Consider the following 57,671-nt stretch of genomic DNA (forward strand, 5'->3'; position numbering starts at 1 on the left):
CTTTTGGTTTTAAAAAAATGAAAAAAAAATACTTTTTTTTTGAAACCCCTTATTTTTCTAGGTTTAAGACTGTTAAAAAAAATATAATTTGACGAAAAAATAAATTATCTTTATCTCAGGTTACAGATAATATTTACTAATTTTTTGTTTAAACTTTAAAAATCCAAATCTATGAGTCAAGAAGAATTATTAGTTTTAATTTACAAGAAAGACGAAAGAGCTTTTACGCATTTGTACGATATGTACGCCAAAAGTTTATTCTCGGTCATACATGTTTTAATAAAAAACCGTGAAGAAGCAGAAGATGTCTTACAGGAAGTCTTTGTGAAAATCTGGAAAAACATCGATTCTTACAGTGAGAGTAAAGGCCGATTTTATACTTGGATTCTTAATATTGCTAGAAATGCATCTGTTGATCAGCTTCGTTCAAAGAATTTTAACAACACTCAAAAAAACCTTTCATCCGATAATTTCGTAAATCTGTTAGACGACAGTAATAAACTCCTTGATAAAATTGACACAATTGGAATTCAGGAATTTGTCAAAAAGCTGAAACCAAAATGTATTGCAATCATTGATTTATTATTTTTTAAAGGATATACCCAACAAGAAGCTTCAGAAGAATTGGCACTGCCACTGGGAACTATCAAAACACAAAACAGAAACTGTATTAATGACTTACGTAATTATCTAAAAATCTAATGGAAGCACAAGAATATATAGACTCAGGAATTCTAGAACTTTATGTTTATGGTTTATTAACCGAAACAGAGAATTTAGAAATAGCCGAAATGGCTAAAAAAAGCCCAGAAGTTGAACAGGAAATTATCTCGATAGAAAAAGCGATCGTTGCTTTATCGTCAAGCTTCTCTCCTTTCCATTCTGTTGCTAATTTTGAAAAAATAAAAGCACGTTTAGAGCTTAAACATGGCAAAGTAGTCGAAATGAAACCTGCATCAAACTGGACACAATACGTGGGCTGGGCTGCTGCCGTGTTGTTATTGTTAGGTTTAGGTTATCAGACTTTAGAACTTACAAAAACAAAAGAAGCGATTACTGCTGTTGGAACTGAGAAAAGTAAAATCGAAAAAGATTATGCTTTCTTAGGTGAACAAAATAAAGAAATTACAAAGAGTTTAACTATTGTTAGAGATATTAAAAACACTGGTGTAACACTTGGAGGTCAAGCTGTTTCTCCAACATCTTTTGCAAAAGTATATTGGAATAAAGAAACTAAAACAACTTACATTGATGCCGCTGGACTGCCAAAACCGCCTAAAGGAATGGTATATCAAGTTTGGGCCTTAAAATTAAGTCCAGTTCTTACACCAACAAGTATTGGTTTATTGAGTGATTTTGAAGGAAATTCTCAAAAAATATTTTCTGTTGATCGCACAAATGAAGCCGAAGCTTTCGGAATTACTCTTGAGCCTGCCGGCGGAAGTTTAACGCCAACAATGGAACAATTGTATACTCTAGGAAAAGTATAATTATTAATTCCTTTTAAAACTAGAAACGCATATTAGATTTAATATGCGTTTTTTTATTATTTTTAAATAAAATAAAACGAATTTTATGAATGGAATCCTGCTTTTAAGAATTGCCGTTGCTGTTATACTTTTAACTCATTCTGTTTTTGGAATTTTTGATAACGGAATCAATAACTTTGGAAATTTATATTTAAACCAAATTGGGTTTGCTCCATTTGGTGTTTTTCTTGCTTGGTCAATCAAACTGTCTCATATTGTTGCCGCTTTACTTTTGATTCTAAATAAATATGTAAAACTTGCAGGTTTTGTTACCATATTTATTTTCGTGATGGGAATTATTTTAGTCCATTTTGAAGATGGCTGGTTTGTTGTTGGCGGAGGAAGAAATGGTGTCGAGTATAATTTCTTATTAATATGTGTTCTTTTAGCAATCATGTACCCAAATGGTTTGCAGAAGAAAATCTAGTTAGTTTTAAAATTTCAAATTAAAAAAGACGGTAAGCTATGGAGATAATTTGCAAAAACTGCCATCACGTTTTTAAAGGTAATTACTGTAATAACTGCGGGCAAAGTGCCGAAACGCATAGAATTAATGCTCATTTTTTATGGCATGATATTCAACACGGATTATTTCATTTTGATAAAGGTATATTGTATTCCTTTAAACAACTATTTACGAGACCTGGAAATTCAGTACGCGAATTTATTGAGGGTAAACGAGTTAAACATTTTAAACCAATATCACTTGTTGTAATTCTAGCTACACTTTATGGATTATTGTATCATTACTTTAAAATTGATTTTTATGTTGAAAATACTGATCCTGTTATAGATTACAAAGCGTTTAATGAATGGATGTCGACTCACTTTTCATGGACTACAATTGCTACAATTCCAATTTTTACGGTTGGCACCTATGTTTGTTTTAGAAAACAAGGGTACAATTTTGTTGAATATTTTGTTCTTAATACTTTTAAAGCTTCTCAGCGATTATTTGCCCATTTAATTGCATTTCCACTTTTATATTATTTTAATGGAACTCCAAAAATGGCGATAATTGTTAAGGTTTTATATGTTATTGATCTTTTGCTTATTTTTTGGACAAATATGGAATTTTTCAATAAGTTGAAAAAAACGAAGGTATTTTTACTGTCCCTATTGAGTTATTTAATTTATTTGGTAATCTTTATCATTATTTTAATTTTAATTTTAATCTTTGAAATAGCTTTAAAATAAGCCGTTTTTTTTCTCGTTTGTAAAAATAACAGAGAAAATGGCTTTTTTCAAACTTTATATCGTAATATTGCAATATAAAAATATAAGAAATGGGAACAACTAAATCGGATCACTTTACAGAAAGTCAAAATGAGTTGGCAATTTTAACAAAAGCTTTGGGTCATCCCGCACGAATTGCAATTTTAGAATATCTTCTAAAAGTGAACTCTTGTATTTGTGGTGATATTGTAAATGAACTTCCTCTTTCGCAGCCCACAATATCACAACATTTAAAAGAACTAAAAAATGCAGGACTTATTAAAGGAAGTATTGAAGGTAACACAATTTGTTACTGCATAAATGAAGTTGGATTTGAAAAGATAAAAGGGTTTCTAAACATTGTGACATTGCATTTAGAGAAAAGAAAAAATGAATGTTGTTAAATAACAAAATATAAATTACTATGAAATTATCAGAAATAAAAAAAGTACTCGACACATTAGAAAATGTAACATTTCAGCTGCCAAACGGAAATTTTGTTCCTGAACATTTTCACGTTACCGAAGTAGGCTTAATTACTAAAAACTTTATAGACTGCGGCGGTGTGGTTCGTAATGAAATTGTAATAAACTTTCAGCTTTGGGATGCAAACGATTTTGAACACAGATTGAAACCAAAGAAGTTAATCCATATTATTGAGCTTTCAGAAAAGGTTTTGAATATTCCGGATTTAGAAATTGAAGTAGAATATCAAGATGCTACAATTGGAAAGTATGATTTAGGTTTTAATGGGAAAGATTTCTTGCTGCTGAATAAACAAACTGCTTGTCTGGCGCAAGATCAATGCGGGATTCCAGCAGAAAAAACGAAACTAAATTTGACTCAACTAAGTCCAGATAATTCAAACTCATGTACGCCAGGGAATGGATGCTGCTAAAAAAAAGATTAATATGAATCGTATATTTCCAGAAATTGGAAAACTGATTTCATCTTTTGATTTTCGATCTATTACAGAAGAACGTAAAATTGTTTTACAGCCATTAATTGACTTTATACAATTTAAAAATAAAAATAATCTTGAGATTAGATTAAACTTTATTTGTACACACAATTCAAGAAGAAGTCATTTATCGCAAGTTTGGGCACAGACAGCGGCTTACTATTATAATATTAAGAATGTAAGTTGTTTTTCTGGTGGAACTGAAGCAACCGCTGTGTTTCCTAAAGTTGCTGAAACTCTTGTGAAATCAGGATTTAAGATCACGAAATTATCAGACGATAGCAATCCGGTATATGCAATAAAATTTGAAGAAAATGAAAATCCAATAATTGGTTTTTCAAAAACGTTCGATCATGATTTTAATCCTGCAAATGATTTTACAGCTATAATGACTTGTTCGCAAGCTGATGATGACTGCCCTTTTATTGCAGGTGCTGAAGAACGTTTTCCTATTAATTTTGAAGATCCTAAAGTTTTTGATAATACATTACAGCAGGATGAAAAGTACATGGAAAGAAATCTTCAAATTGCAAGTGAAATATTTTATATTTTTTCTCAAATAAAAACATAGATCCTATTGTTTATTTTATGTCAAAAAAAAAGGTTCAACTAATAGTTGAACCTTTTTTGCTTATTATTTTTTCTTGGTTTTATAATACTTGCGGTATTTTGGATATGTTATTGCTCCAATTACAGAAATTGTACCTAAGCAATAATAAACCCAACTTAGTGAGTGTGCTTCTCCGCTTGCGTAAGAATGCAGGCCAACTAAATGGAAGTTTACACCATAATAAGTAAATAAAATAGAAACAAACGCAAACATACTCATCAAGTTAAAGAACCATTTTCCGCGTAAAGCTGGAACAAATCGAGCGTGAATTACAAAAGCATAAAGCATGATAGAAATTAAAGCCCAGGTTTCTTTTGGATCCCATCCCCAGTAACGTCCCCAACTTTCGTTTGCCCATTGTCCTCCAAGGAAGTTACCAATTGTTAACATAATCAAACCAATAGTCAATGCCATTTCGTTGATATAAGTTATCTCTTTAATGTTTAATTCCATTTTAGTTTTGTTTTTCTCAGTTGTAAAGAAAATCAATACTAATGATACAAAACCTAAAATCATTCCTAATGCAGTTGGGCCATAACTACCTACAATAACTGCAACGTGAATCATTAACCAATACGAGTTAAGAACTGGTTGTAAGTTTGCAATTTCTGGATCAATCCAGTTCATATATGCCGCCATTAAAATCATAGCTGTAACAAATGCAGATGAAGCAACAGTAAGTTTCGATTTTCTGTCAAAAGCCAAACCAAAGAACATTGTTGACCAAGCTACATATACAATAGATTCATAAGCATTACTCCAAGGTGCGTGACCAGAAATATACCAACGTGCTATTAATCCTAATGTATGAAGTGCGAATAGCAAGCCAACCATGATATGGAATGCATTTATTGTAATACGAAGCCATTTTTTTTCAAAGAAAATATTGACAATAATAAATATGAACATAAAGCTCGCCACTGTAATGTACCAATAAGGCAATCCTTTAAAAACATCATATTTATTGTATGCAATTTCGGCATCAATTTTTTGTTCGCTTGGACGAACTTTAGCACCAAATTTCTTTTGAAAACCATTAAGACTTTCTACTAATTGATCTGCAGTATCCCAATTCTTAGAAATAGAAGCATTGTTTAATGCGCTAAAATAAAGTGGTAAAATTTGCTTAACATAAGTAGAATCCATTCCCTTTAAACCTGCGTTTTCACGTTCTAAATAAGAAACCCATTTATGGTTTGGATCATTAGGAACTGGAAAAATTTTAAGAATACTTCCGCTTAAAGCAGATTCCATTAAATTTACTTTTTTATCTGTTTCAATAAAATCTTTCTCGAACTGATTTGGATTTGCCGCTTTGTAAGCAGCATCTAAGTATGGAGAAAGTTTATAGTTTCCGTTTGCGTCAAAAAAGTTAACAAATGCTACCGCTTTGGCTTCTTTATCTACTCCAATAATTTTACGAATACTGTCATTTCCAGATTTGATATATATTATAGGAACCTGAATCCAAACTTGTGCATATTGTGTCATAGACAATAATACTTGATCAGAATTCATTCCGTTATAAGTATCGTCATGACTTACTTTTCTAAGTAACTCAGATGAAAAAGTATTAACAGGTTTCATTCTTCCTCCAGCATCTTGAATAATTAAACGGCCAAATTTTGCCGCATGAGCTGCTGGAGCTTTGTAAATAGACAATAAAGAGTCTAATTGTTTTTTACTTGGCGGAGCTGTTACGTGATTTGCGTGATCATTTGGATCTGCCGTATGATTATGATTGTGATTGTCACCTGGAGTATGAACATGAGGTGCTTGAGCAAAACCACTCAAACTAATCATTAAAACTAAGATCGTGATAAGTTTTTCTTTTTTCTTTTTTACAACTTCTAATTTGCGTTTCAAATCGGCAAAACGAGAATGTTTGGTAAACATAATTGCCATTAATCCTATATACAACATAAAGTAACCAAAATAAGTAATTGAAGTTCCCCAAAAGTCATGGTTTACAGATAAAACAGTTCCTTTTTCATCTGGATCAAATGAAGATTGGAAAAAACGATATCCTTTATGATCTAAAACGTGATTCATATAAATATCAGCATCAAAGGTTTCTGTAGAATCTAAAACCGTTACTTTACTTTCAAAAGCGGAATAACTTTTTTCTGTTCCTGGGTATTTCGTAGCGATAAAATCGTTCAATCTTACTTTAAAAGGTAAAACGTAAGCTTTACTACCGAAGAATAAACTGTACTCAATTTTTCCAATTTTTACGGTTTGAGGCTCCCCTGTACTTCCTTTAGAACCTAAAAGTCTTACTTCTTTTTCTTCACCTTCAGCTTTTACTTTTACAATTAAAGCGTCTGTATGAGATTTTGCTTTGTAGTCGTTGTTAGATTCATAATCAACAACACCTTTAATTGCAGGATCTGGAAACACAATTCTAATATCGCCAATACTATATAAAGAACGCATCATTAAAGGCTGTACATTATCTTTAGTTACAGTACCTTTTAATTTATCGGCCATTCTCATAAACTCTCCTTCAAATGGAGTTTGAATGGTATATTGCTCACCTGTTGTGTTAATATTGATTGCACCGTCAGTTGGTTTGTTTAAAGCAAATAATACGTTGTGAATATTTTGCACTTCACCATCTTTCAAGAAATGCTCTTCACGTCCACCCGCTCCTGCTTCAACTAACTTTAAATAAAGCGTTCCTTTAGGATCTGGTTTTATCATTTCTTTAGCTCCCATGATGTAGTTTACATAACTTACTTCAAAAGGAGTTTCATCAAACTTACCAGAAAGTGTAAAATTGTTATTGGTTACTGGAGATAACAAAAGATTTTTATCAAAAACCCTGCGTTTCATTTCACCTTTATATTCACCATCAGCAAAAACGGTTATAAATGTTTTGTCCGAATAAATTTGATTCTCAGCTGCGCCTTCACGAATTGGCATCATTCCTTCATAACTAATATATCGGGTGATAAAAGCACCTAAAAGGATAAAAATGAAAGCAAGATGAAGCAATAAAGTAGCCCATTTTTCCTTCTTTAATAATTGATAACGTTTTATATTTCCGAAGAAATTAATCACAAAAACAGCCATTATAGCTTCAAACCACCATGTGTTGTAAATTAAAATTCTGGCAGTATCGGTATTATACTTACTTTCGATAAAAGTTCCAATACCCATTGCGATTGCAAATGCTAAAAAAAGAACGGCCATTAATCGTGTAGAAAACAAAAAAGAGAATATTTTTTTATCCATTTTTAAGGAATTACATTGTATAAAAGTGCCACAAAAGTACTTAAAAATGTTGATTAGCAGTAGGGCTATTTTGTTAATAAAAACCAAATAAAGAGCGCTAAATTTAATCATATTGATAAAAATGTACGCTTAGTTTTACAAAACAGTAACTGCATATTATTTGAAACTTTTTTACCGCAGATTAAGCGATTTAAAAAGATTATTTGGTTTCTATTGTTAAAAATAGAAATGCACGAAAATCATTCTATTCAGCATAATCTGTGGCAAAACTTTGTCAGGTGAATTAAGTTTAAAAAAAATAATACTAATTTTGCGATATGATTCGAATAACAATAATTGGTTCTGGAAATGTCGCTCAACATTTAATAAAAGCTTTCTCGGCAAGTAATCTTGTTGAAATTGTACAGGTATTTTCCAGAAAAAAAGAAGCTTTAAATTCTATTATTGATTCAGATAAAATTGTAACAGATTATTCGGCTTTAAAAGAAACAGATTTATGTATTATTTCAGTTTCAGATAATGCTATTGCTGAAGTTTCTAAGCAATTACCTTTTAAAAATCAATTAGTTGTTCATACTTCTGGCACTACTTCAATTGATATTTTAGATTCAAAAAACAGAAAAGGTGTTTTTTATCCGCTGCAGACTTTTTCTAAAAGTAAAGAGGTCGATTTTTCTATAATTCCGATTTGTTTAGAATCTGAAAATCAGGAAGATTACAATGTTTTAGAAACTGCTGCAAAATGTATTTCAAAAGCTGTTTTTGCAATTAGTTCAGAACAACGAAAAGCGCTGCATGTTGCGGCTGTTTTCGTTAATAATTTTACGAATCATCTCTACCAGCTCGGAAAAGAAATTTGTGATGAACATCAAGTTCCCTTTGAAGTTTTGAAACCTTTAATTCAGGAAACCGCAGATAAAATTAAAACTCTAGATCCAATCGATGCTCAAACTGGCCCTGCAAAACGTCGTGATTCAGTTACTACAAATGCGCATTTGGAGTTTATAACAGACGAAAATCAAAAGAATATTTATAAAATACTAACACAATCTATAGAGAATAATGGCTAAAAGTTATAAAGAGATGATGAACGACATTACAACATTTATTTTTGATGTTGATGGCGTACTTACAGACAGTTCCGTTTTTGTAACCACTGAAGGAGAAATTCTTCGCACAATGAATATTCGTGATGGTTATGCTATGAAAGCAGCTGTAGAAAGCGGTTACAATGTTTGTATTATTTCTGGCGGAAGCAATGAAGGCGTTCGAGTAAGACTTCGTAATTTAGGTATTACAGATATACATTTAGGAACTCCAGATAAGGTTCAAACTTTTAAGGAATATACAGATACTTACAATATTAAACCTGAGCAGGTTTTGTATATGGGAGATGATATTCCGGATTATCATGTAATGAAATTGGTTGGTTTACCTGCTTGTCCGCAAGACGCAAGCCCAGAAATCAAAAGTATTTGTCGTTACATTTCTCATGTAAAAGGTGGAAAAGGTGCTGCGCGCGACGTTATTGAGCAAGTTATGAAAGTGCAAGGCAAATGGATGGAGCATTTTAACGGAAAGCACGATTAAGAGATTTTAAATTTAAGATTTCTGACTTTAGATTTTAGATTTTTGCTACCGATAATCAATATATTTTCTTTGTCAAAGTTCAAAGCTTTGACAAAGAAAACATAAGAAAAGACCTTTGTCACTCTTTATCTTTGCCTCTTTGAACCTTAGAAGAAAAAATGAAATACCTAAAACTCATTCGATATAAAAATCTACTAATGCTTGCTTTTATGCAGGTTTTATTTCGTTATGCTTTTTTAAAACAACAGGATATTCCCTTGGCTTTATCAGACTGGCAATACGGACTTTTGATTTTAAGTACCGTTTTGTTAGCGGCAGCGGGTTATGTAATAAACAACATTTATGATGTTGCAACAGATTCGATAAACAAACCCGATGATGTGGTTATTGGAAAAGGAATTACTGAAACGGCAGCATACAATATTTATATTGGACTTAATATCAGCGGTGTTGCTATAGGTTTTCTATTGTCAAATATTATTCTGCGTCCTAGTTTTGCATCACTTTTTATTTTAATTGCTGCACTGCTCTACTTTTATGCAACAACACTAAAACAGATTATGATTGTAGGGAATTTTGTTGTTGCTGCACTTCTTTCTGTAAGCGTTCTTATTATTGGAATCTTTGATCTTTTTCCTGTTATAAATTCAGAGAATCAAGCACAAATGGCCAGTTTATTTTCGATTTTAATAGACTATGCCTTATTTGCTTTCATGATTAATTTTGTTCGTGAAATAGTTAAAGACATTGAAGATGTAAATGGTGATTATAATCAAGGAATGAATACTTTACCAATTGCAATTGGAATTAGCAGAGCGGCTAAAATTGCGTTAGGCTGTGCTATAATTCCCTTTGTTTTATCGTTACTTTATATCAATACTTATTTCGTTCAAAACCATCTTTATATTGTTACGATTTATGCATTTCTTTTTGTTTTAGCACCTTTACTTTATTTTATTGTAAAAGTATTCGGCGCCAAATCAAAAAAGGATTTTCAGCATTTAAGTACCGTTTTAAAATTGATTTTATTCTTCGGAATTTTATCTATTCTCATCATTAGTTTAAATATCAAATACAATGCTTAAAGAAAAGCTTAAAAAATATAGTTTAATTCTTGCCTCGGGATCGCCTCGCAGACAGCAGTTTTTTAAAGATTTAGATCTTGATTTTGAAATTCGTTTAAAAGAAATTGAAGAAATCTATCCGCCAGAGCTGAAGGCAGTTGAAATTACTGATTATCTGGCACAATTAAAGGCAGATGCTTTTGACGGAGAATTAAATGATAATGAGATCTTGGTAACAAGTGACACTATTGTTTGGCATAACAATAAAGCATTAGGAAAGCCAAAGAATGCAGAAGATGCTTTTCAAATGATAAAATCAATGTCGAATGCAACGCATGAAGTATTTACATCGGTTTGTTTTAAAACGAACTCCTCTTCTACTCTTATTAACGATGTTACAAAAGTAACTTTCGTAGGTTTATCAGACGAAGCTATTTTATATTATATAGAAAACTATAAACCTTATGATAAAGCGGGTGCTTACGGAATTCAGGAATGGTTTGGTTTTATGGCAGTTGCAAAAGTCGAAGGTTCTTATACAAATGTTATGGGACTTCCAACAGCTAAAGTTTATGAATATTTGAGTACTTTAGTGTAAAAATTTAGATATGTTTTCTTTCAAAGAGTATAGCCAGGAAATTATTGCTACCGCAATTGTTCTTTTGATATTAATTGCAATGCGTGTTATTGTGGCAAAATTAATTCGTCGTTTTGCCAGCAGCAGCCAACTATTAGAGCACAGAACAAACTTGGCGATTAAATATACTCACATACTAATGAATATACTTGTTGCTATAAGTTTAATAGTAATTTGGGGTGTTGAAACAAAAGATATACTTTTTACAGTTTCGTCTATTGCAACAGTAATTGGAGTTGCTTTTTTTGCGCAATGGTCTATTCTAAGCAACATTACTTCTGGAATGATTTTATTTTTTTCATTTCCATTCCGAATTGGAGATACCATAAAAATACACGATAAAGATTTTCCTATTGAAGCTGAAATCGAGGATATCAGCGCTTTTCACGTGAATCTAAAGACTAAAGAAGGGGAAAAAATCATTTTTCCTAACAACCTTCTTCTTCAAAAAGGTATTTCGATTATGCCGACTCATTACGAAGAAAAGGAATTTTTTGACTAAAATTTGAATGGGAATTTTATAAGGCTTAACTAAAAAGCTGGAACGCAAAACGTTAAATAAATCGCAATATTTGTTTAACTTATTAACGCGTCACTATAAAATCTCTCCAAATGATTCCAACAATAAAACTGCCATTCTACGCAAAACTCTCTTGTATATTAGTAAGTCTAATTGCACTTGCTTATATTTTTTGCATCGGAAAAGATATTCTTACACCAGTATTCATGGCATTTTTATTTGCTGTTTTGCTGCTTCCTATTTTTACACTATTAAATACTAAATTGAAGTTTCCACGACATTTTGCTGCTATAGTTTGTGTTTTAATTTTTCTATTGTTTATTGTCGGAATTTTGGTTTTTATTTCCTATCAAGTTACGAATATGGCAAATGACTTTGATACAATTAAAAAGAATGCTAACTCTTTTCTAATTGAAATTCATAAGTTTATAAAAGAGAACTTTCATGTAAGTATTGGCGAGCAGAAAAAGTATTTAGATAACGTAACCAAAGATTCGGTTAAAAACGGAAATGCTACTTTAGGATCAGCTATAATTTCTATAAGTGATCTATTAGTAGACTGCACTATTATTCCAATTTACACGTTTCTATTTCTCTTATACAAAGATCATTTTATACTTTTTTTAGCCAAATTAATCAGCAAAGAAAATCACGCTGCATTAAAAGATATTCTTACGCAGATAAAAGTTTCAATCAATAATTATATTGTAAGTCTGATTCTTGAAATGATTGTAGTTTCGGTGCTTACCAGTTTAGGACTCTGGATTATTGGTGTAAAATATTTCATTCTTTTAGGATTAATAACAGGTATTTTAAACCTGATTCCTTACATCGGAATTGCAATTGCGGGTTTAATTTCGATTCTTGCCTCTTTAACCGGGTCTGCCGAAATATCCTTAGTTGTTGGAATTTTGATCGTAAACCTAATTGTTCAATTGATTGATAACAATTTGCTCGTGCCTTTAATAATTAATTCAAAAGTTGAAATAAATGCTTTTGTTTCTATTATTGGAATTATTATTGGCGGTACAGCGGCTGGAATTTCTGGAATGTTTTTAGCGATTCCACTTCTGGCAATTTTAAAAATTATCTTCGATCGTATAGAATCCTTAGAACCTTGGGGATATGTTATGGGCAATCATATGCCTAAAAAATTTACATGGAGAGTTCGAAAAACAAAAGCTGTCAATTAAAATAAGCTGTCAATTTTAAAAATGTTCGTATTATTTATCTTATATTCATATAAAAATCAGTAAAAAAGAAAGTTTAAAAATACCTGAATGTTGCTAAATAAAAAGATAATAGTTTTTATTTTGTTGTGCTTTAGTTTACAAAGCATTTATGCTCAGTCAGATACTTTAAAAGATAAAAGGAAAACTAGAAAAGACAGTACCGAAATATACAATCGTATTCGAAATTATTCTAAGAAGAACAAATTCACCAAAACCTTACATAAGCTTATATTCAGAGCGAAGAAACCTAGAAAAAAAGACGAAATCCTTGTTTCTAATGATACCACAAATTTTGATGGTAAAATTATTCGAAAAATCAACATTATTACATTAGATCCCTTTGGACATTCTGTGGTTGATTCTACGGTGATGCCAAAAAACTGGGGAGAACGAACAGGAAATCGGCTTCATTTAAAAACAAAGAAAATTGCCATAAAAAACCTGCTGTTAATTAGAAAAAACACGGTTTATGACAGCTATAAAGTACAAGAAACAGAGCGTTTAATACGATCTCAGAGATATGTTACTGCAGTTAGAATTTCGAATAAGGTAGTTGGAATGGCAGCAGATTCTGTTGATGTTACCATCAGGGTTTTGGATTCGTGGAGTACCATACCAAGATTTTCAGTATCAAGTAATCAAATGTCGATAGGTTTTAAAGAAAAGGATTTTTTTGGTTCCGGTCAGCAATTAGAATATCGTTACACTAACCGTTTTGATGATGGTCGAAATGGTAATGATGCCACCTACACGATTCCTAATATTAAGAACACTTATATTGGAGCTGCCTTGCATTACAACATGGATCTCGATAACAATTACAGTAAATCGATCGATATAGAACGTGATTTCTATTCTCCTTTGACTAAATGGGCCGGCGGCGTTTATATTGGGCAGAACTTCAGGAAAGATACATTGCAGGCTCCTGATTTGACTTATGCTTATCAGCCTTTTAAATATAATTTTCAAGATTTATGGGGTGGTCACGCCACGAAAGTTTTTGAAGATGATAATAAAGCAATAACAAATTTAATCGTAGCAGCACGTTTTTTAAATGTTGATTTTACCGAGACACCTTCAGAAGTTTATGATCCAACAAATTTCTATTCAGATCAAAAACTGCTTTTAACTGGTGTTGGATTGAATAGACGTAAATTTATAAAAGACAGTTATATTTTTAGAAATGGACAAACAGAGGATGTTCCCATTGGTCGTATTTATGGTATTACTTTGGGATATCAGTACAAAAATACCTTTTGGAGACCTTATGTTGGTGCACAATTTTCATTTGGAAACTACTACCGATTGGGGTTTTTAAGTATGAATTTTGAAGCCGGAACTTTCTTTCATCAATCGAAAACTTACGAAACAGCTTTTTTATTGGAGTCTAATTATTTCACTAAACTGTTTACTATAGGAAACTGGAAATTAAGACAGTTTGTGAATCCTAAGCTCGTTATTGGTGTAAACCGAGAGAATATTATTGGCGATGAACTAAATATAAATGAACAAAATGGCTTAGCAGGTTTTAATAGTGCAATTTACGGAACGAGCAAAGCTGTTTTATCGCTTCAAACTCAAACCTATTCACCGCATTCCATTTTAGGTTTCCGTTTAAATCCATTTTTTAATTATTCGATAGCGGTATTAGGAAGTCCAGATAATGCAATGTTAAGAAGTAAGCCTTATTCTAAAATTACTTTAGGGTTATTAATAAGCAATGATTATTTGGTTTTCAGTTCTTTTCAGCTCTCCTTATCCTATTATCCAAGTATTCCAAATCAAGGAGACAATGTTTTTAAAACAAATACATTTGAAACTAGTGATTATGGACTTCAAAGTTTTGAACTTGCAAAGCCTAGAATTGTTGATTATAAATAATAGAGCTTAATTTTTTTTTACTTTTTTTACTTTTTAATTTTGTTTTAAAAATCAACGCATTACAGATTTTACAACACTAATTCACTCGTTAAAAAGAATATTTTATCCGACCAACGGTATCATGTTTTTATTTTTGGCACGGTATATGAAAATCCTTAAACAAGATTAACATTTAAACTTTAGAAAAGATGAAAACAATGAAAATAGCAATCGCGGGATTATTCCTTTTAATTGCAAATGCCACACAAGCTCAGGTATCAATAAACGTTAACATAGGTAATCCTCCAGCTTGGGGACCAGCCGGATATGCGGATATGGAATATTACTATCTGCCAGATATTGAGGCTTATTATGATGTTAGAGCTTCGCAGTTCATCTATTTTGGAGGCGGAAGATGGGTTAGAACAACTTATTTACCTAGACAATACAGAAACTATGATTTATACGGAGGTTACAAAGTAGTTTTAACAGATTATCACGGAAGAACTCCTTACACTTATTTTGATCGTCACAAAGTAAAATACTATAAAGGATATTGCGGTGCACCTCAAAGACCTTATAGACCAAGACCAGTTTATGGTTACAATGATCGTCGTAATGATAATAGAAATTACAAACACTACGACAAACATTATGATAAACATTACGACAAGCATCATGGAAAACATGATAGAGATGATGATGACGATCGTCATGAAGGTCGCGGAAGAAGATAAATAACTACAAAAGAGCGCATTAATTTTTATTAATACGCTCTTTTTGCATGTATAAACAGTATCTAATTAGTTTTCAATAACTAAACATTAACATTTCATTTAAATACTGTTCCATAATTTAATTACTATTTTTGAGTCTATTAAAAACCAACTTACCAGCATGATAAAAACTCCAGTTCAACTAATTCTGTTTTTTTTAATAAGTTTTAACATCGCATTCGGACAGCAGCCACAAAAACCAAATTCTGTAGAGATTTACAATCAAATCAAAAAATTAAACTTTTTAGGATCAGTTTTGTATGTTGCAGCACATCCTGATGATGAAAATACACGTTTGATCTCTTATTTTGCAAACGAAGTAAATGCTAGAACTGGATATTTGTCACTGACGAGAGGAGATGGCGGTCAAAATTTAATTGGTCCGCAATTGCGTGAATTACTTGGTGTAATAAGAACTCAAGAACTTATTGAAGCCCGAAAAATAGATGGCGGCGAGCAGTTTTTTTCAAGAGCAAATGACTTTGGATTTTCAAAAACTCCCGATGAAACTTTGCAAATTTGGGATAAGGATAAAGTCTTGGCCGATGTTATATGGACCATTAGAAAATTTCAGCCAGATGTAATAATTAATAGATTTGATCATCGTTCGCCGGGAACAACACACGGACATCACACATCATCTGCAATGCTGAGTGTCGAGAGTTATAATCTTACAAACGATTCAAAAATTTATCCTGAACAATTAAAATTTGTTTCACCTTGGCAGGTAAAAAGACTTTATTTTAATCCGTCGTGGTGGTTTTATGGAAGTCAAGAGAAATTTGATGCTGCTAATAAATCTAATTTTGCAAAATTAGAAACAGGTGTTTATTATACTGGATTAGGAAAATCAAATCAGGAAATTGCAGCTTTGAGCAGAAGCCGTCATCAATCACAAGGTTTTGGAAGTACTGGTGTTCGTGGTGAAGAAACAGAGTATTTAGAAATAATCAAAGGCGAAAACGGGACTGAAAAAGATAATGTTTTTGATGGAATTGATACAACTTGGAATCGTGTTAAAAACGGAAAACCAATCGGCGATTTAATTTCTACAATTATTGCCAAGTACGATTTTAGCAATCCATCTGCGAGTATTCCAGAGTTAGTAAAAGTTTACACAATGATTGAAGCTTTAAACGACGATCATTGGAAGAATTTAAAATCTGAAGCTGTAAAAAATATCATCGCATCTTGTGCAGGTTTGTATTTAGAAGCTGTTGCAAGCGAGCAGGAAGCTACTCCGGGAAGTATAGTGAAACTTAGTTTAGAGGCAATAAACAGATCTCCAGTAAACATGCAGCTAACAAGTGTTACTTCATTGCCAGACAATAAAGTAACTATTCAGAATAGTGTTTTAAAAAACAACAGTAATCAAAAGTTTATCCTTCAAACAAAACTGCCGGAAAACATTGAATATACTCAACCTTATTGGTTAAAAGAAAAGGCAACTGTTGGAATGTATACTGTTTCAAATCAAGAAAATATTGGGATTCCTGATATTATTAGAAATGTAAAAGTTGTTTTTACCATAAAAATTGAAAATGTCGAAATTCCGTTTGAGCGTACCGTTATTTACAAATACAACGACGGCGTAAAAGGCGAAATGTATAATTTTCTGGATATTGTGCCAGATGTTACGACTTCAATTTTAGAGAAAGTGCTTGTTTTTAGAGATACTAACAGTAAAATGGTTCCAGTAAAAGTTCGCGCAGGAAAAGATAATGTAAAAGGAAATTTACAATTAGAATTACCAAAAAGCTGGAATGTAGTTCCTAAACAAATTCCGTTTACTTTAGATCAAAAAGGAAACGAACATATCTTTTATTTTGAAGTTACACCTCCTGTAAATCCAGAAGAAACTATAGCGCAAAGTATTGTTACTATTGACAATAAGCGTTTTGATAAAGCCGAAACAATTATTGATTTCAGTCATATTACAAAACAGATGGTTTTAAAATCGGCCGATTCAAAAGCAATACGAATTGATTTAAAAACCTCAGGAGATGCTATTGCTTATATAATGGGCGCTGGTGATGAAGTTCCTGAAAGTCTTTCTCAAATGGGGTACAAAGTAACGATCTTAAAACCTGAAGAAATCACACCAGAAAAGTTAGATTCATTTAATGTTGTTATTACTGGAGTCCGTGCTTATAACACTGTAAACGCTTTGGCTAACAAACAGAATATCTTATTCAATTTTGTAAAAAGCGGTAAAAATATGATTGTTCAATACAATACAAATGGACAATTGGTTACGGATAAAATTGCACCATATCCTTTAAAATTATCGTACGACCGAGTAACAGAAGAAAATGCAAAAGTTACATTCTTAGCACCAAATCATCCTGTTTTAAATACTCCAAACAAAATTTCATCAAAAGATTTTGAAGGCTGGACACAAGAACAAGGCTTGTATTATCCAAATCAATATGATCCTGCCTTCACTCCTATTATCTCTTCACACGATAAAGGCGAATCAGCCAAAGATGGCGCGTTATTAGTAGCGCCGTACGGAAAAGGATATTATATTTACACCGGTTTAAGTTTCTTTAGAGAACTACCTGAAGGTGTAGCAGGAGCATATAGATTATTATCTAACATGATTTCGCTGAAACAGCCAATAGAAGCTCCTAAACAAGATATAAAGCAATAAAAAACGAAAGTATGGAAGCTAAAAAAGTAAAAAAATGGAAAAAAAGCTACACCTATGTTTTGGTTGCTAATGCCATTTATATTTTAATATTTTTCTTAATCATGCAATTATACTCATAACCTATGCAGCTATTTGATTGGATCGTACTTATTGTAACACTTTTATTCATAGTTGGATATGGTTCTTGGAAAACCAAAGGAAGTAAAAATGTTGAAGACTTTATTCTTGGTAATAACGAAACTCCTTGGTATACTGTAGGACTTTCGGTAATGGCTACACAAGCAAGTGCCATCACTTTTTTATCGACTCCAGGACAAGCTTATCATGACGGAATGGGTTTTGTGCAGTTCTATTTTGGACTGCCAATTGCAATGATAGTAATCTGCGTTACTTTTATTCCGCTGTACCATAAAAATAAAGTTTTTACCGCTTATGAGTTTCTTGAAAAACGTTTTGATGTAAAAACGCGTTCACTAGCAGCAATTTTATTCCTTGTTCAAAGAGGATTAGGAACTGGACTTACCATTTATGCACCTGCAATTATCCTCTCTGCACTTTTAGGTTGGAATCTTACCGTAATGAACATTATCATTGGTGTTCTCGTAATTATTTACACATTCTCGGGCGGAACAAAAGCCGTAAACGTTACTCAGAAACAGCAGATGTTTGTGATTATGTCGGGTATGTTTATTACATTTTTCCTGATTTTACATTATCTTCCAAATGATATGACATTTAACAGCGCTATGCATATCGCTGGTGCAAATGATAAAATGAATATTGTTGATTTCTCGTTTGATCCTGAAGAAAAATACACTTTTTGGAGCGGTATTACAGGAGGTTTTTTCCTAGCCCTCGCCTATTTTGGTACCGATCAATCGCAAGTTGGAAGATATTTATCAGGAAAATCGGTTCGCGAAAGCCAAATGGGATTAATCATGAATGGTCTATTAAAAGTACCAATGCAATTTTTTATCTTGTTAACAGGAGTTATGGTTTTTGTGTTTTTTCAGTTCAACCCAGTTCCTTTAAATTTTAATCCAAATAACAAAACAGTAATTGAAAAATCGGTTTTTAAAGAAGAATATCATGTTCTTGAGAAAAAGCTGAGTAAACTTTCAGAAGACAAAAAAGTAATTAACTTATTGTACATCGATCAGTTGAATCAGGATTATGACAATCCAATTCTACGTAAAGAATTAGTTACCTTATCAAATAAAGAAAAGGATTTACGTGATCGTGCGAAAGAAATTATTTTGAGAGCAGACAGTCGCAGTGAAACAAACGATAAAGATTATGTGTTTTTTCATTTCATTTTAAACTATTTGCCAAAAGGATTAATTGGTTTATTGCTTGCCGTTATTTTATCTGCAGCAATGTCGTCAACAGCATCTGGTTTAACAGCATTGGCATCAACAACAGCAATAGATATTTACAAAAGAAATGTCAAAACCGAGAAATCCGAGAAGCATTATCTGAATGCGACGAAGTTTTTTACATTATTCTGGGGAATTGTAGCGATACTTTTTGCCTGTGTTGGAACTTTGTTTGAAAACTTAATACAGCTTGTAAATATGATTGGATCAATATTCTACGGAACCGTTCTAGGAATATTTTTAGTTGGATTCTATTTACGCCGCGTTCAGGCAAAACCTATGTTTTATAGTGCTATTATCAGCCAGATATGTATTTTTATCATTTATTATTTCATGATTTATACTCAGGAAAAACTGGGGTATTTATGGCTGAATTTTATTGGAGCAATTTTAACGATATTATTATCATTGATTATACAGTTTTTATTCTTTAGAGGGAAAACTACTTCTGATGATCAAATAGTTTTAGACTAGAGCAATTTTATGAACGAGAATGTATTTCTAAAACATTTTAAAAATAGTATGTTTTTCTGTACTTCTTTTAAAGATAAAGCAGGAAGAACAGAATATGGAATTTATATTTTTTGCTCTCTTTTAATTTATTATTTTGCTTTACATCTTAATCGTCAAGTTAATCTCGACGATGAAAGAATTCTAAATATATTCTATCAATGTCTAATAATACTTTTTAGTTTTGTTCCTATTCAAGCCGTGACAACAAGAAGATTAAGAGACTTGAATTCAAATCCAATTTTTGTAATTTTTAATTTTATTCCTGTTCTTAATATAGCTTTTGCATTTTTTCTGCTTTTAGCCAAAAGAAAAACAAATGATGACACAGTTAATTAGAAAATTATTCTTTTTACAATTAGTATTATTTGCTTTTCATGCTAATAGTCAAGTTAGTTCAAATAACGAACTAAAAGAAGATCAATCCATATCAACACAACTTTATACTAAATGTTTTGAGAATCTGAATCAAGGATCTGAGATTTTGGAAAAATACCCAGCATTCAAAGACTCTAAATTATGTTCTCTATTGTATTGTACACTTTTACTATCTTATCAAGAAAACGAGATAAAACTGATAGCTGAACAAAGATTGCAAGGGATTGTGACACAGTTATTTCGAGAGGGAAATCCAGTTTACTTAATTTCTGGAATGGAAAGTTACGAGAAGGCTGTAGAAAATAATAAAAATCTAGAAGACGATAATCACATCGTTTATATAAGTATTGGAGCGTGTCAAATTTCGTCGTTTGAGTCAAAAGCTCGGGATATCGTAAATAAACAGACAATGCTTTTAATTAAGCAAGCTTCAAGTAAATGACTTTAAATATTATAAGGCGGATTCGAATCGGTATTATTTATTGTGATTAAAAAGCATTTCAATAAAATCTTTTATCTTTGATAAAACCTTCAAATATCTAAAAATGAAACCATTAATTGTTTTAATTCTCATTTTTTTAGTTTCAGTTTTCGCATTAAAATTCCTCACAAATCAATACGATATACCAATGGCGGCAAGAATCGCAATGTGCGTAATGTTGTGTTTTACAGCAATAGCACATTTTGTTTTTACCAAAGGAATGGTAATGATGATTCCCGAAAAAATCCCATTTAGAACAGAGTTGGTTTATACAACTGGAATAATTGAAGTTATATTAGGGATATGTCTTTTGATTTCTTCAACGAAAGTTTATTCAGGCTGGATATTGATTATATTCTTTATCTTTTTACTTCCCGCCAATATTTATGCAGCCATAAAACATATAGATTATCAAAAAGGAACTTATAATGGAAATGGAACTTCGTATTTGTGGTTTAGAATTCCGCTGCAGATCGTTTTTATTGTTTGGACATTTTGGTGCGCAGTTTTATACTAAGTATATTTTTGATTTTAATTTGTAATCAAGAATCAGGAAACAAACTAATTGCAATATTGCTAAAAAAACATATTAAATTTTGTAAATTAGTCCATTAAAAGCTTTTTCATGAAAGACCTTAAGAAGTATAGCAATAAAACCAAAGCAGCCTTTGTTTTACTGATCGTAATGCTGTTAATTTTACTTGGAAATTTTAATACTCTGCAAAATTCTAAAAATGTAAACAAACATATCAATGCAATCTACAATGACCGACTGGTTGTAGCGCACTATATTTTTCAATACTCAAAGGAACTTCATTTTATAAAAGCCGAAGCCGAAAAACTGGACTTAAGCGACAATATTAAAAAAGATGAAATTATACATACGCTGAATATCATTCATAATATTGATGATTTGTATGCTAAAACGGTTCTCACAAACAAAGAGAAACAGCATTTTGATGCTTTTTTAAAATCCTGTAAAGAAATTAATAAACAAGTCGAAAATAAAGATTGGAGCAAAATTGCTCTTTCTAGCACCGAAGCTTTAAAGACGCTTGAATCTTTATCGCAAATCCAGATACAAGAAGGAAAGTCGCAATTAGCAAATGCCAATGCAATGTATAGTAAAAACAATAGTCTTGGTCAGCTTCAAATTGCATTATTAATAGTTTTGGGTGGAGTTACCTGTTATCTTCTAATAGTCAAAAAAATCAAAAGAACAATTAAAATTCCTGAACCGCCAAGTTTAAACTAAGGCCTAAAGACTATTTGTAATTTTAAAAATTAAACAAAAACCACTCCGTACTTTCATTCAGAGTGGTTTTGTTATTTAAGTTAAGCTGTTAAACGCTTTTTCTTCCGCTGACCAGCGAAATGACGAATAACACCAAAAATATAAAAAATAAAATTTTTGCTATACTAGCGGCTCCAGCGGCAATACCTCCAAAACCAAATATTCCTGCAATAATTGCCAGAATAATAAATATGACTGTCCATCGTAACATAATAAGTAATTTTAGTTAATATCGATTTTGTTTGTTTCTCAATTATTCTTCTCAAATAAATACATATGAGTTAATCAAACTGATTTACCAAAATTCATCAAAAAGAAAGATTTTTCTGTTATATAATTTTAAGAATAACTTTCATAATTAAGGTTTCACTTGTAAAAGTCTGATAATAAATACATAAAAGTAAGATTTTACATATTTATTGATTACTTGTTTGTCTAATTTAACTACATTAGCCGTAAAGAAGATAAATCTTACTTAAATATTGTTTATAACCTATAAATCAGATAATATGAGTGATGGAAAAATACTATTTGATTCTAATTTTAATTTAGATCTAGGCGTATCAAGTCAAAGTAGAACCTATGGTTTTAGTTATGAAAATTTCGAAAACAATGTTTTGAAAACACAGTTATTCTATGAACTTGAAGTCACAATTATTGATACTAGTGATGCTGGTAATTATTTTTTTGAAATAGATCGAAAAACAATATACATCAACAATAAAACAGATTACTCACAAATAGAAAAAGTAGCAGACATTGCAGCTCAATCTATTTTTCCGCTTAAAATTAAGATAAAAAAAAACGGGCAAATAGATTATATCCTAAATAGAGAGCAAATTAAGGATCGATATTTAAGTGCACGAAAAAGAATTCTAGAATATTACAAAGGAGACAAAATTGATGTAATCATTCGTAGAATTGATTCTTTGTTCTTAAATGATAATCTGTTAGATAAATTTATCTCAAAAAACTGGTTTTTCCACCTATATTTTAAACCTCTGTATGCTGATTATACTGATAAACTAGCCAAAAAATATGTTTGGAAATCCCCTGTATTTGGAAATCAGATAATCGAATATGATGTTGTGCAAACCATACAAGAAAAGTATTCAGATGATGACAAAGTAATTATTAAGATCTGTGGAATTTCTATTGATAAAAGAACAGTTGACGAGATAATAGAAAAGTTTACTTATTCTAAACTAAAATACTCAGAGGCTGAATTGACTCCTGTTGAATCTAAAATGAATGTTGGTTATAAATTATACAAAGAAGATCGAAGTATATTTTCAATAACAGGCACTTTTGAGACTAAAATCAACGAAACTAAACAGCAAAAAGTTCAGCTTGAGATTTATCATTTAAGTAACAGTTCATCTTACAGGCCTTTGGATGATTCAATACAAAAACAAAACTTTAAAATATTTCAATCCTGGCAGACTGCAGGAGATGAAGATATCATAGATATTTCTAAACGAAAATGGCAAGTTCCAAATCCTAATCCAGAACCTCCAAAAATATTAGGAACTCCAAAAGAAAAAATCGAATTTTTTGTAGATGTAGGATCTGAAATAAAAATAAATTCCAGTTTTTGGGATTGGATAATATCAATTTTTAAAAAGAGAAAATAAGTTAACCTTAAAAATAAAAATGATGAGCGAAAAACATTATGTAGTTCAAGGAGCAGTTTGTCAATGTAAATATAGTGTGGCACCGCAAACTGATATTTTGCAGGTAAAAACACATTCTAAACATTATGCCAATGACAACAGCGAAAAAGATAAACTCATTGCAACTGATAAAGAAATTGGGCAAACAATGAAGAAAAATACTTTTAGTAAGTGCAAAAAACAACCTAGAGGCAATGATTTTGAGATTTGCGTAGTAGATGTTACTGAATGGTCTGGTGTTTATGAAAAAGTTACCTACTCTAACAACGGCAAAGCCTTGCTTGAAGACAGCAAAGCAACCTGTAGTAAAGGCACACCTGATTGTATTTCGATTATAAATCATGGACAAACAGTAGAATTATCAGAAAAGAACATACAGAATAGTTCACCTCAAATATTGGCTGAAATTCTGCCTGGAGTAAATTTTAGTGATTTTGAAGAGGAAGCATTGCTAATTAATAATACACAAAATGAGTAAGACATTACATATTATACCTAAAGAACCACTTGCGCAAGGTCAAAAATGGAATGCTGAAAAAGGGCATTTGGTACTCACTAATGCAGGAATATTTACCGTTGAAATTATTAAAACAGATGCGCTGCACAAAGATGCACCAAAAAAACTGCCACCATTTAACAGACGAACTCAAGAAGAAGTTTGGAAAATAACAGATTATGACAGCCGATATTGGGTCGTTCAGGCGCATAACCAAAGAGATAAGGACGAGGAAAAATATAATAAGGATAAAGAAGCCTTTAACAAAAAACTTCAGGAAGAACTAAGTAATTTAAGCTGGTGCTGGGAAATTGTTGGCAAAGGCATGGCGGGAAGAAAAATCTCTCACAATAAATCTTTTTCAAAAGGGCTTCCAAGCGATTTTTATAAACAAATAAAGTTTCCTAAAATAATAGAGGGCGGCGCACCGGCATGGTTAGAAGTTTTTACAGACAAAGATCCCGCAACAGGACAATTACCTGACGGAATGTTTGTGAGTGCAAATGGAACACCTAAAGTTATTGCAGCAGAATGGCGTGATTATACAGGGAAACTTATTACCGAAGAAATTGCATTTGGTTCTACTGTTTACCTGCATATTTATACCGAGGCATTGTTTGGGCAAAATATAGAAATACAATTAAGAGATACAAAATTTGCAAATGCCGATTTAACACCAACTCCAAGCGATGAAGACGGTGACCCTATACAGAAACTCGATGCAAAACCTTTAACACGATTTACGCGCGAAGTAAAAACACATCAATATAATGCAGTAACTAAACCGCCTGCCGGTTCTGTTACAGATGCTTTGGTAACAGAAAAAGAAAAAGGACAGTTTTCTGTTTCAAATGTACAAAAATGTGTTTTCCCTGTTTTTGTAGAGCATGCTTGGCAGTTTCAGGGAGCGGGATTTTTAGACAGCGGTGAAAAATTATTGATTAACCCAATAGTATTTCATGCAAAAATAAAAAACAAGAAAATAGACCTGGATGATTGTGTGCTTAAAGTTTCCAGAGACGGAATCCTGATGCCAGGTGAATTAAAAGGCAATAATCCTTTGATGCTAGGTAAGGAAGACAAAACCGGCTCACCAGAAGACCAAAAGAAAATCGATTTTACGTTTGGAGTTTTTATTGATGGAACTTTAAACAATATGTACAATACTATTGCCAGACAAACTTGGGAAGAAGATCAAATTAAGAAAAAGCATGCTGATCTTTCTAACGAAGAACAGCAAAAACAGATAGAGAATCCCGAAGAACATTTAAAAGTGGCCGCATCCAGCCAGAAACAAATAGGAAAAGAAAAAGAGAGTCGATATAAATATTCAGACGATAATAGTTTTGAAAATGATTTAAGTAATCCAGCTATTATTTATAAAAATTATTCAATAGATCCAACTAATAAATCACACCCTGTATTCAAAATTTATACCGAAGGAATGGGTTCAAATACATTAAATGATGATGAGAACAATGTTGATACTGGAATTTTGCCGCTCGAAAATTATAAGGGAGATGATTTGGCGGAAGGTTCTGGATTTGGGCAGGGAAAAGCAGGAATACTTGACCGTGTAGAACGAGCTGTAAAACTCATGGCAGATAAAATTATTTCAATGAACCAGAATGAGGTGGGTACAATAACGGTCGACGTTTTTGGTTTCAGTCGTGGTGCTGCTTCTGCTCGTTGTTTTGTCCACGAGATTACGAGACAATCTTATAAGGCAACTGTTGTTTCTACAAGGGGAATGATTCATTATGAAGATGCTAATGGTCATGAAGTAAATAGTGATTACAAAGACAAGATGTTACCTACTAACGGACGATTAGGGTATTACCTCACAGAGCACAAAATTACTTTTGATCGATTAATAATTCGATTTGCAGGCTTATATGATACAGTGCCTCATCATGGTTTTGTACAGTGGAATGATGTGAAAGATTTGGGACTTAATTCGATCAGTAAAGCGAAATATACAGTACATATGGTGGCGGCAGACGAGCATCGTGCTAATTTTGACTTGGTCGATATTTCGTGTATAACAGGAAAAAAAGGAGGAGGAAAAACCAATCGCGGTATAGAGCTGTATTTACCAGGAGTACATTGCGATGTGGGAGGCAGTTACGTAGAAGGACGCAGCGAGGTTAACGGACGATTATTGGTTACGAATTCAATATTTGGCAATGAGCTTGAAAAAGAGCAGGAAATCCTGATAACCGAAGGTTGGTTTAAACCAAAAGAACTAACCATTTATTGGGACAATGCACAGCGAACAATACTAAATGGTGTAGCTCGAGTATTATCTTCAAACAGAGAAGCCATAAGTAATCAATATAGTTATATACCACTGCATTTGATGGTGAAGTTTTGTTTGGATAAAGGAGTTCCTGTATCCTTAAAAAGTGTTATGAATGATTACAAGTTCAAAAACACAAAATTTTCTAACATTTCCTTTTTAGAAAAAGTAAAAACTAGATTAGAGGAATATGCTTTTCATGATGGAAATCCTTTTGTCTATGAAACAACACCTATGCGAACTATAGTATATAGCGCTGATGATCATACCGCCGTTAAGGTTGAAGAAGAAAAACGAAAAAAAGAAGAAGATGATCATAATGCAATTTTAAAAAAATTGCGCCATGAATATCTGCACTGGAATGCAGTTTATGGTGAGGGAATAACAAATACTTTAGCGCAGCCCAATGAGCCAAATTTTAAAGATGGTAAACGAAAAAGAAATGTAAACGGATAATGCAATGAAAAAAATAACTCAATTACTAGGATTAGGAATAATAGCATTGTTATCATGTAACGGTTCAAATAAAAAAAAAATGGAAAACAAAGATAATTTTAGTTGGGGAGTTGGAGTAACCGCACCACGTGAATATCCTGTAGAAATTCACAGAGGATATTTAGGGAATGAAAATAAAATGATTGCAGAATTTATAAATATTGGACTTATACAATATGGCTGGGTCTACGACGGAGAGGCTCTTTCGGGAGGTAATGAAATACCTACACACTTATCCCTAACCTGGATAAGCTATGGCGAGAAGAAATTTTGGAAAATTGAAACTGCAATAGACAAAACTACTCAGGACAAAATACAAAAATTGTTCGAGGAAGGCTATATACGCAAAGAACGAAATGGAGAATTATCTCATATTACTTATAAAAAAATTACTGTAGGATTAGCGCCTGGAGGCACGGTTGTGTTATGGTTGTCAGGGTTGAATAAAAAGGTTGAAATAGCACATTATCAAGCGGTAGAAACATTTGTAAGTGTTAATGAGTTTTGTAGAAATCCTGATGAATTTACTCAACAAGAATTTTATGAAGATCGTTTTGATGATTATTTACCACAAGAAACTAAAGAATACATAAAAAAGAATGGAGTTCCTGTAAACTTATGGAACGAGTTTAGAACCAAATACAATTATCGATTTAATATTCATTTTTATAAAACAGATAAAGAAAGTTCTGAGAGGGAAACAGAATATGTAAATGGCGAAAAAGAAATAGTAAAAATTGAAGATCTTAACGTGTATCAAATTAAACCTTTACCCTCTTATTGCAGGTTTTGGTTTAGCCAATACAATGCCGAAGCAGAATTTGATGGTGAAGAAATATTAAATGCCTTTAAAAAACTTACCATCGCTCATCCTGACAAAAAGATTGAAATAGAAGCTAAAGTGGCATTTATGTACAAAACAACAACATTTACAGTAAGATGTGAGGGAGATGAAATTCCACTTGAGAAAACGGTTGTAAGAATGTGGAAGAATTAAGGATATGAGGAAGTATTTAATCATAATTATAAGTAGTGTTCTTTTTGTTTGTTGCAATAATTCAAATAGCAAAAACATGAAAGATAAACAAAACTTTAACTGGGGAGTTGGAGTAACCGCACCACGTGAATATCCTGTAGAAATTCACAGAGGATATTTAGGGAATGAAAATAAAATGATTGCAGAATTTATAAATATTGGACTTATACAATATGGCTGGGTCTACGACGGAGAGGCTCTTTCGGGAGGTAATGAAATACCTACACACTTATCTCTAACCTGGATAAGCTATGGCGAGAAGAAATTTTGGAAAATTGAAACTACAATAGACAAAACTACTCAGGACAAAATACAAAAATTGTTCGAGGAAGGCTATATACGCAAAGAACGAAATGGAGAATTATCTCATATTACTTATAAAAAAATTACTGTAGGATTAGCGCCTGGAGGCACGGTTGTGTTATGGTTGTCAGGGTTGAATAAAAAGGTTGAAGTAGCACATTATCAAGCGGTAGAGACATTTGTAAGTGTTAATGAATTTTATAGAAATCCAGATGAAGACAGCCAGCAAGAGTTTTATAACTATTTCTATAACGCATATATACCTAAAGAAACTAAAGAATACATAAAAAAGAATGGAGTTCCTGTAAAGCTGTGGAACGAGTTTAGAACAAAATACAACTACCGTTTTAATATTCATTTTTATAAAACAGATAAAGAAAGTTCTGAGAGGGAAACAGAATATGTAAATGGTGAAAAAGAAATAGTAAAAGTCGAAGATCTTACTATTTACCAAAATAAAGCTTTGCCCTCCTACTGCAGGTTTTGGTTTAGCCAATACAATGCCGAAGCAGAATTTGATGGTGAAGAAATACTAAATGCCTTTAAAAAACTTACTGCTGCTCATCCTGACAAAAAGATTGAAATAGAAGCTAAAGTGGCTTTTATGTACAAAACAACAAGATTTACAGTAAGATGTGAGGGAGATGAAATTCCGCTTGAGAAAACGGTGGTAAGAATGTGGAAGAATTAAGAGTATACTAAGTTTCTAAGACTTTTACATAACTTAGAAACTTAGTATTTTCAGGACTTTAGCCTTTCGAAAACTCAGTCCCGCCATAAATCATTTTACCTTTATAAAATACACCTTCCCTTTTAGGTAAACGAGCTACAGCTTCAGCAGAGCAGCTTGCTTTTACCAGAATAAAGTTAGCGTCATTATTTTCTGCAGGCCAAATGCGAGTTCCAGAATCGTTTAGAGGTAAAACTTCATCAGTTGTTGCAATATGCAGTGCACGACTTAAACCAAACTCATCTGTCCAGCCATATAATTGAGCGCATAATTTTGCCTTTTCAAGCATATCACACGTTCCAAAAGGCTGCCAATGGTCAACAATGCTATCCGTTCCAGTCATTAATTTTATACCGTACTTTTTTAAAGTCGGAATTGGCATAATCGTTCTGCCAAATGGAATTGTCGACACTACTCCTATTCCAAGATTTCCCATTTGTTCTGCTATCTTTTCAAGATCTTTAGGATCCATTCTTGCAAGCGCAAAACCATGACTGATGTATGTTTTTCCTTGTAACTGCTTGTTTTCTTCTGTTTTCTTTATAATATATTCAATCGCTGCTTGACCAGACGGCGGTGATTCATGCAAATGTATGTCTATTCCTTTATTTGTATCAATTGCAATTTGAAACATAGCATCAAGCGATTTTTCCATATTGCCATCAACATTTGTAGGATCAAGACCACCAATAAAATCAACGCCCATTGCAGCAGCTTCTCTTAGCAAAGGCTCTGATTGCGAATATAAAATTCCGTGCTGTGGAAAAGCAACAATTTCCCAGCCAAAACTATCTTTATTATTGTTCAAAGCTGCTAGTAAATGCTCTAAACTTTTTAATCCGCTTACAGGATCGATATTACATTGGCAACGAGCAAAGAAACTTCCTTGACTTTGCATTAGTTTAATTGCTTCTTCGGCTTTACGCTGAGAGTCTGGAAGTAATTGCGGAATTATCTTCTGCTCCAGCGTTATCATATCTTTTACCGTATACCCTTTTCTTGGTGCAGCATTCCAAGTTCCTCCATAGTACGTTTTATCAATATGAATGTGCATATCTCGTAATCCAGGAAGCATCAACATACCTTTAGCATCAACATTTTTAAGCTTTAAAGCAGGTTTATCTAAAGTGATACTTTTAATCTTTCCATTCGCAATATGCAAATTATATAATCCCGTTTTAGTAGAAATAACTTCATTTTTTTCGTTGTAATTAAAGCCTTCTTCCAAACGTACATTTGTCAATAGGTATTCTCCTGAAACTTTTTCTTTACTTTCTTCAGGCAGCGGCGCCGCATTTCCTGCAATTCCAGAGAATAAAGCAGCTCCAGTTGCAGCAGCTCCTAATCCTAAAAATTTTTTCCTGCTGATTATATTTTCTTCCATAAACTATGATTTGTTTTTTTAATGCGATTTTAGAATATACTCTAACATTGTTAAAATATATGGATATGCAAAAATCGTTTAGAAATTAAAACAGCAACTGTAATATTACTGATAAGGATGGTAAAAATTATAACTTTCTTTAAAATCACCTGGTGTTTTTCCAGTATATTTTTTAAAAACCTTGCTAAAATATCCATTGTCATTAAAGCCAAGCTGATAAGCAATTTCTTTAATAGATAAATCGGTACTCGTAAGTAAGCGTTTTGCTTCTAGTATTGTTCTCTCTTTTATAATATCTCCTGCCGGTGATTTTAAATATCTCTGAGAAAGTATATTAAGATAGTTGGGAGTGATATTTAACTTATCGGCATAAAAGTTAACCGAGAATTCTTCATTGAAATGATTGTCTATCAGAGAATTGAATTTTTTAATCATTTTTTCAGGTTTGGTAGAAGAATCGTGCTGTGGAAACTGAATTAAATAATCCCTTTGCAATACTTTAAGTAATAAATGCAATCGAAGCAGTACAATTTCTTTTGTACTTAAGTCATTATCAGGCAGAATTAGTTCAATTTCATTCAACTGATCTTTTAATTCCTCAAACTGTTCTTTAGTTACAGAAAGACAGGAAGGAATATTTTGTTCAAAAAAGGGAAATGGGGACAAATTAGAAAATGCATTAACAATTTCTGGTGAAAGCATAAGCTGAAAACCTGTAGTATCAACATTTAAGAGCCAATTATGAACTTGTCCTTGTCGAACAAAATACACTTGATAATCATTGACTGTATATTGTGTAAAATCGACATTGTGCATTCCTGATCCTTTTTCTACAAAGAAAACAAGATGAAAATCGTGTTTATGAGGTTGTTCAAATGCATTTCGCCCTTTTACACTATGACGAAACAAAGTAATACCTAAAGTTTCTTCTCCAAGTATATTGCCAACGGATAAAACGGGAATTGAATGTTTGGTCAAAAGATAATGCAGTTAGTAATAGTTTTTCAAAAATATAGAATTTAAGGACATAAAAGCTATTTTTAAATGTCTGTTTCCGTATTAAATAAAAAAGAGTTCTGCTTTATTTAAACAGAACTCTTTTGGTATTTGAAATAGCATAAAATATAAACTTCTACTGATTTGTATTTTAAAACTTTAGAATTTTAAATATTATAATTTGAAGTTCCATAATATTCTTCATCATTTACGCTTTCTAGCCAAACCCCGGTACCTTTATCAATTTCTGTAATAATGGTGATATAAGAGAATTTACTAAAAGGTGTTGCGCCATACCAATGCTCAATTCCTGGCAAAATTGTAACCACTTCATCTTTATGAAGCGTTCTTATTTCCCCTCCTTTTTCTTGATAAAAACCTACTCCATTTGTTGCTATAAGCAAATGTAGACTTGCATTACTGTGCCATTTACTTCGTGCGCAAGGCTCAAAAGTTACTTCTTTAATAATGGTATTTTTTGGATGAATTTCACTTGTTTGCTTTTTATAAGATACTTCGCCCGTCATATACGTATTCGGTACTTTTCCTTCTTCAATTACGGCTGTATAATTTGTTGACATAAGTTATTTTTTGAGATTAATTTTTATTTAAAACTGTTGTATTCTTCATCCGTTACAGGTTCTAGCCAGTCTACAATTCCTGTTTCAGTATTAGTACTGATGGCGATATGTGTAAATTCACTGTCTGGTGATGCGCCGTGCCAATGTTTTACTTCTGGCTGAATATTCACTACATCACCCGCCTGAAGTAATTGAATCGGTTTTCCTGCCTCCTGATAATATCCTGTTCCGTGTGTTACAATTAAAATTTGTCCGCCTGGATGTGTGTGCCAGTTATTTCGTGCGCCAGCCTCAAATACTACATTTCCAACAGCAGTATTTAAAACAGGATCATTTGGAACAAGCATTTTTACCCATGCTTTTCCGGTAAAATAATCTGCAGATGCTAAATCTCCTTTTGGAAAAACAGCGGAACTAAATTGACTATCTGATACTTTCATAATTTTCTTGTTTGGAATTATCAGAATCAGAAAACTAAATCGAGAAAGCTAGAGTGCGCTTTATGAAGTATTATTTAGTCTATTAAAAACTGATAAAAGATTAATACTATAATTTCAAGGCAAAAGTAGTTCAAGCCGGCTTTTATAAAATAACAATATTCAAACAAAAAATTAAGAAATTGAAACAATTTTAAGTTCTCAATGATTTTGGAACTGTTCCCGTAAGTCTTTTGAAATAATTATTAAAATAACTAGGATATTCAAACCCAAGCGAATAACCAATATCTGATATACTCCAGTCTGTATGCTGTAATAAAGCTTTTGCTTCGCCAATAATACGTTCTGTAATGTGAGCTGTAGTTGGTTTTCCTGTAACTTCTTTTACAGACCTATTTAAATGATTTACGTGTACAGCAAGACTTTGTGCGTAATCCTGAGGTGTTTTTAGAATCAACGGTTCATTTTTCGTCTCGATAGGAAATTGTCTTTCTAATAATTCTAAAAATAAAGACGTAATTCTTGAAGATGCATTTTTATGCTTGAAGAAGTTCTCTGAAGGCTGCATTTTCATCGATTCGTGAATAATCAAGTTGACGTAACTGCGCATTAAATCGTCTTTAAAAACATAATCCGTTTCATATTCCTTTATCATTTTTTGAAACAAAGAGTCTATAAAAATCTTCTGTTCAGCGTTTAAAGAAAATATTGGCGTTCCTCCTATTTTAAATAAAGGCGATTCGTGAAGTGTTTCTGAACGGTCTTTTGATTTCAGAAATTCTTCTGTAAAAACGCAGGCGTAACCTTCGTAACCTTCAGAAATAGTTTCCCATGAGTAAGGAATAATTGGATTGCCAAAGAACAAAATAGTCCCATCAGTTTCTATTCCGCGATCAGCATATTGTATAATACTTTTGCTGGTATTAATGCATATTTTATAAAAATCCCTGCGGCTGTAAACCGGAATTTTACTTTGATCTCCATTTATTTGATACACTTTAAAACCTTTTAGTTTTAAATCTGAAGTAAAATCGCAACTCTGAGTTTCTATTTGATTATTCATTTTGCAAAGTTATGAAAATCAAATATATTTTTTAATGATTTTATTTTTGATGGACATTGTTTGAAAATTCTCTAAATCTTTATTTTTTATTCAAAATAGAATATAACTGAAAAGTGTCCAAGTTTGTTTCATCACATTATATTAATATATATAAGACAGTATGAAAAAGGCCTTTAAAAATTTAGAATCATTCTATTGGCTATACTTTTTAAAATGATTTTGATTTGATGTAATTTTATATAAAAATTAAACAAACAAAGATTATATGAGTGTTATTAAAGATGAAAAAAAGCTTCTTAACGCCATTAAACGTATCGATGAAAAAATCGATAAGAATAATGACCAAAAGATACTTGCCTTTTTTGAATCTCTTGGATTAACTGAAAGAGAGGATGTACCCAAGAATTTTCTAGATTGGGATACAATTCTTATTGTCGTGCCCGATCGTCACATTTCGCATGAATTAAAATACTATAAATTCTCTATTTCAAGACTTTTCTTTGTTACAAATCCATATGCTGATCAAATTCATATTTATGATTTTGATGAATGGAAAAGTGTTACCCGAAACAAAACACAATTCCAGATTAGAGAAATGATGAAAACAAGTTTTGGCGGAGTTAAAAAATCCGGCGCAGATAACGACTAGTTTTAAATCTCTGAACAGTAATGAAATGGATCACTCGCGAAAGACCAAAAATTGACAGGATCGCCAGTCCGTGGTTGATTAGAAAATTTGTTGACAGTGATGCCGAATTTATTTACGTGCCTTTTAATGAAGTTTTAGAAAAAGCAAAAGAACTAGATGCAATTCCGTTTGACATTCCCGAAGTAGAATTTACCCATTATAATGAAGAATGCACTTTTGATTACATTATAAAAAAGTATCAAATTGTTGATCCTGCGGTTTTAATTATGGCTAAAATTGTTCGCGGCGCGGATACTGACCGCCACGATCTTGCAAAAGAAGCCGCTGGACTTTGGGCAATTTCTGCTGGACTTTCTCATAATATTACTAACGATCCTGAATTATTAGAAACAGGATTAAAGCTTTATGATGCGCTTTACAGCTGGGCAAAACATTTGTATAAACAAAATCATCTTCAAAACAGTCCGTTTGAAAATCTGCTTCATGAAGTATATAAAAAGTTTTTAATCGAGAAAAAAACAAATCAAAAAACACCTTTATGGGTTAAAGATTTAAAAAACATAATTCAAGATCAAATCGATGCACAATTCACTTTTGATCTAAAGAAAATTTCAAATGATTTAGAACTTAATCCTTCCTACTTGTCAAGAGAATTTTCTAAGTATTTTGAAGATTTAAACTTTGGAGAATATGTCCGAAAACTTAGAATTGAGAAAGCTATAAGCCTTATTGAAAGTTCAACTTATACTTTAACTGAAATAGCGTATATGACCGGATTTTCAGATCAAAGTCATTTTACAAGAATATTTAAACTGCAAACAGGTAAGAATCCTTCGTCGTATCGAAAAAACGCACTCAAAAGTAATTCAAATACAAAAGGTAAATAGCGTACTATTTGTAAAATCACATAGTTTATAGTTTTGTTTTTTAAATTAACAAAACTAATATGATTTCATTCAAACACCTTTTTTCTGCTGTTTTATTTTCTTTAAGTTTCAATGCCTTCTCGCAAACTGTTTATCCAAAAATTACTGGTTATTTTGGAATTCTTCATCCGATTGTGACTTTTAGCGATGAACAAACCAATGTAAACTTTAGAGATTATTATGCCGTTGGTTTTCCAACAGGAATCAATATTTGGAAAAATCAAAAAATAGGATTTTCATTTGAAGTTGTTCCTAATATAAAAGTACAAGGAAACAGCGATAAAGTAACCAATTTATTGTTTCATCCCGGCGTTTTGGTTGCCTTAGGACATGGTTACACTTTTGCAGGAAGAGCCGCTTTTGAAAGCAGCGGCAGATACGGTATAACTCCTGTAATTAATAAAACCATCATAAAAAGCGACAATTGCAGTTATTTTGCTGCTATTCCACTGCCTGTTCGTTTTGGTAATAATCATCCCGCTTCTTTTACGATTGGTTTTCAATTTGGAATTGCTTTTTAGAATCTTCTGTAAAAACAGGACTTGAAACAGTTTTATCCGCTCTTTTAACTCATTTAATTTCAAAAACTTTGATGAATTTTTGCTCTAATTTTTTTCTCTTTCTTTCTTCTTTCCATCTTGAATAGAAAATAGCAATAAGAAGAAACAAACTCACAAGTGTAGTTGCCCGCCTAAGGCCTCTGCCAATGAAAAGAAAAAATATATTAATGAATACTAGAAAAACTAATGGAGAGTATTTTGTCCAAAGCAATTGAAATTTGCTGTTTTCTTCAACAACATAATTTACATTAACTCTATTGCCAATATTTTTATAATTTCCTCTTACGATAAAAATGGTTGGAGATGCAGGTGAATTTATTGTTAACCGAAAACTGGTGTCATCAAAAAGACCATAAAAAGGTTTTACTCCACCAAATATAGGAAACAGTCTAAAACGATTAAAATTCACTTTTAAAGAGCCTATTTCTATATTGTTCTGCAATCTTGTACGAAAGTCTGATAAAGAAAGGTTTGATTCCATTTTATGAAGTATCATGGCGCTAACAAACTTTTAATTTTATCTTCTAAAGCCTGTCCATGAATGTTTTTTGCCAATATAATTCCGTTTTTATCAATTAAAAAATTCAACGGAACAGATTGCAGCATATAAGCACCAACAACTGGAGACTGCCAGTATTTTAAATCACTGACATTTGTCCAAGGCAATTTTCCTTTTGCAATTGCCGCTGCCCACAATGCCTTTTTAGTATCCATAGAAACGCCGTAAATGGATAGTTTTTCTGGATAAGTATTGTGTAATTTAAGTAATGATGGTTGTTCTTTGATACAAGGTCCGCACCAAGAAGCCCAAAAATCTACTAATACCAAAGAACCTCTTAAAGAAGAAAGCGCCACAAGATTACCTTTTAAATCTGGAAGATCAATTTCTGGAGCAATATCGCCAACATTAGTACCTACGACCTGTGCTTTTGAACCCGCTATTATGCAAAATAGAAATATGGAAACGAGTAAAGTTTTTTTCATAGCTGATTAAGTTTATTAGTTTGGGGCTTTTAAAACTAAAAGCAAATATAAATTTTCTAATTATTCTTTTAGTTCTTTTTATTGCACTTTCCTCTCCTCTGTCATAAAGTTTTGCTAAAAATTTTTTACTTAATTGGTATATCGGGAAAAGTCGATATATTTGCATCATGGAAAATATAGAAATATTTAAGGCACTCTCTAACAAGTCTAGACTGCAAATGCTGGAATGGCTGAAGGAACCCGAAATAAACTTTCCGGGACAGCTTGAGCATGGTGGATTTGAACACGGAGTTTGTGTGGGACAAATTCAAGCCAAAGCCGGCTTAACACAATCTACAGTATCTGAATACTTGTCTATTTTACAACGCGCCGGATTTATCGAAGCCAAACGTGTTGGACAATGGACTTATTATAAACGCAACGAAGGTGCCTTTGAAGCACTTAGTAAATTAATTCAATCTAATTTGTAAATTACTATGAGTACAAACAACCTGTTTTCACCATTTAACTTAAAAACGTTAAATCTGAAAAACCGAATCGTAATGGCGCCAATGACGCGCTCTTTTTCTCCAAATGGAGTTCCAACTGACGAAGTAGCTTCTTACTACCAAAAAAGAGCTGAAGGTGAAGTTGGTTTAATATTATCTGAAGGAACTGTAATTGACAGACCTTCATCTTCAAATGATGCAAATGTACCTCACTTTTACGGTGAGCAGGCTTTAAACGGCTGGAAAAAAGTGATTGATGAAGTTCATGCTGCCGGCGGACAAATGGGACCGCAAATTTGGCATATGGGAGTTATGGATAATCACCATTCTGGATGGGTTCCTCCGGTTCCTTTTGAAGGACCATCTGGATTGAATCGTCCTGATTTTAAAAATGGAATTTCCCTGTCTGAAAAAGATATTGAAGATACAATTCTAGCTTTTGGTAAAGCCGCTGCTGATGCGAAAAGATTAGGTTTTGATACGATCGAAATTCATGGCGCGCATGGCTATTTAATAGACCAGTTCTTTAGAGCCGAAACCAATTTGCGTACTGATATTTATGGCGGTAAAACATTACCTGAGCGTAATCGTTTTGCTATCGAAGTAGTGAAAGAAATTAGAAAACAAGTTGGTGAAGATTTCGCTGTTATTATGCGTTTTTCTCAATTTAAACCTTCTGATTACAATTATAAATTGGCTAAAAATCCGCAGGAATTAGAAGCCTGGCTTACTCCTCTTGTTGATGCTGGTGTGGATGTTTTACACTGTTCTCAACGCAGATTCTGGGAGCCTGAATTTGAAGGTTCTGATTTGAATTTTGCAGGATGGGCTAAAAAGGTAACTGGAACGCCAACTATTACAGTAGGTTCTGTTGGACTTTCTAGTGATTTCTTTGGTGCATTTGCAGGAGAAAGCTCTGAACCAACTTCTTTAGAGGAATTAAACAGACGTTTCGATAGAGGTGATTTTGATTTAGTTGCTGTTGGAAGACCTCTTTTATCGGATCCAAACTGGGTTGCTAAAATTAAAGAAGGAAAATTAGACCAATTAAAAGGTTTCAGTAAAGAAGCTTTAGGTCAATTGATTTTAGAATAAACTATAAAAGTTATTAATTAAAAAATTATATTTGCAATCGAATGAAATTCTTGAACAGCATATTACGCCTTCCTTTTTTCAGCACTTATTATTATGCAATAATACTTGCTCGGAAAGACTATGCATATAATTCAACGTATTCGCGATTGTAAATTAAACGAATAAATTATATATCAACCTTTAAGCCCGGGCATTTTTGTCCGGGCTTTTTTATTTTCAAAAAATGGAAACAATTCAAAAACTTAAAGAAAATGCAGCAATCTTTCTTCCTGAAAATGGCTTGAAAGAAAAAATAAATCTGGCTGAAAAAGAGAACAGAAAATTAATTATCAAGCTTGGTTTTGATCCAACCGCTCCCGATTTGCATTTGGGTCATGCTGTTGTTTTGAAAAAACTAAAACAATTTCAGGATTTAGGACATCAAATCGTAATTGTAGTAGGAAGCTTTACTGCCAGAATTGGTGATCCTACAGGAAAAAATAAAAGTCGAAAACCATTGAGTACTGAAGAAGTAAAACACAATGCCAATACTTATATTTCGCAATTGTCGAAAATTATTGATGTTGAGAAAGCAAAAATCGTTTTCAATTCAGAGTGGCTGGATGAATTATCTTTTTCTGAAATAATTCAGATTATGTCAAATGTTACAGTTGCTCAACTGATGCACAGAAATGATTTTAACAAACGCTTTTCAGAAAACACACCAATTGCAATGCATGAATTGGTTTACCCCATTTTACAGGGTTTTGATTCTGTAAAAATCAATGCCGACATCGAAATGGGTGGCACAGATCAGTTATTTAATTGTACTATGGGAAGACAATTGCAGGAAAATTTTAACATACCAGGACAAATTGTTATGTGCATGCCATTGCTAAAAGGACTTGACGGAAAAGAAAAAATGAGTAAATCGTTGCACAATACAATTGGATTAATAGACGAACCAAACGAAATGTTTGGAAAAACTATGTCGATTCCAGATGCTCTTATTTTAGAGTTCTTGGAATTGACAACTGATTTTTCATCAGAAGAAAAACAAGAAATCAAAAAAAGATTGGAAAATGATAATCCAATGAATATTAAAAAGTTGATTGCGAAAAATATTATCACTCAGTACCATAATAAAAATAGTGCCGAAGAAGCTGAGAAATTCTTCATTAATCAATTTCAAAATAAAAATTTGGAGTCAAAATCATTTGTCTCGGTTATGATATCTTCTTTAAAAAATGAAAAGAACGAAATAACCTTAATTGATCTTTGTTCTTTAATTAAAAATGACATTACGAAGTCAGCAAACAGAAGATTGATTGAAAGTGGTGCAGTTCAGATTAATAATGAAAAAATTCTAAATCCATTCGAAATGATTTCATTAGAAAAAGAAACAAAAATCAAAATAGGAAAGAGAAATTTCTATGAATTGCTGTAAAATACGAAAGAGATTAAAATATGAAATTTATCCCTTTTTTAATATCTACAACTAACAAAATTAGAAATTCAATATTTTTGTTTTAAGCTCAGAGCAGCAAAGGTTCAAAGGACAAAAAACACTGTCTCTTTGAACCTTTGCTGCTCTGAGCCTTTGTTCCTTACAAAACTAATTATTAGCTACGGCAACTTTAAGTTTTTGATATTTATTTGTAAGCCAATTACGAACTGGCTCATCATAGAATTTCAAACATAATATTGCAATTACAATACTTGCAAATAAAACTCCAATTCCTAATGGATATCCTTCTTTCAAAGTAACTTTGTTATCGGCAACCCAAGCCATATACCAGTAAATTAATGGATAATGTATGATGTAAATTGGATATGAAATATCTCCTAAAGCTTTACAAACTTTAAGCGATACAGGATTTGTGATCTGCCCTCCTGCTCCAATTGCAACAATTATTGGAAACAAAACAATGATACAAAATGATTCGTATAAACCGTTCATCCACAAGCTGTTTTCATCTCCAAGTCTTGGAATACTGAAAATAATGATGATTAAAAGGCTGCAAACCCAGAAAGCACCTTTGATATGAATTAGTTTTCCTAATCGTGACAATAAAACTCCTGCAAAGAATGGATACAACAAACGTGTAAAACCAATATTCATTTGCTCAAGATTTAACGACCAACCTCCAATAACATCACCTTTTGGTCCAAAAACAGTTAAATTGATAAGCATTCCCGCAAATATCAAAACGAAGGTTGATAACACAGTATTTGAAAATTTACGAAAGAATAATGCGTATAAAATATTACCAATATATTCAAAGAATAACGACCACGCCGGTCCATCTAACGGATGCATTTCTCCCCATCCTCTAATTTCTAATGATGGCGGAATTGGCAATAAAGTAAAACCAATTACCATAGTTAAAATTACTTTCCACACTTCCATTCCTGCAATTTGTGGAAACATTACATCTGAAGCTTGAAAATAATAGAAAATAGCTCCTATTATCATTCCCATAATAACCATGGGCTGTAAACGAATTAAACGACGTTTGTAAAACTCCCATTGTGTCAATTTGCCCCAGCGGTCATCGTAAGCATATGCTACAACAAAACCTGATAAAAGAAAAAAGAAATCAACAGCCAAATAACCGTGATTCATAAGTTGTTTAAATCGGCTTCCCTCATTAAAAGCCTCGAAAATGTGAAAAATAACGACTAGAACTGCGGCTACTCCACGTAAACCGTCTAAAATTTCATAATGTTTTTTTGGTTTAATGTCAATAGAAATTGAACTCATAAAATACTTTTTTTTGTGGTTAAAAGATTAATTTATGTTATTTGGCATTGGCTAAAATAGCGCTTTTTTTTACAATTAATGGCTGGTTTTTGACTTAGCTGCAAATTTTCTGCGTTTTTTTTGCAATAAGAAGAAAAAATATAGCAACTTAATATTTATCTGTCAGTCTCTGCTTAAAGCGTACTATTTTTTTGACACTTAAAAAACAGTACGCTTTATTCTACAAAATAGTACAAAGAAGAAATACATTTCTTTCGCATTCTAAACTTTGTGTTTTTCGAATAAGTGAAATACATTTTTAATATTTGAAATCTATGTTTCTATGCGTTAGAATTAATTACCACCGGCAAAGTAAAATAGAAAGCTGTTAAAGTCACCAATTATCTAATTTTCTCAATTAACTACTCTTGGTGATTTTTAAGCCATTCTGCTCTGCGTTGATCAGGTAGATGTTTTACAGAGAAATTTTCAAATTTTGCTTCAAAACCCTTTCCGTCTGGAGAAGCGGCCATTAATCCTACCATCACGGGCTTATTATCCTGCAAAGGTGCATTTCTGGTCATTATATAATTTTTATCGTCGTAAGAGAAAAATACTTCGACAGCATCTAATCTTCTTACTGCTTTTATCCAAATAAAAGGCGGTGCTTTTTCGAGCGTTGTAACACTCCAATCGCTTTTGTCGTGAGTCACTACGGTACTGATATTAAACTTGCCGTCTACAAACTCAACTCCGGTTTTAATATAATTTTTTTCATCAACACGAATCATAAGTCCCATTTGGTCAAAACGAGCAATATAGTTTCCTGTTAATTTTACCTTTACTTCAAACTCTCCCCCGTAATTAGCATAATAAAAAGGGGCGTCATCAACTGTAAAACCATAATGTGAAATACGCCAATAATCACTGTTTGCAGTAACATTCATAATTAAAGCATTGTTTTTAATTTCCCATTTTTCAGGTTCATTAAACCATTGCATTTTGTTTAGGCTTTGCGCCGATAGATTTTGGGCTAAAAACAAAGTCATTGCCCCAAGTAAAGCTTTTTTCATAATAACAATTTAAACAATAAAGTATTTTATTTTTACCCTGTAAGATAGCAAGTTCAATCCTTAAATTAGATAATATCTTAATGATAAGTTTAGTTCAAAAGCAAAGCTGCAACTTTTTACACTTGCAGCTTTACTAACCAACCAATTTAGAAATAATGAAATTATTTAAGTGAAAATCCCACTTTAGATTTTACATCTGTTGAAGAAGCTCCAATAATTGCTTCAAAATCTCCAGGCTCCGCAACCCAGTCATGTTTTTTATCATCAAAGAAACTTAACGCCGTTTTGTCAACCGTAAAAGTTACTGTTTTTTCTTCTCCAGCTTTAAGCGAGATTTTCTCAAAACCTTTTAGTTCTTTTATCGGACGCGGTAATGAAGATTTCAAATCACTAATGTAAAGCTGTACAACTTCTGATCCTTCTCTGCTTCCTGTATTTTTTACTTTTACAGAAAATGTAATTTGATCTCCCGCTGTCATTTGTTTTTTGTCAGCCGTAACTTTTCCGTATGCAAAAGTGGTGTAACTCAAACCATGACCAAACGAGAATAATGGTTTTGCTTTTTGTTTATCAGCCCATCTGTAACCAACAAAAATACTTTCGTTGTATTTTACAGTATCTCCACCCGGAAATTCACCTAAAGCGTGTGCTCCATTGTCTGATAATTTGGCTGGAAAAGTAAAAGAAAGTTTTCCTGATGGATTTGCATCTCCAACTAAAATCGCAGCAAGAGCAGTTCCTGCTTCTGTTCCTAAGAACCAACCTTGTACAATTCCCGGAACTTCTTTAATCCAAGGCATTGCAACTGCATTTCCAGATATATTTACAAAAACGATGTTTTTATTTACTTTGGCTAAATCAGTAATTAATTTATCCTGATTGTACGGAAGTCCAAGTTCTGTGCGGTCGAATCCTTCAGCATCTTGTTTATCGCTTTTGTTTAAACCGCCGATAAAAAGAACAATATCTGCATCTTTAGCTGCCTTTAACGCTTCTGCAGTTAATTCTGCAGGAGAACGTTTGTCTTCTAAGCTTACTTTGGCGATAACTCCATTGTAATCGCTTGTTGGATCTCCTACATAACCACGAGCGTAAACAATTTCAGCTTGACTGCCAATTCTTTTCTTTAAACCTTCAAGAGGTGTAATCTCATATTTTGCTTTAAGCGAAGAACTTCCACCTCCAACAGTCATCATTTTAATTGCATTCTCTCCAATCACCGCAATTTTCTTAGTTTTAGAAAGATTAATTGGCAGGATGTTATTTGTATTTTGAAGTAAAACGATTCCTTCTTCGGCAATTTTACGGCCAGCTTCAGCATGTTCTGGTGTTCCAAAAGATCCAAAAGGACGATTTCTATCCATTGTAGTCAAGAAAGATAAACGTAAAACACGACGAACTTTTTCATCTAGTTCTTTAGTTCCAACTTCACCTTTTCTAATCATTTCTGAATAAGGTTTTGCTAAGAAATAATTATCATAAGCATTACTTGTTCCCCAAGAAAGCCCATTTGTCCAAGAACCAAATTCCATGTCCAAACCATTATGAATAGATTGTTTTGTATCGCTGACACCTCCCCAATCTGAAACTACAGCTCCTTTAAAGCCCCATTCACCGCGCAGAATGTCATTTAATAAAAACTCGTTATGACAACATTGCTGGCCTTTATATTTGTTGTAAGCTCCCATGATTGACCATACGTCGCCTTCTTGTACTGCAGCTTTAAAAGCAGGAAGGTATATTTCGTACAAAGCACGATCATCTACGATTACATCAACAGAATTACGTTTTGTTTCTTGATTGTTTAAAGCAAAATGTTTTACACAAGCCGCTACTCCGTTCGATTGAACTCCTTTGATATAAGGAACAACCATTTTTGAAGCTAAAAACGGATCCTCACCCATATATTCAAAGTTACGACCGTTTAATGGGCTTCTGTATATGTTTACTCCAGGTCCTAATAGTACATTTTTGTTGCGGTAACGTGCCTCTTCTCCAAGTGATTTACCGTATAAATGAGCCAATTCTTTATTCCATGTTGCCGAAAGTGCCGTTAAAGCTGGAAATGCAATACAAGAATCGTTTGTCCAGCCAGCTTGATCCCATTCATCCCATTTTACTTCAGGACGAATCCCGTGAGGTCCGTCAGTCATCCAGTTTTCTGGAATTCCTAATCGCGGCACACCTGGAGAGCTGAATTTTGACTGCGCATGAATCATGGCGATTTTTTCCTCGATTGTCATTCGCGAAAGCGCATCCTCTACACGTTCACTAATTGGCTTTTTATCATCTAGATAAACAGGAACTTTATTTTGTGCATTCAATCCGAATGAACTCAATAAAACTAAAACAACGATTGTTTTAACGTTTTTAAACATAACTATTAATTATTTAAGCATTCAATTTAATTAAAGACACAAGTAATCATTTTGCACCTTTTAATAATATTGTAAAACTAAAACGTTATAGTTCGTGTTAGATTTTTAAACGAAAAAAAGTAGTGAATTAAAAATATAAAATATTGATTATTAATATTTTAATAAAAATTAAGAAGCTAAAAAAGTAGTGGTTTTAAAACAAAAAACTATGCTTTTTGTGTAATCAAACCAATTTTTATGACCATTTCCTCAAAATCATTTCTCGAAACTGCTGCTTTATTACGAGCTCTTGTTCGATAATTGTAAATTGTGCTTAAAGAATAGCGAAGAAATGCCGCAATCTTAACGCTGTCTGTAATTCCAAGTCGGATTAATGCAAAAATACGAAGCTCTGTATTTAGTAATTCTCCCTGTTTTAAAACGATCTGTTCCTCCTTGATCAAAAGCGCATTAAAGTCTTTTACAAACGTTGGATATAAATTCAAGAAAATAATATCAAAGTTTTTATACAACTCTTCAAGCTCATTATCTACAAGAGTCGTAGATTTTAGAATTTTATAAATCTCATCGAATTGTTTTGCTGTAGCTTTCTTATTCAGAATGATTCGGTAATTTTCTAATTTATTGATGTAAGTTGAACAAAGACTGAAAAAATGAGCAATATACTCCTCTTTAATATGGTTTGATTCTGATAATTGCGCGTTACGCTCTTGTAACTGCTTGTTTGTTTTGGAGATATCTTGATTTAATTCTGCTAATTTCTGACTTGTTTCATAAAGTTCTCCACGAATTTTAGAAACTCTTTTCATTTGTTTGTAAACATAAATCACAGCTACAATCAAAAAAGCCGATAATAAACTGATACATAACAAATACAGCTGCAATTCTGTTTTACGTTTCGCCTCTTTTTCTAAATAAACGGTATTAATAATCGAATATACTTCAGACATTAATAAGGTCCGAAATTGTACATTGCAGTAAAGAGCATCTTCAATAGCTGATTGTGTAAGTTTGTAAGCCATATCGACATCTTCTATTTCATAAAAAACTAAAGCCAGTTCCTGAATAGACGCATTGTCTTTGTTTACATTTTTAATATCTGCGGTGGCTGACAGCGCATAGTATTTTTTTTGTAATTCTACTTGATGTGTCTGCTCATAAATTTTCCCCAATAAATAGGTTATCATCGCATATTGAGGCTCTTCTTCCTTTGAATTTTTCAATAGAAAAAGCAGCTGTTTTTGAGCACTTGACAATTTTTTATGATAAATATCCTGCTGGATTTTATTGATCTTATAAGTTATTGATTGCGGATCTAAAACGGTTAATAAAGAATCTCTATATTTTTGTATCTGTTCAATATACTGAATACTATAACTGTTGGCCGCATAGTGCTCAAAAAACTCGCGATAAGCGATGAAATAATTTGGCAGTAAATTTTTTGATAATTTACTTTTGTCGATACTTTTTAAAATGGCTTCAGATTCGCGATATTTTCCTGATGAAGAATAAAGTGTTACTAACTGTAATTGAGCCAAATGCAGTAAATCCTTGTTTTGAAGCTGATCTGCAATTTTCAAGTTCTTTTTTACATAGAAAATAGCTGAATCAGAATTGAATTTTTGATATTCTGTATATAATGTTTTGTTGTAATTGTATTCCTGTTCCTTTGTTAAACTATCCGATTTAATCTTTTTGAAGTTTAAAATTCGCTCTTCTTTAAGTTTAACGTAATGTTCTTTGTTTTCTAAAGCACGATTTAGTTTAGCTAAAATATCATCAATGCTGTCGGCAGCAAATACGGGAACGTTTACAAAAACGAATAATAAAAACAGTAAATATTTTTTCAAGTTGATTTAAGGTAAATAAGAGTTACAAATATAATAAAGTATTCACATTGCTCTTGTTCCTAAATATTTTATTTAAAAAACTAGGAGAAACATAGTTCGGAGGCTTTGGGCACTTTCATTACCTTCAGGGATTTTTATTTGAACACCAGTTGGTACTGAATTTTTATTTGTTTTGAAAGCTCCAGCGGAGCATTTTTTTTAATGCTACAACTTTGAAATTGGCGCAGACAAACAACTTTCAGGAATATCGAAAGCATTTACGAGAGCCAAAGCATCTGGACGAATATCCCAACATAATTGATTTACCATTTTCCTGATGGCTTTTGTTTTTACCGCTTCCATATATCCATCTTCAAGAAACCAAGCTTTGTTTTTCTCTAATTGAGAAAGTGCATACAACTGACTTAATTTTGTCAATATTTCTTTTGTTTTTAAATCTTCTACAGCTTTAACAGCGATTTGAAACTGTTCTAAAACTACTCTTTCTAAGTAAGCTTGAGACACATCTATCATTTGATGCTGCACTACATTAAACGCATCATAAGTATCTAAACCTTCATCAATTAACCTTTTTATACGTTTTGCTGCCGATGCTAGAATTGTTTTTTCTCTGTGAATGAAAGCCTGTAAATGGAATTCTCCATCAAGTAAATGCTCGTCTTCTGTTCTGCGAGTGGCAATTGGGTTCTTTTCGGTAATTGCAGTCTTTGCATTTTCATACACATAATTTATAATTCCCAGTGATCCCATTTCGCCAAAGGATTTTCTAAATTCAGATAAACGATTTTTGGCTGTTAACTGCATTAAAACGGTATTATCACCTTCAAAAGTGGTGTATATTTCGGTGTCATTTTTTAACGCATCAATTCTGTTCTCAGACAGATATCCTTTTCCGCCGCAAGCTTCACGGCATTCCTGCAGAATATCTCTTGTGCTCCAAGTTGAATATGATTTCAAACCAGCCGCCAATGCTTCAATTTCCTGCATTTCAGCTTCTGTTCTACTCAAGAATCTATTAGTGAGATATTGCAGAGCAAAATGAACAGCATACGTTTTTGCCAAATGCGGCAGTAAACGGCGCTGATGAATTCTGTAATTTAAAATTGGAACTTCTGATCCGCCTTCTGGTCCAAATTGTCGACGTTGATCGCTGTAACGAATCGCAATTGTTAATCCTGATTTTGCTGCTGATAAGGCTGAACGCGGAATCCCAATTCTTCCGCCAACTAGAGTTCCTAACATCGTAAAAAAGCGTCTGTTATCACTCGGTATCGGACTTTCAAATTCTCCTTTATCATTTACTGAAGCAAATCGATCGAGCATATTTTCTTTCGGAATTACCACATTATCAAAGCTGATGGTTCCGTTATCAACACCGTTCAAGCCCATTTTATGACCACAATCTCCTATCTTAATTCCGTTTAAAGTATTTCCATCTGCATCTCTTAGCGGAACTATAAAAGCATTTACACCATAATCATGGTCGTCAATAATTAGTTTTGCAAAAACAGTTGCCATTTGACCATGAACTGCAGCGTTGCCAATGTATTCTTTTTGAGCATTTTTGTTTGGCGTATGAACTGCAAAAGTTTGATCGTTATGATTGTAAGTTGCAGTAGTTTCCAATCCTTTTACATTAGATCCATGATGTGTTTCGGTCATTGCAAAACATCCTGGAAGTTTTAAAGAACCAATATCTTTTAGATATTTAGCATAATGTTTCTCTGTTCCAAGAGATTGTACACTCATTCCCCAAAGTCCAAATTGAACTCCAAATTTTATTACCAAACTCAAATCATGATAACTCAATGTTTCCATAATGGCAAAATAGTCTGCTATATTTTCTCCTCCGCCATATTGCTTTGGATATGCCATATTTCCAAGATTTTCATCTGCTAAAATTTTACACCATTTATATACTGTTTGACGGTAAACATTAATATCTGTAGAAGTTTCATAAGCAAACTCAGGCTTTGAAAGGATTGATTTTACTCTATTAATAATTGAAGCTTCTTTGCCGTTTAAAATTGCCGTTAACTGTCGAACATCAAAATTGTTTGTCGTTTGAGAGTTAACTGTTAGTGAATCTGATTTTGTTCTAAAATTCTGAATTACCTCTTCTCCCAGAATTCCAAGATCATTCTCTAGTTTTGCAAAATCAGCTTCTAAAGTCGAAATATCTAAGTCTTTCTCTGAAAGTGCAACGGCAATGTCAAAAATGGATTTTATCGACGATTTGTCTTTTATATTAGCTTCAATATCTGATTTCCACTGTGTGAGCTCATTTCGTGAAGGCGGATTTGAAATATCAACTTTTGAAAGAAGATATTCTTGTTCTTCGGTCGAAAGGTTTTTTTGAGATTTTATAAATTCTTTTAACGTAGCGAATTCTTTTTGAGTTAAAAGATCATCAGACCACACTAAATAAAACAATGGAATAAAAGCTTGAAGTTTGGCGTTTTTCATATAAATTGGGATTCGGTTTTGTAATAACTTTTTTTTCACAGATTTCACAGATTAAAAGGATCACTTTTTTGTGTTGAATAATAGTCACGAATTACACAAATTTTCACAAATCCAAATTGATTTAAAAAAATTAGTATGAATAAAAAATTTGCGAAAATTTGTGTAATTCATGGCTGAAAAATCAATTTAATCTGTAAAATCGGTGGTCTATACTTCACATATTACTGCATAAAAAAACAGGAATGAAAAATACTCATTCCTGTTTAAACATCCTGTTAAGATTCTGGTAATTTATATTTTAAACCAATAAAAAATATAAAAAACGGCTTTTATTTTGAACCTTTGGATACTGGGATTAATTTTTGCTTTATTGCAAAAATATGATGTGAATTAAAAACCAATACTGCAAGAAATACAATTCCGTATGCGATAATTTGAGTAGATCCAATTGGCTCTTTATAAAAGAATGCAGCCAAGAGAAATGCAATCATCGGATTAATATTCAAAAGCATCCCAACTGTTGAAGAATTAATGCCTGAAAGTGCGTATAAATTAAGGAATAACGGAAAAATCGTAAACAAAATGGCAATGGTTTCAATACAGAAATAAAACTTAAACTCTGTTGGAACCTGTCCGCTGTAAGCAGGATAAAAAGGCAGTAAAAATAAAGCTGCCAATGTAATATGGAATGTTAAGACTATAAATTTATCAAACCCTTTATTGATACGCTGGCTTACTAAATAAGAGGCGTAAGTAAATCCGATTATAATACTGAAAACCATATCCATAATGTTAGTATAAGATAAAAGCAGACAGCCCGAAATACTTAAGCCAACAGCCATCCATTGTGTTTTGCTAAGTTTTTCATGCAAAATAAAATAAGCTAATAAAGTGGTTAAAATTGGACATACTAAGTAAGCTAATGAAGTTGCTTTTACACTAACATGATTCATTACATAAATAAATGTGAACCAGTTTGCCATTAAAAAAACGCTTCCCCCAATATTTAATAAAATACTTCTTCGTTTTTCAAAAACCGGCATTGCTTTAAAAACAGCTATGGTTTCTTTAATTTTCTTTCTTCTAAAAGTAAACGAAATCAAAAGCATTAGAATACTGCAGCTGAAAACACGATAAAATAATATATCCAATGATGGATACTCATGTATTGGCTTTAAAACCAAACTAAAAAATCCCCAGATTACAAAACATGTAATGGCTGCGATGTAGTATTTTGTTGTTTTCATCTGGATATTATTTATACTTTTTTTGATGAAACAAATTTCTTAAAAATTATACAGCAATACAGATACAGTTTTTGTAAATTGCACCATAACAGTTTTTTTTTATGAAAGATTCGAATTACTTGTATTTGCAGTTTGCGAACCGAATTGAAAAACAGATTAAATCTGGTGTTTTGAATGTGGGCGATAAACTGCCTTCTATACGTGAAGTTTGCGCAGAAACAGGCTACAGCATGAGTACCGTAAGCAAAGCATATTACGAAGTCGAAAGCAGATCGCTGATAGAATCGAGACCTCAATCTGGTTATTATGTAAGTAATATTTCGGCTAGAACGATTCCTGAGCCGTCACCAAGCAGTCCTATCTTAAAATGTGAAAATATCGACCGTGAAGATTTGATTGATCAGGTTTATGGAAACATGACTGATAAAAATATTACAATGCTGTCTTTAGGTTTTCCATCGAATGAGCTGCTTCCTATTGCTAAACTGAATAAAGGAATGGTTCAAGCCATGCGACAGCTTCCAAACAGCGGAACGAGTTACGAACAAGTTCAAGGAAACTTAAATTTGCGAAAAGAAATTGCGCGCTGGTCGTATACTTGGGGCGGATCTTTGACTGAACATGATATAATTACAATGCCAGGCTGTACTAGTGCAATCTCACATTGTTTAATGACTTTGACAAAACCAGGAGATACTATTATTACTGAAAGTCCAGCGTATTTTGGAATTTTACAATTGGCAAAATCGTTGGGTTTATATATTATGGAATTGCCAACAAATATGACTACTGGTATAGAATTGGAAGCTTTAAAAAAAGCTCTTTCTTCAAAGAAAGTAAAACTTTGTTTGTTGATGAGCAATTTCAGTAATCCATCTGGAAGTATGATGCCGGCTGAACATAAAATAGAAGTGGTTCGATTAATGGAATTTTACAATATTCCGCTGATTGAAGATGATATTCATGGCGATTTGTATTTTGGTTCCAGTCGTCCAACAAACTGTAAAACTTATGACGAAAGCGGTATTGTGCTTTGCTGCAGCTCTGTTTCTAAAACACTTGCGCCGGGTTATCGTGTAGGCTGGGTTTCGCCTGGGAAGTTTAAAAAACAAATTTTACGAAATAAAATATACCACAGCCTCTCCTCGCCTACAATTACACATGAAGTTGTGGGGGATTTTCTTAAAAATGGACGTTATGAGAATCATCTTCGTAAAATTCGTCAAATTTTAAATCGTAATTGTAATAATTATATAAACACGATTTTAGAATCTTTTCCCGCAGGAACAAAAGTAAGTCAGCCTCAAGGCGGTTTTTTTCTATGGATTGAACTTGATAAAAGCATCGATACCGCTGCATTGTATCAGTTAGCGATGAAACATAATATTAGTATTGCTCCAGGAAGAATTTTTTCTTTTCAAGATCAATTTTCAAATTGTATGCGTCTGAGTTTTGGTCTTCCTTGGACAAATGAACTTAGAGAATCGATACAAATTTTAGGAAAACTCGCTGCCAAATAAATAATTTAACAAACAAAAAAAAAGCTGAACAGCATAAATATATACTGTCCAGCCAACAATTAAGAAACTAAAATTCAAAATATTATAAAACGAAATAAGCGTCTTTCTCGACTTTTACAGGTTCATCTTTTAAATCAAATTCTTTTATAATATCAAATTCACTTTGATACTCGTTAAGCATTTGTTTGATATTTCTTTCTATTGTGTTTGCAATAGTTGTTACAGGTGTGTCTGAAGGTCTGTTTTCAAAAGGATCCTGCAAGTGAATTGCCATTCTTTCTATTAAAAAGAAAGCTGCCGAAATTGCGGTAATTAACGGAATTGCAAACCAGCTTAATACGCTTGTCAAGCCAAATGGAAGCAGGAAAATAAACAAACATAAGGTCAATCTAATGTACATACTGTAAGTAGTTGGGAAAATTGTATTTTTAATTCTCTCACATTTACCCATTTCATCACATAATCTAGACAATGTGTTATCAATTTCTACTTGCTGATACATATTGATTCGCTTTTCGTTCTTAGCATTTCTAAGATCTCGAGCATGCAGCATTAAAATGGCATTTGGTATATTTTGATGATTTTTAATATAACGTAGTTCTTCTTCGCTTACCAAACCTTCAAGTGGTTTTATAGCATCTTTATTTCGCAATGCCTGACCTAAACTATAACACCATGCGATTTGTCTTTTGGCAAAGTTCTCTTTGAATTCGCTCGCTTTAACAGAAAAATCTGGATCTTTATAAAACGTCAATACTTGACGAATTAAGGTTCTTGAATCGTTTACAATTGCTCCCCAAACAATCCTCGCTTCCCACCATCTGTCGTAAGCCTGATTAGACTTAAAAGCTAATAGTAAGGAAATAATTGTTCCAATCATTGTTGGAATCGCAATTGGAATATCTACAGGAAGGTTAATAAAATAGTGATGAAAAATTTCAAATAGTATGGTATAAGTCAATACCAAGGCAATTTCTACTTTAATTTTCCCGAGAACATACTTCATTGGTATTCTTTTCTTTAATAACATATCGTCGGTTTTAATTAAATTAATTATTTAAAAGAGATTTGATTTAAACCAACTCTTCGTACAACGAAAGAACAGGAAGTCCTAGTCGCTCATTGATACTTTCTTTTTTAGTTTTCTTAAATTTGATTTTCTCTCCTTTACGAGTTTCCACAAGCAAATCAATATCATATTTTGAAATTGCTTCGTTTAGATATGGAGCCATATCTTCATAATTATCATCGATTTTTGAAGTTTGGCTTACAATTTCATATGAAAAATTATCATTCAAAAATTGCTGAACATCTTTAATGTGCATATTTGCCTTACCGTTTTCGATATATAGTGCTTTATTGAAATCGTTTTTAGGCTGTTCAATTCCTAAGTGCAGAATTGGGCATTTTTGGTTTCCAGCCAATTGCGTTAAATACTGATGAATACGTTTGGTCTCTTTTTTATAAGAATGAGTTAAGATGACCAATTTAACAGAAAAATTGTCTATAATACCTCTAAAAATTGGTGACGAAAGACCGTACTGATTGTGGATTTTAATTTTGCAGTTTTGCGTATGACCAATCATGTATCTGCAAGTTTCTAAAACTTCTTCTTGGCTTCTTGATAGTCCAGTTCTCATTTCACGTAAAAAATGAGAAGAAGAAAAAGTATCCGGAGTATCAGAAACCATCATTAAAATGATTTCGCACTCCGATTCTTTTGCTTGATTAATAGCAGCATTTACTGCGCTGATTGTATCGTCTTTTAATGTAGTAGGTATAAGGAAATTTTTCATAAGTATAATCTTTTAGTTTATACATACAAAATAACTCCTTGGAAATTAGATCGTTCTTAAGCTCTAATTAGCTTTTTCTAAGATTCAACATTAGAATTTTTAATGTTATTCTTTTTGATTTTTGATTTATTAAAGATTATGGTAACGATAGTTCCCTTATTTTGCTCGGATTGCACCTGAATTTCTCCATCGTGCATGCGAATAATTTTTGAAGCTAAAGGAAGTCCTAAACCATAGCCAATATACTTGGCAGCAATTTTACCTCTAAAGAAAGGTTCGTATAAATGAGGAATATCTTCAGGAGGAATCCCGATTCCGATATCATTAATAGAAATTTTAATAAAATCCTGATTAACGGTAAGCACAACAAAAACCTCATTATTATCTGAATATTTTACTCCATTGGTAATAATATTATTAATAGCGAGTTCTAAAAGAGGTTTATTGCAAGGCAGCAGTAATAAACTTGAATCTTTTGGAGCAAAATTCAACTTGATGCTTACGCGGTTATCTGGGAAAATTTTATCTAAATCAGATTTAACGTCTAATAACAATTCGTCAATTCTGGCAATATCTAAAACTTGTTTTTTTCCGTCATAACCTGTTTGTGTAAGCTTAAGTAAACTTTCCGTTAAGTTTCCTAATCTTGATGCCTGACTATAGATATTTTCTAGAGATTGAACGTACTCTTTTACTTCACGTTCTTTAAGAAGCATAATTTCTGCTTCGGCAATTATTGTTGTAATTGGTGTTTTTAATTCGTGAGAAGCATTATTAATAAAATTAGCCTGTATTTCAAAAGAAGTTTCTAAACGATCCAGCATATCATTAAAGGTTTCTGTAAGATCTGAGATCTCATCAGAATTTTTGACTTCAGGAAGACGATTGTGCAAGTTTGATGCACTTATTCGATTTACCTCTTTAATAATTCGCGCTACTGGATTAATAACTCGTTTGGCTAAAAATTGTCCTAGAAAGAATGCTAAAAACATGAAGGCAATACCGCCAACGATTAATATTTTTACAATATATATAGAAGTAGTTTTTCCTTGACGGTCTCGCGCACCAACAATTACTATATATTTTTGATTTCCTTCTTTAAAAATCTGTCCTAAATAATATTTGCTGTTTATTTCATAATAGTTTCTTCCTGTTTCTAATATAGTAGAATAAAATTCATTAGGAAGATTTAAGTCGGTATTGTAATCAAAGCTGTTTGCGCTGTTTACTTTAAGCACATACTCCTCCTCCTCGATAAGTTCTTCGAGTCCGTTTTTCTTTAAATTACTGTAATATTTTATCTTTTCGGGATCATTTTGAAAATGAATAGAGGACACAATTTTTGCCCTGTCATCTAATCGTTTCAAAAAATGATAACGATTGTTTTCTCTAAACAAAACAAAAACAAGTACACTTAAAAGTAAGGTACTAAAAGTTGAAAGCGCTACATAGGTTAAAGTAATTTTTTTTCTTATATCCATTTTATGGTTTTATAACATAACCTAGTCCTTTCATTGTATGAATGAGTTTGGTTTTGAAAGGTTTGTCTATTTTTTTTCGCAAATACGTAATATAAACGTCTACAACATTTGTGTTCATATCAAAATTAATATCCCAAACGTTATCTAAAATTTGATCTCGAGATACTATCATACCTGCATTTTTGCCTAAATAATACAATAATTTAAACTCTTTAGCTGTCAAAATTATAGATTCTCCGTCTCTTTTAACCGTTTTCGCACGTCCATTTATCTCTAAATCACCAACTGCAATAACATCGATCTTATCGGTTTCTTGATGTGCTCTACGGTGTAAAGCATTGACTCTTGCGTCAAGTTCTCCAAATTTAAAAGGCTTAACTAAATAATCATCCGCTCCTGCATTAAGGCCGGTTACAATATTTTCGGATGTTCCTAAAGCTGTTAAAAGCAAAACGGGCACAAAGTTTTTACTTGCGCGAAGTCTTCTGCATATTTCAATTCCATTAATATCAGGCAGCATTACATCTAGAATTACAACATCAAAATTATAGTTGTGAATCATTTCTAGTGCAGTTTTACCATCAAGCGCCACACTTACTTCGTTGTTATTTTCTGCAAATCCTTTGCGTAAAATCGATAAAAGATTTGGTTCGTCTTCGACTATAAGTAGTTTCATATTAATTTGTATCAACAACAAAAATAGGGATTGCCATTAAAAATACTATTCATAACTGTTATAAATTATGATTTTATTATGAACAATTACTAAGATTTTGATGCAAAAAAAAAGCAACTCAGAATAAGTTGCTTTTTTATATACTAAAATTGGGTTATTTAGTACTAGTTTTTGAAGTTAAAGCTTAATACAGCTCCTAAACCAAATTGAAAAGTAGAAACATAATCATCAACTGCAACTGGTCCATACCAATATGTCCAATAATAACTCTCACCAACCGCTGCTGACATAGATTGTAAATAGGCATTAATATTTACAGAGACTGATGATGCAGTTTTGATCTTTACCCCTCCTTTTATGTCCCATGCAAAATAAGTACCACTTCCGCCCTGAGGTGTTTCAATGATACCAACTCCCGCTCCAGCGCCTAGATAAGGCAAAAGATTTGATCCTGTATCGAAATAATGAGTAAAATCTGCAAGAATAAAATTGAAAGCTCCTTTATCATTTCCAGCATTGATTTGATTTCCAGTTGGACCATAAAATGGTATTTTAGTATCAGCTCTTAAGTATTTTAATTCAACCGAATTGTTTGTTGAGAAAAAATACTCAAAACCAGCACCATATTGAAAACCATCTTCAACTGTTGCTGAATAACCATCGTAGTCGATGCTGTCAGAAAAATTGTAACCACCATACAAATTAAGAGAAAATGACCTCGCATCTTGTGCATTCATTCCTATTGCAAATAGGAAAAAAACTAAAAATAAACTGTACTTTTTCATAAATTTTGTTTTTGAAAGTTAATAGGGAACTCAAATTTAAGTTTTTTCTTCTGAATTTTAATCTTTTTTTAACAAAAAAAAATCACACTCACAAATACTTAACCAATTAGAAAACATTTGTTTACATTTTTCAAAATGTTTCACCAGCATTCAAATAGAATCCTTTAGAACTATTTCCCCATGCATAATCAACGATTAAATTTGTTCGAGTTTTTTTATCAATTAGAATTCTTAATCCAATACCCGCTGCCGGCTGAATTGCATGAAATAGAGATGTATTTGCATCGTTATTACTAGCTGTAACAAAATTGGTAAAAACGGTACCGCTAATCATTTGATTGCAGGTAATGGGAAATCGAAGTTCTGTAGACAGATAAATCAATCCGTCTCCTCTAAACAAACCTTGTGTATAACCTTCTCCACTCCTGCTGCGCTGATCCCAGCCTATTGCAGGCAAATTTAAATAAGGCACCTTTCCTCGTGTTACAAACTGTCCGTAGGCCCAGATTCCCAAAATATAACGGTCGTTTTTACGTGATAACGGAATAAACTGTCTGAATTCTGTATACAAAACATTACTGTATTGCTGATTATCAAATAAAACAGGATTAAAACGATAATTAACATTGGCGAACCAGCCTCGATTCGAATTCACTTGATTATCTCGTGAATCATATACCATATTAAAACTTACTCCTGTTAGAAAATATTCTAAATTGTCAAATCCGTGCAGCTGACTGTAATTGTAATGGTAAGTTAAATTGCCGTTAGCGACATCCAACTCTTTGTCGTTTATATTAGTGTACCAATCAATATTTACACCTCCGCCTACATAAAAATTCTTTCTTACTTCAAAAGAAGCCGTTTGATGAAACTTAAAATAATTATAATCCATTGATTGCGCAATTGAGTCGATACTAAAACTTGGATCTCGATCGCGACGAGGCGGAATAATATCGGTGCCTAAACCGTAATTGGGCTGTGAGAAAATATAAAGACGATAATCACCGCTTAGAAAAATTCTATTATTCTTCAACAAAATATTATTTTTCACATTGATCATCCATTGCTTTTTCAAAGTGTAAATAATTCCAAGATTTGCGACAGAATATTTATCAGCTTCTTGTTTGCCTTTAAACGTGTATTGCGCAACTCCTCCAAAAAAAAATCCGGTCGCTGGTTGTGAGCCAATTGCCGGAATTACAAGAAAAAAGTTGCTTTTGTTAGGTTTAACAATATAAATAGAATCTTTCTTTTTAAAGACTTCAAAAATAGTTTTAGGTGCGCATATTTCTGAATTATTTGTCTCTGATTGTGCATTTAAATATAAAGGCATAAAAAGAAGCAAGAATGCTAGTTTCAGGATGTGTTCAAAATAAGTATTTTCTAAGAATTTCACTCTTTAAAAGTTTTAATTTCTACTAAAACCACATTCAAACCTAATGTAAATATAGCTTATTTTCAATACATTACTAAAATTTAATGCGTTTAATTGTATAAAAAAACCGTCAATTTACATTGACGGTTCCTATTAACTAATTATATAGAATTAACTATTT

General features: G+C 32.4%; 55 protein-coding genes (1 of these 55 running past the window's edge). 33 read left to right on the top strand and 22 right to left on the bottom strand.

The annotated features are described in order from the left end of the window. Nucleotides 1-171 precede the first annotated feature (171 nt). From NLG42_RS16890 to NLG42_RS16920, 7 genes are all read left to right on the top strand, one after another. Nucleotides 172-702: an RNA polymerase sigma factor gene (locus NLG42_RS16890; protein WP_089055725.1), complete on the top strand. Its 531-nt coding sequence runs from the start codon at nucleotides 172-174 to the stop codon at nucleotides 700-702. Next, the gene (locus NLG42_RS16895) at nucleotides 702-1,490 is read left to right on the top strand and encodes an anti-sigma factor (RefSeq protein WP_089057781.1); all 789 of its coding nucleotides are present in this window, start codon (nucleotides 702-704) and stop codon (nucleotides 1,488-1,490) included. Before NLG42_RS16890 ends, NLG42_RS16895 begins: the two co-directional genes overlap by 1 nt. An 85-nt stretch (nucleotides 1,491-1,575) precedes the next feature. Then, on the top strand, nucleotides 1,576-1,956 hold the full coding sequence (locus NLG42_RS16900) for a DoxX family protein (RefSeq protein ID WP_257681642.1): 381 nt from the start codon (nucleotides 1,576-1,578) through the stop codon (nucleotides 1,954-1,956). Between the two features lie 38 nt (nucleotides 1,957-1,994). Continuing rightward, nucleotides 1,995-2,726, top strand: a complete 732-nt coding sequence (locus NLG42_RS16905; protein WP_257681643.1) for a DUF3667 domain-containing protein — start codon at nucleotides 1,995-1,997, stop codon at nucleotides 2,724-2,726. 89 nt (nucleotides 2,727-2,815) lie between these two features. Further along, complete coding sequence (locus tag NLG42_RS16910; protein ID WP_257681644.1) at nucleotides 2,816-3,148, top strand: ArsR/SmtB family transcription factor; 333 nt, start codon at nucleotides 2,816-2,818, stop codon at nucleotides 3,146-3,148. Nucleotides 3,149-3,168: 20 nt separating this feature from the next. Further along, nucleotides 3,169-3,642, top strand: coding sequence for a DUF6428 family protein (locus NLG42_RS16915; protein ID WP_257681645.1), 474 nt, complete (start codon nucleotides 3,169-3,171; stop codon nucleotides 3,640-3,642). A 13-nt stretch (nucleotides 3,643-3,655) separates the two neighbouring features. After that, nucleotides 3,656-4,276 (top strand): arsenate-mycothiol transferase ArsC, encoded by a 621-nt coding sequence (locus NLG42_RS16920; RefSeq protein ID WP_257681646.1) that lies wholly within the window; start codon nucleotides 3,656-3,658, stop codon nucleotides 4,274-4,276. A 63-nt stretch (nucleotides 4,277-4,339) separates the two neighbouring features. Here NLG42_RS16920 and NLG42_RS16925 read toward each other — a convergent pair whose 3' ends face one another. Then, a complete protein-coding gene (locus NLG42_RS16925) occupies nucleotides 4,340-7,552 on the bottom strand; it encodes a cytochrome c biogenesis protein CcsA (RefSeq protein WP_257681647.1) in 3,213 nt (1,070 codons plus the stop codon). A gap of 317 nt (nucleotides 7,553-7,869) precedes the next feature. Here NLG42_RS16925 and NLG42_RS16930 point away from each other — a divergent pair, with 317 nt between their 5' ends. From NLG42_RS16930 to NLG42_RS16990, 14 genes are all read left to right on the top strand, one after another. Continuing rightward, nucleotides 7,870-8,622, top strand: coding sequence for a Rossmann-like and DUF2520 domain-containing protein (locus tag NLG42_RS16930; RefSeq protein ID WP_257681648.1), 753 nt, complete (start codon nucleotides 7,870-7,872; stop codon nucleotides 8,620-8,622). Continuing rightward, complete coding sequence (locus NLG42_RS16935; RefSeq protein WP_089057775.1) at nucleotides 8,615-9,142, top strand: KdsC family phosphatase; 528 nt, start codon at nucleotides 8,615-8,617, stop codon at nucleotides 9,140-9,142. Before NLG42_RS16930 ends, NLG42_RS16935 begins: the two co-directional genes overlap by 8 nt. 158 nt (nucleotides 9,143-9,300) lie before the next feature. Continuing rightward, nucleotides 9,301-10,227 carry a geranylgeranylglycerol-phosphate geranylgeranyltransferase gene (locus tag NLG42_RS16940; RefSeq protein WP_099718314.1) on the top strand — a complete coding sequence of 309 codons (927 nt, stop codon included), beginning with the start codon at nucleotides 9,301-9,303 and terminating at the stop codon, nucleotides 10,225-10,227. After that, entirely contained in the window at nucleotides 10,220-10,804 is a 585-nt protein-coding gene (locus tag NLG42_RS16945) for a Maf-like protein (protein ID WP_099718315.1), read from the top strand. Before NLG42_RS16940 ends, NLG42_RS16945 begins: the two co-directional genes overlap by 8 nt. 10 nt (nucleotides 10,805-10,814) lie before the next feature. Then, nucleotides 10,815-11,345: a mechanosensitive ion channel domain-containing protein gene (locus tag NLG42_RS16950; RefSeq protein ID WP_089057772.1), complete on the top strand. Its 531-nt coding sequence runs from the start codon at nucleotides 10,815-10,817 to the stop codon at nucleotides 11,343-11,345. 110 nt (nucleotides 11,346-11,455) lie between these two features. Next, nucleotides 11,456-12,556 carry an AI-2E family transporter gene (locus NLG42_RS16955; protein WP_257681649.1) on the top strand — a complete coding sequence of 367 codons (1,101 nt, stop codon included), beginning with the start codon at nucleotides 11,456-11,458 and terminating at the stop codon, nucleotides 12,554-12,556. A gap of 87 nt (nucleotides 12,557-12,643) precedes the next feature. Then, nucleotides 12,644-14,476, top strand: coding sequence for a BamA/TamA family outer membrane protein (locus NLG42_RS16960; RefSeq protein WP_257681650.1), 1,833 nt, complete (start codon nucleotides 12,644-12,646; stop codon nucleotides 14,474-14,476). Nucleotides 14,477-14,664: 188 nt separating this feature from the next. Further along, entirely contained in the window at nucleotides 14,665-15,192 is a 528-nt protein-coding gene (locus tag NLG42_RS16965; protein WP_089057769.1) for a hypothetical protein, read from the top strand. Nucleotides 15,193-15,352: 160 nt separating this feature from the next. Further along, nucleotides 15,353-17,884: a PIG-L family deacetylase gene (locus tag NLG42_RS16970; protein WP_257681651.1), complete on the top strand. Its 2,532-nt coding sequence runs from the start codon at nucleotides 15,353-15,355 to the stop codon at nucleotides 17,882-17,884. A gap of 122 nt (nucleotides 17,885-18,006) precedes the next feature. Continuing rightward, entirely contained in the window at nucleotides 18,007-19,734 is a 1,728-nt protein-coding gene (locus tag NLG42_RS16975; RefSeq protein ID WP_089057767.1) for a sodium:solute symporter family protein, read from the top strand. Nucleotides 19,735-19,782: 48 nt separating this feature from the next. Beyond that, the gene (locus NLG42_RS24525; RefSeq protein ID WP_158234860.1) at nucleotides 19,783-20,109 is read left to right on the top strand and encodes a DUF805 domain-containing protein; all 327 of its coding nucleotides are present in this window, start codon (nucleotides 19,783-19,785) and stop codon (nucleotides 20,107-20,109) included. Beyond that, on the top strand, nucleotides 20,090-20,590 hold the full coding sequence (locus NLG42_RS16980) for a hypothetical protein (protein ID WP_257681652.1): 501 nt from the start codon (nucleotides 20,090-20,092) through the stop codon (nucleotides 20,588-20,590). The genes NLG42_RS24525 and NLG42_RS16980 overlap by 20 nt, the downstream gene beginning before the upstream one ends. Nucleotides 20,591-20,693: 103 nt before the next feature. Further along, nucleotides 20,694-21,146 (top strand): DoxX family protein, encoded by a 453-nt coding sequence (locus NLG42_RS16985; RefSeq protein WP_257681653.1) that lies wholly within the window; start codon nucleotides 20,694-20,696, stop codon nucleotides 21,144-21,146. 108 nt (nucleotides 21,147-21,254) lie between these two features. After that, nucleotides 21,255-21,884: an MCP four helix bundle domain-containing protein gene (locus NLG42_RS16990; RefSeq protein WP_099718322.1), complete on the top strand. Its 630-nt coding sequence runs from the start codon at nucleotides 21,255-21,257 to the stop codon at nucleotides 21,882-21,884. 88 nt (nucleotides 21,885-21,972) lie between these two features. Here the strand turns inward: NLG42_RS16990 and NLG42_RS16995 are convergent, their stop codons facing one another. Then, on the bottom strand, nucleotides 21,973-22,134 hold the full coding sequence (locus NLG42_RS16995) for a DUF1328 family protein (RefSeq protein ID WP_089055742.1): 162 nt from the start codon (nucleotides 22,132-22,134) through the stop codon (nucleotides 21,973-21,975). Nucleotides 22,135-22,432: 298 nt separating this feature from the next. Here NLG42_RS16995 and NLG42_RS17000 point away from each other — a divergent pair, with 298 nt between their 5' ends. From NLG42_RS17000 to NLG42_RS17020, 5 genes are all read left to right on the top strand, one after another. Next, a complete protein-coding gene (locus tag NLG42_RS17000; RefSeq protein WP_257681654.1) occupies nucleotides 22,433-23,557 on the top strand; it encodes a hypothetical protein in 1,125 nt (374 codons plus the stop codon). A gap of 19 nt (nucleotides 23,558-23,576) precedes the next feature. Further along, nucleotides 23,577-24,074 (top strand): DUF4280 domain-containing protein, encoded by a 498-nt coding sequence (locus NLG42_RS17005; protein WP_307774280.1) that lies wholly within the window; start codon nucleotides 23,577-23,579, stop codon nucleotides 24,072-24,074. Further along, complete coding sequence (locus tag NLG42_RS17010) at nucleotides 24,067-26,847, top strand: T6SS phospholipase effector Tle1-like catalytic domain-containing protein (protein ID WP_257681655.1); 2,781 nt, start codon at nucleotides 24,067-24,069, stop codon at nucleotides 26,845-26,847. Before NLG42_RS17005 ends, NLG42_RS17010 begins: the two co-directional genes overlap by 8 nt. Nucleotides 26,848-26,851: 4 nt before the next feature. Next, nucleotides 26,852-27,883 (top strand): DUF2931 family protein, encoded by a 1,032-nt coding sequence (locus tag NLG42_RS17015; RefSeq protein ID WP_257681656.1) that lies wholly within the window; start codon nucleotides 26,852-26,854, stop codon nucleotides 27,881-27,883. 76 nt (nucleotides 27,884-27,959) lie between these two features. Beyond that, the gene (locus tag NLG42_RS17020; protein WP_257681657.1) at nucleotides 27,960-28,916 is read left to right on the top strand and encodes a DUF2931 family protein; all 957 of its coding nucleotides are present in this window, start codon (nucleotides 27,960-27,962) and stop codon (nucleotides 28,914-28,916) included. A 58-nt stretch (nucleotides 28,917-28,974) separates the two neighbouring features. Here NLG42_RS17020 and NLG42_RS17025 read toward each other — a convergent pair whose 3' ends face one another. The 5 genes from NLG42_RS17025 to NLG42_RS17045 form a co-directional block, all read right to left on the bottom strand. Further along, nucleotides 28,975-30,339, bottom strand: a complete 1,365-nt coding sequence (locus NLG42_RS17025) for an amidohydrolase (protein ID WP_257681658.1) — start codon at nucleotides 30,337-30,339, stop codon at nucleotides 28,975-28,977. 105 nt (nucleotides 30,340-30,444) lie between these two features. Next, nucleotides 30,445-31,317, bottom strand: a complete 873-nt coding sequence (locus NLG42_RS17030) for an AraC family transcriptional regulator (protein WP_257681659.1) — start codon at nucleotides 31,315-31,317, stop codon at nucleotides 30,445-30,447. A gap of 185 nt (nucleotides 31,318-31,502) precedes the next feature. Beyond that, entirely contained in the window at nucleotides 31,503-31,916 is a 414-nt protein-coding gene (locus tag NLG42_RS17035; protein ID WP_089057755.1) for a cupin domain-containing protein, read from the bottom strand. Between the two features lie 23 nt (nucleotides 31,917-31,939). After that, the gene (locus NLG42_RS17040; protein WP_257681660.1) at nucleotides 31,940-32,356 is read right to left on the bottom strand and encodes a (R)-mandelonitrile lyase; all 417 of its coding nucleotides are present in this window, start codon (nucleotides 32,354-32,356) and stop codon (nucleotides 31,940-31,942) included. A gap of 190 nt (nucleotides 32,357-32,546) precedes the next feature. Then, nucleotides 32,547-33,416, bottom strand: coding sequence for a helix-turn-helix domain-containing protein (locus tag NLG42_RS17045; protein WP_257681661.1), 870 nt, complete (start codon nucleotides 33,414-33,416; stop codon nucleotides 32,547-32,549). Between the two features lie 265 nt (nucleotides 33,417-33,681). Here NLG42_RS17045 and NLG42_RS17050 point away from each other — a divergent pair, with 265 nt between their 5' ends. The 3 genes from NLG42_RS17050 to NLG42_RS17060 are packed head-to-tail and all read left to right on the top strand — an operon-like array spanning nucleotide 33,682 to nucleotide 35,512. Further along, complete coding sequence (locus tag NLG42_RS17050; protein WP_089057752.1) at nucleotides 33,682-34,065, top strand: hypothetical protein; 384 nt, start codon at nucleotides 33,682-33,684, stop codon at nucleotides 34,063-34,065. A gap of 20 nt (nucleotides 34,066-34,085) precedes the next feature. Next, entirely contained in the window at nucleotides 34,086-34,952 is an 867-nt protein-coding gene (locus NLG42_RS17055) for a chromate resistance protein ChrB domain-containing protein (RefSeq protein ID WP_257681662.1), read from the top strand. Between the two features lie 59 nt (nucleotides 34,953-35,011). After that, on the top strand, nucleotides 35,012-35,512 hold the full coding sequence (locus NLG42_RS17060) for a hypothetical protein (RefSeq protein WP_099718334.1): 501 nt from the start codon (nucleotides 35,012-35,014) through the stop codon (nucleotides 35,510-35,512). Nucleotides 35,513-35,561: 49 nt separating this feature from the next. Here NLG42_RS17060 and NLG42_RS17065 read toward each other — a convergent pair whose 3' ends face one another. Together NLG42_RS17065 and NLG42_RS17070 are read right to left on the bottom strand one after the other, a co-directional pair. After that, entirely contained in the window at nucleotides 35,562-36,032 is a 471-nt protein-coding gene (locus NLG42_RS17065) for a hypothetical protein (protein ID WP_089057750.1), read from the bottom strand. An 11-nt stretch (nucleotides 36,033-36,043) separates the two neighbouring features. After that, complete coding sequence (locus NLG42_RS17070) at nucleotides 36,044-36,535, bottom strand: TlpA family protein disulfide reductase (RefSeq protein ID WP_257681663.1); 492 nt, start codon at nucleotides 36,533-36,535, stop codon at nucleotides 36,044-36,046. A gap of 167 nt (nucleotides 36,536-36,702) precedes the next feature. Here NLG42_RS17070 and NLG42_RS17075 point away from each other — a divergent pair, with 167 nt between their 5' ends. The 3 genes from NLG42_RS17075 to tyrS all read left to right on the top strand — a co-directional run bounded on the left by NLG42_RS17075 (nucleotide 36,703) and on the right by tyrS (nucleotide 39,544). Beyond that, on the top strand, nucleotides 36,703-37,005 hold the full coding sequence (locus tag NLG42_RS17075; RefSeq protein ID WP_012025367.1) for an ArsR/SmtB family transcription factor: 303 nt from the start codon (nucleotides 36,703-36,705) through the stop codon (nucleotides 37,003-37,005). Nucleotides 37,006-37,011: 6 nt separating this feature from the next. Beyond that, the gene (locus tag NLG42_RS17080) at nucleotides 37,012-38,118 is read left to right on the top strand and encodes an NADH:flavin oxidoreductase (protein WP_257681664.1); all 1,107 of its coding nucleotides are present in this window, start codon (nucleotides 37,012-37,014) and stop codon (nucleotides 38,116-38,118) included. 223 nt (nucleotides 38,119-38,341) lie between these two features. Further along, nucleotides 38,342-39,544 (top strand): tyrosine--tRNA ligase, encoded by a 1,203-nt coding sequence (gene tyrS, locus NLG42_RS17085; RefSeq protein ID WP_257681665.1) that lies wholly within the window; start codon nucleotides 38,342-38,344, stop codon nucleotides 39,542-39,544. Nucleotides 39,545-39,712: 168 nt separating this feature from the next. Here tyrS and NLG42_RS17090 read toward each other — a convergent pair whose 3' ends face one another. The 6 genes from NLG42_RS17090 to NLG42_RS17115 all read right to left on the bottom strand — a co-directional run bounded on the left by NLG42_RS17090 (nucleotide 39,713) and on the right by NLG42_RS17115 (nucleotide 49,854). Beyond that, nucleotides 39,713-40,861 (bottom strand): acyltransferase family protein, encoded by a 1,149-nt coding sequence (locus NLG42_RS17090; protein ID WP_257681666.1) that lies wholly within the window; start codon nucleotides 40,859-40,861, stop codon nucleotides 39,713-39,715. 401 nt (nucleotides 40,862-41,262) lie between these two features. Continuing rightward, nucleotides 41,263-41,913 (bottom strand): DUF1349 domain-containing protein, encoded by a 651-nt coding sequence (locus NLG42_RS17095; protein WP_099718341.1) that lies wholly within the window; start codon nucleotides 41,911-41,913, stop codon nucleotides 41,263-41,265. 161 nt (nucleotides 41,914-42,074) lie between these two features. Then, nucleotides 42,075-44,291, bottom strand: a complete 2,217-nt coding sequence (locus tag NLG42_RS17100) for a glycoside hydrolase family 3 C-terminal domain-containing protein (RefSeq protein WP_257681667.1) — start codon at nucleotides 44,289-44,291, stop codon at nucleotides 42,075-42,077. A gap of 206 nt (nucleotides 44,292-44,497) precedes the next feature. Then, the gene (locus tag NLG42_RS17105) at nucleotides 44,498-46,141 is read right to left on the bottom strand and encodes a DUF6377 domain-containing protein (protein ID WP_099718343.1); all 1,644 of its coding nucleotides are present in this window, start codon (nucleotides 46,139-46,141) and stop codon (nucleotides 44,498-44,500) included. Between the two features lie 204 nt (nucleotides 46,142-46,345). After that, nucleotides 46,346-48,607, bottom strand: coding sequence for an acyl-CoA dehydrogenase family protein (locus NLG42_RS17110; protein ID WP_257681668.1), 2,262 nt, complete (start codon nucleotides 48,605-48,607; stop codon nucleotides 46,346-46,348). 329 nt (nucleotides 48,608-48,936) lie between these two features. Then, nucleotides 48,937-49,854, bottom strand: a complete 918-nt coding sequence (locus tag NLG42_RS17115) for an EamA family transporter (protein ID WP_257681669.1) — start codon at nucleotides 49,852-49,854, stop codon at nucleotides 48,937-48,939. A gap of 101 nt (nucleotides 49,855-49,955) precedes the next feature. Between NLG42_RS17115 and NLG42_RS17120 the strand changes: the two genes are divergently transcribed. After that, complete coding sequence (locus tag NLG42_RS17120; protein WP_257681670.1) at nucleotides 49,956-51,374, top strand: aminotransferase-like domain-containing protein; 1,419 nt, start codon at nucleotides 49,956-49,958, stop codon at nucleotides 51,372-51,374. An 82-nt stretch (nucleotides 51,375-51,456) separates the two neighbouring features. On the opposite strand, the gene NLG42_RS17125 is transcribed toward NLG42_RS17120, so the two are convergent. The 7 genes from NLG42_RS17125 to aspA form a co-directional block, all read right to left on the bottom strand. Next, nucleotides 51,457-52,404, bottom strand: coding sequence for a bestrophin family protein (locus NLG42_RS17125; RefSeq protein WP_089057740.1), 948 nt, complete (start codon nucleotides 52,402-52,404; stop codon nucleotides 51,457-51,459). 43 nt (nucleotides 52,405-52,447) lie between these two features. Beyond that, entirely contained in the window at nucleotides 52,448-53,170 is a 723-nt protein-coding gene (locus NLG42_RS17130) for a hypothetical protein (RefSeq protein WP_089057739.1), read from the bottom strand. 77 nt (nucleotides 53,171-53,247) lie between these two features. Further along, nucleotides 53,248-54,651 (bottom strand): HAMP domain-containing sensor histidine kinase, encoded by a 1,404-nt coding sequence (locus NLG42_RS17135; RefSeq protein WP_089057738.1) that lies wholly within the window; start codon nucleotides 54,649-54,651, stop codon nucleotides 53,248-53,250. 1 nt (nucleotide 54,652) lies between these two features. Further along, nucleotides 54,653-55,327, bottom strand: coding sequence for a response regulator transcription factor (locus NLG42_RS17140; protein ID WP_089057737.1), 675 nt, complete (start codon nucleotides 55,325-55,327; stop codon nucleotides 54,653-54,655). A 164-nt stretch (nucleotides 55,328-55,491) separates the two neighbouring features. Continuing rightward, complete coding sequence (locus NLG42_RS17145; RefSeq protein ID WP_257681671.1) at nucleotides 55,492-56,112, bottom strand: porin family protein; 621 nt, start codon at nucleotides 56,110-56,112, stop codon at nucleotides 55,492-55,494. 130 nt (nucleotides 56,113-56,242) lie between these two features. Beyond that, the gene (locus tag NLG42_RS17150) at nucleotides 56,243-57,511 is read right to left on the bottom strand and encodes a BamA/TamA family outer membrane protein (RefSeq protein ID WP_257681672.1); all 1,269 of its coding nucleotides are present in this window, start codon (nucleotides 57,509-57,511) and stop codon (nucleotides 56,243-56,245) included. 154 nt (nucleotides 57,512-57,665) lie between these two features. Next, nucleotides 57,666-57,671: the 3' portion of an aspartate ammonia-lyase gene (gene aspA, locus NLG42_RS17155; RefSeq protein WP_257681673.1), read on the bottom strand. It continues 1,404 nt past the right edge of the window; 6 of the gene's 1,410 nt are visible here — the last part of the coding sequence; its start codon lies beyond the right edge, outside the window — the gene reads right to left on this strand; it ends in the stop codon at nucleotides 57,666-57,668.

It is taken from the genome of Flavobacterium plurextorum (assembly GCF_024638035.1).
GTDB classification, from domain to species: Bacteria; Bacteroidota; Bacteroidia; order Flavobacteriales; family Flavobacteriaceae; genus Flavobacterium; species Flavobacterium plurextorum.

Coding starts and splice junctions, on each gene's coding strand:
- NLG42_RS16890 (WP_089055725.1), top strand. CDS start 172: ATGAGTCAAGAAGAATTATTAGTTTTAATTTACAAGAAAGACGAAAGA.
- NLG42_RS16895 (WP_089057781.1), top strand. CDS start 702: ATGGAAGCACAAGAATATATAGACTCAGGAATTCTAGAACTTTATGTT.
- NLG42_RS16900 (WP_257681642.1), top strand. CDS start 1,576: ATGAATGGAATCCTGCTTTTAAGAATTGCCGTTGCTGTTATACTTTTA.
- NLG42_RS16905 (WP_257681643.1), top strand. CDS start 1,995: ATGGAGATAATTTGCAAAAACTGCCATCACGTTTTTAAAGGTAATTAC.
- NLG42_RS16910 (WP_257681644.1), top strand. CDS start 2,816: ATGGGAACAACTAAATCGGATCACTTTACAGAAAGTCAAAATGAGTTG.
- NLG42_RS16915 (WP_257681645.1), top strand. CDS start 3,169: ATGAAATTATCAGAAATAAAAAAAGTACTCGACACATTAGAAAATGTA.
- NLG42_RS16920 (WP_257681646.1), top strand. CDS start 3,656: ATGAATCGTATATTTCCAGAAATTGGAAAACTGATTTCATCTTTTGAT.
- NLG42_RS16925 (WP_257681647.1), bottom strand. CDS start 7,552: ATGGATAAAAAAATATTCTCTTTTTTGTTTTCTACACGATTAATGGCC.
- NLG42_RS16930 (WP_257681648.1), top strand. CDS start 7,870: ATGATTCGAATAACAATAATTGGTTCTGGAAATGTCGCTCAACATTTA.
- NLG42_RS16935 (WP_089057775.1), top strand. CDS start 8,615: ATGGCTAAAAGTTATAAAGAGATGATGAACGACATTACAACATTTATT.
- NLG42_RS16940 (WP_099718314.1), top strand. CDS start 9,301: ATGAAATACCTAAAACTCATTCGATATAAAAATCTACTAATGCTTGCT.
- NLG42_RS16945 (WP_099718315.1), top strand. CDS start 10,220: ATGCTTAAAGAAAAGCTTAAAAAATATAGTTTAATTCTTGCCTCGGGA.
- NLG42_RS16950 (WP_089057772.1), top strand. CDS start 10,815: ATGTTTTCTTTCAAAGAGTATAGCCAGGAAATTATTGCTACCGCAATT.
- NLG42_RS16955 (WP_257681649.1), top strand. CDS start 11,456: ATGATTCCAACAATAAAACTGCCATTCTACGCAAAACTCTCTTGTATA.
- NLG42_RS16960 (WP_257681650.1), top strand. CDS start 12,644: ATGTTGCTAAATAAAAAGATAATAGTTTTTATTTTGTTGTGCTTTAGT.
- NLG42_RS16965 (WP_089057769.1), top strand. CDS start 14,665: ATGAAAACAATGAAAATAGCAATCGCGGGATTATTCCTTTTAATTGCA.
- NLG42_RS16970 (WP_257681651.1), top strand. CDS start 15,353: ATGATAAAAACTCCAGTTCAACTAATTCTGTTTTTTTTAATAAGTTTT.
- NLG42_RS16975 (WP_089057767.1), top strand. CDS start 18,007: ATGCAGCTATTTGATTGGATCGTACTTATTGTAACACTTTTATTCATA.
- NLG42_RS24525 (WP_158234860.1), top strand. CDS start 19,783: ATGTTTTTCTGTACTTCTTTTAAAGATAAAGCAGGAAGAACAGAATAT.
- NLG42_RS16980 (WP_257681652.1), top strand. CDS start 20,090: ATGATGACACAGTTAATTAGAAAATTATTCTTTTTACAATTAGTATTA.
- NLG42_RS16985 (WP_257681653.1), top strand. CDS start 20,694: ATGAAACCATTAATTGTTTTAATTCTCATTTTTTTAGTTTCAGTTTTC.
- NLG42_RS16990 (WP_099718322.1), top strand. CDS start 21,255: ATGAAAGACCTTAAGAAGTATAGCAATAAAACCAAAGCAGCCTTTGTT.
- NLG42_RS16995 (WP_089055742.1), bottom strand. CDS start 22,134: ATGTTACGATGGACAGTCATATTTATTATTCTGGCAATTATTGCAGGA.
- NLG42_RS17000 (WP_257681654.1), top strand. CDS start 22,433: ATGAGTGATGGAAAAATACTATTTGATTCTAATTTTAATTTAGATCTA.
- NLG42_RS17005 (WP_307774280.1), top strand. CDS start 23,577: ATGATGAGCGAAAAACATTATGTAGTTCAAGGAGCAGTTTGTCAATGT.
- NLG42_RS17010 (WP_257681655.1), top strand. CDS start 24,067: ATGAGTAAGACATTACATATTATACCTAAAGAACCACTTGCGCAAGGT.
- NLG42_RS17015 (WP_257681656.1), top strand. CDS start 26,852: ATGAAAAAAATAACTCAATTACTAGGATTAGGAATAATAGCATTGTTA.
- NLG42_RS17020 (WP_257681657.1), top strand. CDS start 27,960: ATGAAAGATAAACAAAACTTTAACTGGGGAGTTGGAGTAACCGCACCA.
- NLG42_RS17025 (WP_257681658.1), bottom strand. CDS start 30,339: ATGGAAGAAAATATAATCAGCAGGAAAAAATTTTTAGGATTAGGAGCT.
- NLG42_RS17035 (WP_089057755.1), bottom strand. CDS start 31,916: ATGTCAACAAATTATACAGCCGTAATTGAAGAAGGAAAAGTACCGAAT.
- NLG42_RS17040 (WP_257681660.1), bottom strand. CDS start 32,356: ATGAAAGTATCAGATAGTCAATTTAGTTCCGCTGTTTTTCCAAAAGGA.
- NLG42_RS17045 (WP_257681661.1), bottom strand. CDS start 33,416: ATGAATAATCAAATAGAAACTCAGAGTTGCGATTTTACTTCAGATTTA.
- NLG42_RS17050 (WP_089057752.1), top strand. CDS start 33,682: ATGAGTGTTATTAAAGATGAAAAAAAGCTTCTTAACGCCATTAAACGT.
- NLG42_RS17055 (WP_257681662.1), top strand. CDS start 34,086: ATGAAATGGATCACTCGCGAAAGACCAAAAATTGACAGGATCGCCAGT.
- NLG42_RS17060 (WP_099718334.1), top strand. CDS start 35,012: ATGATTTCATTCAAACACCTTTTTTCTGCTGTTTTATTTTCTTTAAGT.
- NLG42_RS17065 (WP_089057750.1), bottom strand. CDS start 36,032: ATGGAATCAAACCTTTCTTTATCAGACTTTCGTACAAGATTGCAGAAC.
- NLG42_RS17070 (WP_257681663.1), bottom strand. CDS start 36,535: ATGAAAAAAACTTTACTCGTTTCCATATTTCTATTTTGCATAATAGCG.
- NLG42_RS17075 (WP_012025367.1), top strand. CDS start 36,703: ATGGAAAATATAGAAATATTTAAGGCACTCTCTAACAAGTCTAGACTG.
- NLG42_RS17080 (WP_257681664.1), top strand. CDS start 37,012: ATGAGTACAAACAACCTGTTTTCACCATTTAACTTAAAAACGTTAAAT.
- tyrS (WP_257681665.1), top strand. CDS start 38,342: ATGGAAACAATTCAAAAACTTAAAGAAAATGCAGCAATCTTTCTTCCT.
- NLG42_RS17090 (WP_257681666.1), bottom strand. CDS start 40,861: ATGAGTTCAATTTCTATTGACATTAAACCAAAAAAACATTATGAAATT.
- NLG42_RS17095 (WP_099718341.1), bottom strand. CDS start 41,913: ATGAAAAAAGCTTTACTTGGGGCAATGACTTTGTTTTTAGCCCAAAAT.
- NLG42_RS17100 (WP_257681667.1), bottom strand. CDS start 44,291: ATGTTTAAAAACGTTAAAACAATCGTTGTTTTAGTTTTATTGAGTTCA.
- NLG42_RS17110 (WP_257681668.1), bottom strand. CDS start 48,607: ATGAAAAACGCCAAACTTCAAGCTTTTATTCCATTGTTTTATTTAGTG.
- NLG42_RS17115 (WP_257681669.1), bottom strand. CDS start 49,854: ATGAAAACAACAAAATACTACATCGCAGCCATTACATGTTTTGTAATC.
- NLG42_RS17120 (WP_257681670.1), top strand. CDS start 49,956: ATGAAAGATTCGAATTACTTGTATTTGCAGTTTGCGAACCGAATTGAA.
- NLG42_RS17125 (WP_089057740.1), bottom strand. CDS start 52,404: ATGTTATTAAAGAAAAGAATACCAATGAAGTATGTTCTCGGGAAAATT.
- NLG42_RS17130 (WP_089057739.1), bottom strand. CDS start 53,170: ATGAAAAATTTCCTTATACCTACTACATTAAAAGACGATACAATCAGC.
- NLG42_RS17135 (WP_089057738.1), bottom strand. CDS start 54,651: ATGGATATAAGAAAAAAAATTACTTTAACCTATGTAGCGCTTTCAACT.
- NLG42_RS17140 (WP_089057737.1), bottom strand. CDS start 55,327: ATGAAACTACTTATAGTCGAAGACGAACCAAATCTTTTATCGATTTTA.
- NLG42_RS17145 (WP_257681671.1), bottom strand. CDS start 56,112: ATGAAAAAGTACAGTTTATTTTTAGTTTTTTTCCTATTTGCAATAGGA.